Genomic DNA, 57,671 nt, shown 5'->3' with positions numbered 1-57,671 from the left:
CAGCGCGAAGAGTGCGGCGAAGAATATCTTCAGCATGTCCCGGTGGTCCACCTGCTCGCGTTTGCAGAACAAGGAGAGGAGCCAGAAGCAGGCGGCTGCGCCTACCATGCGGAATGTGGTTACTGACAACGCGGAAAACTCCGCTAAGGCCGACTTGCCGATAGGTGCCATCAGCCCCCATAAGATATTTGCGGTAAGGGCGAACAGATGCCCTTGAATGTTCTTGTCCATACTCTTTTGTTCTTTGCGGGTGCAAAAGAACAACTATTTTCTGAAAAGAGAAAATCTTTCATTATATGATTTTTCTGGTTCATGGGCGTAGAAATAAGAGATTATCGTGTATATTTGCTTCTAATTAAAAGCAAGAAACCATGGAAGTACAAGCCAATTACATCAAGCGTATCGAAATACACGGATTGTGGCATCGGTACGATATTGCCTGGGACCTGCGTCCTGACGTCAATATACTTTCCGGCATCAACGGAGTGGGGAAGACCACTATCCTGAACCGTTCGGTCAACTATCTGGAACAGACATCGGGTGAAGTGAAGAGTGACGAGAAGAACGGCGTACACGTCTACTTCGACAACCCCGCAGCCACCTTTATCCCCTATGATGTAATCCGCAGCTACGACCGCCCCCTTATCATGGGCGACTTTACGGCACGCATGGCCGATGCCAACGTGAAGTCGGAACTGGACTGGCAGCTCTATCTGCTCCAGCGCCGTTATCTGGACTACCAGGTGAACATCGGCAACAAGATGATAGAGCTGCTCAGCGGTGACGAAGAGCAGCGCAGCCTGGCTCCCTCCCTTTCCCTCCCCAAGCGGAAGTTCCAGGATATGATTGACGAGCTTTTCAGCTATACCCATAAGACGATAGACCGCAAAAGCAACGACATCGTTTTCTATCAGAACGGCGAGCGCCTGCTGCCCTACAAACTGTCTTCGGGCGAGAAGCAGATGCTGGTCATCCTGCTGACCGTGCTGGTGCGTGACGATGACCACTGCGTACTCTTCATGGACGAGCCGGAAGCCTCCCTGCACATCGAATGGCAGCAGAAGCTCATCGGCATGATACGCAGCCTGAATCCCAATGTGCAGCTTATCCTCACCACCCATTCGCCCGCCGTCATCATGGAAGGCTGGCTGGATGCCGTCACCGAAGTCAGCGAAATCTCCTCCCTAATCCCTAATCCTTAATCCCTACCCAAGTGTCCACTTCTTTAAAACATAACCTTACTTCCGCCTATCTGGATGCCGCCCGCAAGTTGTCTCCCAAGAGAGCACGCAGGCGCATAGTGGCGTATGTGGAGAGCTATGACGACATCGCTTTCTGGCGGACGCTGCTGTCCGAGTTCGAGAATGAGGAGCGTTATTTCCAGGTGATGCTTCCGTCTGCCACCTCCCTGGCAAAGGGCAAGAAGATGGTGCTGATGAATACGTTGAACACATCGGAGCTGGGCCGCAGCCTGATAGCTTGTGTAGACAGCGACTACGACTTCCTGCTGCAAGGTGCCACCAAGGTGTCGCATAAGATAAACAAGAATCCCTATATCTTCCAGACTTATGGCTATGCCATCGAGAACTTCCACTGCTTTGCCGACAGTCTGCATGAAGTCTGTGTGCAGGCCACGCTGAACGACCGGCATATCCTGGACTTCCCCGCTTTTCTGAAGCGTTATTCTCAGATTGCCTATCCGCTGTTTCTGTGGAATGTCTGGTTCTACCGCCAGCACGACACACACACTTTCCCGATGTACGACTTCAACGCCTGCGTGCGTTTGCAAGAGATAAACCTGCGTCATCCTTACCGTAGTCTGGACGAGATGCAAAAGACGGTGTCGGCAAAGCTGTCCGAACTGCAAGCCCGTTTCCCCCGCTACATCGACCGGGTGGAGCAGCTGGGCACGGAGTTGGAACGTTTGGGACTGACTCCGGACAATACCTATCTTTATATCCAAGGACACCATATCATGGATTGTGTAGTGCTGAAAATTCTTATCCCGGTATGTACGGTGCTGCGTCGTGAACGCGAGCAGGAGATAAAGCGCCTGGCAGAGCATAACGAACAGTTCCGCAACGAACTGACGGGGTATGAGAACAGTCAGGTCAATGTATCCGTGATGCTGAAAAAAAACAGCGGCTACAAGAACCTTTATCTTTATCAGTGGTTGAAAGAAGACATTATGGAGTTCCTCGAGCGGGAGGAACAGTCGCGTAGATAAGATTGCCGTTATGATAAACATACGATTATGGAGATATTGAAGAAGATAGACGACCTTTTAATCGGGTGGGGCATATCCCCTTCCCGGGCTGATATGCTCGACCAATTCATTGCCTTCGCACTGATACTTGCCGTTGCTTTCCTGGCGGATGCCCTATGCCGGAAAATCCTGCTGAAGGTAGTGGCACAACTGGTGAAGAAGACCAAGGCTACGTGGGACGACATCGTATTCGACCGTAAAGTGATGGTGCACCTCAGCCGCATGGTGGCTCCCGTTATCATCTATCTGTTTGTTCCATTGGCATTTGTCGAAGTCGGTTCATCGGCAATGGATTTTATCCGGCGTATCTGCCTTATTTACATCATCATTACTTTCCTGAGTTTCGTCAACTCGTTCCTGAAGGCTGTTTACAGTGTATACAGTGAGAAGGAGCAATTTCGTGACCGCCCTTTAAAGGGGATGTTGCAAACTATGCAAGTCATCCTATGGCTGGTGGGCGGCATTGTGGTCGTGGGCGAACTGATAGGCCGCGACCCGCTTTCGCTGCTTGCCGGATTGGGTGCTTCGGCAGCCATCCTGATGCTGGTATTCAAGGATTCCATTATGGGCTTTGTCTCCGGTGTGCAGCTTTCGGCCAACGACATGCTGAAGGTGGGCGACTGGATTGAGATGCCCAAGTACGGTGCCAACGGTACGGTGATAGAGGTAACGTTGAACACCGTAAAAGTGCGCAACTGGGACAATACCATTACCACCATCCCTCCTTACCTGCTTGTCAGCGACTCCTTCCAGAACTGGCGCGGCATGCGCGAGAGCGGTGGGCGGCGAGTGAAGCGCAGTATCAATATCGACATGACCAGCGTCCGTTTCTGCACCCCGGAGATGCTGGCAAAATATCGCAAGATACAGCTACTGAAAGATTATGTGGAGCAGACGGAGGAAGTGATTGAAAAGTACAATGTGGAAAACGGCATCGATAACTCCATCCTCGTCAACGGACGCCGCCAGACCAATCTGGGGGTGTTCCGGGCGTATCTGACGGCTTATTTGAAAAGTCTTCCCGACGTAAATCAGGAACTGACCTGCATGGTGCGCCAACTCCAGCCTACCGACCGCGGTATCCCGATAGAACTTTATTTCTTCTGTGCGCTGAAGGATTGGGTGCCCTATGAAGGGGTGCAGGCGGATGTGTTCGACCATGTGCTGGCAATCATCCCCGAATTCGATTTGCAGGTATTCCAGTCTCCGTCCGGCAGAGATTTCCAGCGGGTACTGCCTGCTGCTTCCGAAGAAAAAGGAGCTTGATTCCGACCATCAAAAAGGCCTATATCTATTGTATTTCTCATAGGGAGTCATTACCTTTGAACCCTATACTGAAAGGTCAGAACATCCCCATCTTTTCTCCCAAAACATCCCCATGTTTTGGGGTATTACATCCGGGTGTTTTGGGTGAAAACATCCCCATGTTTTGGGGCAATACATCCGGGTGTTTTAGGTATTCAGTCATATAGTGAAAGGTATTCGGTCACGGAGTCTTTACCGTAAGGTATAGGCTTTGTGTATGCAAGTTGTAGGTGTGCCTCGCGTCGGGCGGGAATATCTTTCGTTTTTTACGAACCTAATTATAAAGAAAGATTGGTATGTCAATGAATTATGTGGTCCGCAAGAAGGTGGACAAGAGTGGAGACAAGGAAGTGGTGCGCTACTACGCGGCGTCAAAAGTGCTTCAGCCGGAACCGGTGAGCAATGACGAACTGGCCAAGAGGCTGGCTTTTGTCAGCTCCCTGCAGGTGGGCGATGCCCAGTCCGTGCTGGTGCAACTGCCGGATATTATAGCGGACTATCTGGCCAGTGGACGCACGGTGAACATCAAGGGACTTGGAAACTTTTTTCCCTCCATCACCAGCGAACCGGTGGAACGGATAGAGGACTGTACGGCAGATAAAGTGCGCATTTCGCGTATCTGCTTCAGGGCGGCAGGCAGTTTCATGCAGCGCGTTTGCCGTCATCTGGACTTGTTCAGCTTTCAGGTTCAGGAATTGAAGAAGGAGCTGAAGAAGAAGTAAACGGTACTTTTAGTTTCTTTCTTGAAACAGCGCGTACCCCTTGAAGCCGGAAGGCATTCGAGGGGTACGCTGTTGAAGAAGTTGTGTGTTTCTTTATAGTCTTGTGAGTGCTTCTTTTTTTTTACTTCACCCAGTTTCCGTTCATCCAGCTGCATTCTTTCTTGATGTCCTCGAAAGAACTATAGCTCAGGTTGGCGTCCACCTTGTTGCTTGTCACGGCGATAAAGTCGGCATGGGTGTAGATGCCTTCTTTGCAGCTCAGCTCGGCGGTGAGGGTGATGTTGGTCAGCTTGGAAGTGCCGTTCTTCAGGGCGTTTTCGGTAAGGGCGGTTTCCACGGTCAGGGGTTGGCCTTTGCCGCAGACCTTGGCGTTGTCTATTTCCACTTCCGTGCCGGCACGCAGACGGATGCCTTGCTTGCTGCCGCCGTTGCCGACGAGGATGAGGTTCTTCAATACGGGGTGGGCAACGGGAGTGGCGGCGTTGTTGCTGCCGTTGTTGTCGCACTCCATCAGGCAGTCGCAGTCGTAGCCCAGTGTGGATTCGGCTTCTTGGTAAGCCACGAGGTTGGTGCCTTTGCCGTTCCAGCCTTCGGTCCAGTCGAAGGAGTCGTCGCTACAGCTTACGGCTACGAGGTTGCTCACGTTTACCGAGCCGCCGAAGAACTCAAAGCCGTCATCGGAACCTTTGTAGGCTTGGCAGTGGTCCACGATGGTACCGTTGCCTACGCCGTAGAAAGAGATACCGTTGGCTTCGTGCTCTTCATCGAAGGCAAAGCCGGTGTATTCCAGACGAATGTATTGCAGCGTGCCCGAGTTGTCGGCATCATCGTTGCCGCCGTAAACGGCACCGCCTATTTCAGAACTTCCCTTGCCGCCTTCGGCATTGGTGTGGGCGCGTCCGCAGATGTGGATGCCTCCCCATGCGCCCGGCTCTTCTTTTTCGCTGGTCATTACGATGGGTTTGTCCGGCGTGCCTACGGCGTTGATTTTACCGCCCTGCTTCACGAGGATGTAGTCTGCGATGTCATCGTAGACGGCGATAATCTTCACGCCTTCCTCTATGTGGAGCGTGGCACCTTCTTCTACGATGTATTCGCCGCTCAGCTTGTAGGTGTTTCCGGCAGCCAGGGTCACGTCGGAGGTGACGGTACCTTTCAGTATCGTACCGTTTTCGATTTCATTGCCGTTTCCGTTGCCGCCGTTGCCGCCATTGTCGTTGTTGTCGTCGCTGCTGCAAGCGGTGAGGATAGACATGCCGGCTACAAAGGCCAGAGAGTGGAATTTCCATTTCATTGCTTTCATAATTCAATTGTTTTAGTTGTTATATTCAATTCATCTGTCTGTCATTCAGATAGATTCTCTTAAATCTGCTTGTTTGTCAAAGAGTGTTCTCCGTTCCCTTCAGGGGAGGGAGGGGACTTTATAGGTTGTAGCTTATTCCCACCTCAAAGTTCGTCCCCTTGCGGTAGCGCTCCACTTCCATCTCCTGCCCCGTGGTGGGTACATCTTGCTCGAAGATGACATCGCGGTTCAGCAGGTCGTTCACTTGCAGCTTCAGGTTGAAGTGCTTGTTCAGGCTATATCCGGCGCTGAAGTTCAACGTGTGCAGCGTCTGTTGCCTGACATCGCCCAGACCCGACACGCCTACTGCATGGATGCGGCTGCCTTGCAGGTTGTAGAGCAGGGCGAGGTTGAGCTGCCTGTCTTCGCCGAAGCGTGGCGAGTAGGTGAGGTCGGCATTGGCAAGTATGGGCGATGCGCCTTGCAGCGAACGTTCCTTGTTGGTGTAGGCACCGCCTTGGGGCAGCTTCACGTTGGTGTACATGTAGCTGATGTTGGCACTCAGGCGCAGGTCTTTGACGAGCCGTTTGCGCATCTCCAGTTCCACACCGGCAGCCATGCCGTTGTCGGCATTCTTGAAGCTGTGCAGCGTGGCACCGCCTTGCAGGTCTTGGATGCGTTCGATGGGGCTGTCGAGGTATTTGAAGTAGCCGGTCACGGAGAGCATGTCGCCGTCCTTGCCGAAGCGTTCGTAACGCAGGTCGAAGTTATAGTTGTAGCCGTTCTGCAACTCTTCGTTACCGCGGATTTGTGCCGAACCGTAGGACTCTTGGTAGAGGAAGGGTGCCATCTCGATGAACGAGGGGCGGGTGACGGTGCGCGAGGCAGAGAAGCGGATGCTGTTGGTGGGGTTCACCGCATATTTCAGGTTCAGGGCGGGGAAGAGGTCGTTCTTGTCTGAATTGCGCCGACGGGAGTACCAGTCGCCGCCGTCGCTGGCGTAGCGCACCCATTGCTTGCTCATTTCGTAGCGCAGGCCGAGGTTCACCAAGAGAGCTTCGGTGGGATAGAAATCGGTCAGCAGGTAGGCGGAGTAGATTTCGTTTCCGGCACGGTAGCTGTCTTTGGGCTGCATCACACGCTGTACCACGATTTGTCCGTCGGCAATGTTCTGCTGGTTGAGGAAGCCGTCGGTGTTGTAGATGTCGGTGATGACGGGGTTCAGTTTGTTCAGGTTGTAGTAGAAGCGGGTAGCGCTATAGTCGCGGTTCTTGTCCTTGTAGTTGAAGCCGAGCTTGAGGTGGCTGGTGTCGTTCCACTTCCAGCGCATGGCGAGGTTGGCATTCCACTCTTCTTCGTCCAGGCTGCCAAAGTAGCGCATAGTCTCTTGGCGGTTCAGCTTGAAGAGCCTGAGGCTGCCGTCGTTGTCCTTGACGTACATCACTTGGCGGCGGTCGGGCTCTTCACTACCGGTCTTGCTGTACGAGCCTCCCCAGGTCAGTTGCCACCTGTCGCCCTCGCCGAAGTTATGGATTCCGTTCAGCTGGTGGTTTTGCAGGGTATATATGTGCATGATGTTGTTGCTGCCGGTCAGCTCGTGCCCTTCTGCGTCAGTCCCTTCGCGGCGCTGGTAGGTGTCGATGGCATTGCGGGCGTAGAAGAAAGTGTAGCCTATGCGGTCGCTTCGGCGCAGGGTGTAGCCCAGGTAGCCGAGGGCGGCGAGCTTCAGTTCCTGCGCAAAGCTGTCGTAGGAGAAGTCGTCCTGCACGGTGCCGGTGGCTTCGAATGTCTTGTAGAAGGCATCTTCCATGTTCTGGTAGCCGTTGCTGGCGCTGAAGGAGGCAAGCAGGCTGAGTGTCTGGTTGCCCATACCGAAGTTCTTGCCGAAACCGAGGTTTCCGCCCAGTTCGGGCAACGAACTCTTCTTGCTGGCGCTGAAGGAGGTATCGAAGATATTGCGGGTCTTCACGTATTTGTCAAACTCCATCAAGGGCATGTCGAGGGCGGCCGCGTCTACGCCGGGTGTCTTCAAGAGCGAGCCGCTGCAGTCCATCTGATAGCGGTCTTTGCCCAAAGTGTTGAACTTCCCGCCCATGTTGAGGCTCAGTTGGAAGAAATCTTCCGGTATGTTTTCTTTGGTGCTGATGTTGATATGCGCACCACTGTAGTCGGCAAAGGCGGCGGCATCATACACCTTGCTGACGGTGATGTTCTGTACGGTGGATGAAGGGAAGAGGTCGAGCGGCACCAGCTTGTTGTCCGGGTTGGGCGAGGCGATAGGCAGACCGTTCAGCGTGGTGGTGCTGTAGCGGTCGCCCAGTCCGCGGACGATAAGTTGTCCGGCGCTGGCGATGGAGATACCCGTTATTTTCTTTACTCCTTCTTCCACATTGCCGATGCCTTTGAGGGACATCTCTTTGGAACCGAGGTTCTCGATGGCGAGGGTCGCTTTTTGCCGTTCCATTTGCAAGGCACGTTCGCCTTCGAGGTTCTTCTTGGCGGTGACCTGCACTTCGCCCAGGGTTTGCGTGTCCGGCTCCATGTCGAAGTTCAGCACGGTTTCACCCTTTATCTCTACGGCGTTCATCGTCATGTCTTTGTAGCCGATGTAACGGACGGTGAGGGTATAGGTCCCGTTCTTCAGCTCCAGTGTATAGTTACCATCCAAATCGGCGACGGCGCCTTGTGCTGTTCCGCTTACTTGCACGGTGGCTCCCGTCAGCGGCTCTTTGGTTTGTCGGTCGGTGATTGTCCCTTTGACGGTTCCCGCCGTGGCAGCCATGACGGAAAGTGTGAGGAATAAAATAAGGAAGAAAATCTTTCCCAAGTCTAATTTCATGCTCATCTCTTTTCTTTGTACGTTTTTTAATCCGCTGCAAAGATGAGGCAATGACATTACACCGGTGATACATGGAGCATACGTTTCATTTTCAAATCTATTACGATTTGGTTACCGCACATTCTTCCGGATTGTTTGTTATCCTTATATATAGGCTGCTTGGGACGAAAAAGGTTTCTAATGGTTGCTTATTAGAGTTTTATGGCTATTTTTGTATCTCAAACCAATATTGATAAATATATGGCTGTTCATCGTGACGATAGTGAACGTTTCCGGCGCCTTTCCATTCTTGGCCGGATAGGTTGGTGGGAGGCTGATTTTTCTTCAAGGCAGTATCTCTGCTCCGAATATGTCTGTAAGTTGTTAGGCTTGGAAGGGGAATACCTGAGCTTTGAGGATTTCGGTAAAATGATACGCGAAGACTATCGGACGCGTATCAGCCGGGAGTTCCTTGCCATTCAGAATATGGAGGTCTATGAACAGACGTTTCCTATCTATTCTACTGAAGGAGTGGTCTGGGTCTACTCGCGCGTGGGGTATAAGGAGCATTTGCCGGATGGTACATTGAAGGCTTTCGGAGTGTTGCAGCGCGTAGAGATGCCGAAGGAGGAGGCTGCGAAGCAGGCTTTGCAAAGAGTGAACGATTTACTTTATCGGCAGACCTCAATATCCCATTCCCTATTCCGCTTCCTGAAAGACGAGGATATAAGTGCGGGCATTTACGACATACTGAAAGATATTCTTGATTTCTTTCGCGGCGGACGTGTCTATATATTCCAATATGATGAGAAGTGCCGGTACCAGAGCTGCACATACGAGGTGGTGGCTCCGGGAGTGGCTCCTGAGAAAGAAATGCTTCAAGGAGTTCAGGCTGACAGCCTGCCGTGGTGGACGTCACAGATTATGGCACAAAAGCCCGTTCTGCTGGAAACGCTGAGGCAACTGCCGGAGCACGCTTACGCCGAATATGAAATTCTGGCGAGACAGAATATAAAGTCCTTGATGGTAACTCCGCTGGTTGCCAATGACCAGGTGTGGGGATATATGGGCATTGATTTGGTGGACCGTACCCGAATGTGGACTAACGAGGATTACCAATGGTTTAGTTCGTTGGCAAATGTCATCAGCATTTGCATAGAGTTGCGCAAAACGAAGGATGAGGCTGTGCGCGAACGTACTTTCCTCAGCAACTTGTTCCGCTATATGCCTTTGGGGTATGTGCGGATGTCCATTGTCTGTGATGAAAAGGACAACCCCTACGGGTATTATGTGACAGATGCGAATTCTATCTTTGCCGATTTTCTGGGAAAACCTGCGTCGACGTTTATCGGCAAGACAGCCTCGTCCTTTTCAAGGGAGGCGGCCCCCAGACTGGAATATCTGCTTGAGATAGTGAACACCGGGACACATAAGGAAATGGACATGTGTTTTGAGCTTACCAACAAGCACTGCCACGTGGTGATATACTCTCCGGAAAAGAATGAAGTGGTGGCGTTATTCCTCGATACGACAGACTCGGTACAGACTCATCTGGCTTTGGACCATAGCGAAAAACTGTTCAAGAATATCTTTGCCAATATACCGGCCGGGGTGGAAATCTATGACAAAGACGGATTCCTGGTAGACATCAACAATAAGGATATGGAGATATTCGGGGTCCGTGACAAACAGGATGTCATTGGAGTGAACTTATTCGAGAACCCGAATGTGTCCGCCCAATTGGCAGAACGTATACAGACTGAGGATATGGTCGACTTTCGCCTGAATTATGCTTTCGACCGGACTGAAGGGTATTACTCCACTTCCAAACAGCCGAAGGATGTGATACATCTTTATACGAAAGTGAGCAAGGTGTATGACAGTAAAGGTAACTTTACCGGCTATGCCATGATTAACATCGACAATACGGAACGGATTGATGCCATGAGCCGTATCTGTGATTTCGAGAATTTCTTCCTGCTTATATCGGATTATGCGAAGGTAGGTTATGCCAAGCTGAACCTGCTCGACCGGAAAGGCTATGCCATCAAGCAATGGTATAAGAATATGGGAGAGGACGAGAATACCCAATTGGCGGATGTCGTGGGAATATACAGCAAGATGTACCCCAGTGACCGCAGGAGGATGCTTGATTTCTTCAGTAAGGCCCGTGTGGGCGAAGCCAAACATTTCCAGGGAGAGATGCGCATTGAGCGTCCGGGCGAAAAGGGAAAATGGAACTGGGTACGTACCAATGTGGTTGTCAATCTGTTTGAACCGGAGAACGGACAAATAGAGCTGATAGGCGTCAACTATGACATTACGGAATTGAAGGAGACGGAGGCTATGCTGATTGAAGCCAAGGAGAAGGCAGAAACCGCCGACCGTCTGAAGAGTGCCTTCCTTGCCAATATGAGCCATGAGATACGTACGCCCCTGAATGCGATTGTCGGTTTCTCCAGTCTGATGGGAGAGACCGGGGACATGGAGGAAAAAAGGCAGTATATGGCGATTATTGAAGAAAACAATGACCTGCTGTTGCAGCTGATTTCCGACATACTGGATTTGTCCAAGATAGAGGCCGGGACATTTGACTTTGTGGAAAAAGAGCTGGACGTGAACATGCTGTGTGAGGACATCGTGCGCTTCATGAAGATGAAGGCTAAACCGGGTGTGGAAGTTCTCTTCGACCGTCATCTGCCGGAATGCCGGATTGTCAGTGACCGTAACCGTTTGAATCAGGTCATAGCCAACTTTGTCAACAATGCCATCAAGTTCACCACTGCGGGAAGTATACGTGTAGGATATAATAAGGTGGATGAAACTCATTTGCGTTTTTATGTGGCCGATACGGGCCTTGGCATTGAGCCGGAAATGCAGGCTCAGATATTCGACCGTTTTATAAAGCTGAATACGTTTGTGCATGGCACCGGCCTGGGGCTTTCTATCAGCAAGAGCATTATAGAGCAGTTGGGTGGCACAATCGGTGTGGACAGTGAACCGGGGAAAGGCTCATGCTTTTGGTTTGTGCTGCCGATTGTATAGTATGGAAATGTGCTAAAATACACACTCACCACAAATTATGCAGATTAACACAAGTCAAAGCTCTTGATTATCAGAACTTCTAAAGATAATTTGTGCCAATCTGTGTAATTTGTGGTAAGTGATGATACCCTCCGGTTATAATCCGAATGAGAACTTATCGATGGATTGATATACCACACTTGCAATACTCAGTACCACAATACCCAGCGTGCAAATGGCCAGGCTGGCACGTGTATAGTTGTCACTGCGGAATGCTGCAATCGGCTCGTCGCTCTTGTTGATGTACATTGCCTTTACAATCTTCAGATAGTAATAAAGCGAGATGATTGTATTGATAAGGGCAATGAATACCAGCAGATGGAAGCCGCCTTCGAAAGCTGCCGCAAAGATGAAGAACTTCGAGAAGAAGCCCGCAAACGGCGGGATGCCTGCCAGAGAGAACAAGGCTAAGGTCATCAGGAAAGCGAGCTTTGGATTGGTATTGTACAGCCCGTTGTAGTCGTCGAGCGTGAATTTATGGGCACGCAGGGCTACAATCGTGATGACTGTAAATACGCTGAGGTTGGCAAACATGTAAATCAATACATAAAAGACCAATGAAGTCATACCTTGTGAAGTGCCGCTGATAATACCCAGCATGATATAACCTGCCTGCGAGATACTGGAAAAAGCCATCAATCGTTTCAAGTTCTGCTGACGCAAGGCGAAGAGATTGGCAAGCGTGATAGAGGCGATGATGATCCAGTAGAGCACTTCTTGCCATTGAGCTACCATCGGGGCGAATACCTTGATGAGGATAGTCATCAGCACGAAAGCGGCAGAGCCTTTGGAGATAACGCTTAAATAAGCGGTTACCGTACTTGGAGCGCCTTCGTAAACGTCTGCTGTCCAAAGATGGAAAGGCACCAGTGATATTTTGAATCCCATGCCGGAGAAGAAGAATACGAATGCCATAATCTGCAACGGGTCGCCGGTGAGGCGTGCCGGTATGTCGGCAAAGTAGAGAGTGCCTACCGTACCGTAAATTAAAGATAATCCGTATAGCAGCAATCCGCTGGAGAACAATGCCGTGAGAATATATTTGGCACCTGCCTCGGCAGAGTGGTGGCGGTATTTGTCGAAGGCAACCAGGGCTGCCATCGGGATGCTTGCCGTCTCCAGTCCGATGAAGAACATCAGGAAGTGTCCGGCGGAAATCATGAAGTACATACCCAGCAGGGTGGAAAGTGTCAGAATGTAGAACTCACCTTGTTTGATGGCAGTGTCTGGACGGCGCATCCATTCGTGCGCCATCAGGAATACAATCAGTGTACCTATACTGAGGATGGATTTCACGATGCTCTGTATCGGCTGATTGTGATACATGCCGCCGAAAGCATCTGCCACAGGACCGGGAACGATGGTGATAAGTGTGTGTATGGTCAGCAGAGCAACGGGCAGCATTGTGTTCAGCACCGGTTTGCCGTCATTCTTGTGTGCATCCGGACTCATGAAGAGGTCGGCGACAAAAAGGATGACGATGACCAATATCAGCGAAAGCTCTTCTTTGAGCAGGAGGAATTGAGAATAATCCATATCTATTTACGATTTTACGATTTACGATTTACGATTGAAATTACTCTTGGGATTTACGATTTTACGATTTACGATTGAGGTTACTCTTGGGATTTACAAGTCATTTATCAATCGTAAATCGTCAAATCGTAAATAAATCAGTTATTGGCAGCACGCTGTCTCCAATCATGCCGCTAATCCACCATGGTGCCATACCGAGGGCGGCAACGCATGCGATGAGGATGATGACCGCTGTACGTTCGTCCCAGGTTGCATCGCTCAAGGTGAGGTGATGCTTGTTAGTGCAGGTGCCATAGAGAATCTTTCCTACCAGTCGCAGGATATAGACTGCCGTAATCACGATGGAGCTGCATGCAATGACCGTCCACACGCGGTGGAACGTATCGGGATGCTGGAACGAACCGGTGAAGATGGTCATTTCGGCAATGAAACCGCTGAGTCCGGGCAGTCCCAGATTGGCAAGACCGGCGATTACATAGCAGACAGCCAGAAAAGGCATAATCTTCATCAGACCGGAGAGTTCGCGGACGTCACGCGTATGGGTACGTCCGTATATCATACCGATAAGGGCGAAGAACAAGGCTGTCATCAGTCCGTGAGAGAGCATCTGCAGAACGGCACCCGTGCAAGCTGTCTGGTTCATCATCAGGATGGCGAACAACACCAGGCCGCAATGGCTGACGGAAGAGTAGGCATTGATATACTTCAAGTCGGTTTGTACACAAGCGGAGAATGCACCGTATACCACGGAGATTCCGGTAAGAATCAGGAATATCCATCCCAGTTCTTGTGCAGCTTCGGGCATCAGGTACATGGCTATGCGGAAACATCCGTAACCTCCCAGTTTCATCAATACACCGGCATGGAGCATGGATACGGCAGTCGGTGCGGAGGCGTGACCGTCGGGGCTCCATGTGTGGAACGGGAACAGAGCGCCCAGCACACCGAAACCGAGGAAGGTGAGCGGGAACCAGATACGTTGCTGTTCGATGGGAATATTGTGCATCTGTGCTATTTCCAATAGGTTCATAGAGGTGGCTCCGGCACCGTAGTAGATACCCAGGATACCGATAAGCAGGAAGGCGGAGCCGCCCATCAGCATCAGTGTCAGCTTCATGGCAGAGTACTCCTTGCGTCCCGACCCCCATACACCGATAAGCAGGTACATGGGAATGAGGGCAACTTCGTAGAACATGAACATGGTGAACAGGTCTATCGAGATGAAGAACCCGAACACACCGATGGAGAGGAAGGTGAACCAAAGGAAATATTCTTTAGTCAGCGGTTGCAGCCTCCAGGAGGCGAATGTTCCGGTAAAGACAATGATGGCCGAAAGCAGCAGCATGGCTACCGAAATACCGTCTACTCCTACCGAATAGTGGATGTTGAGTGCAGGATACCAGACCATGTCGGCACGGAACAGCATTTCATCCGTGGCACCAGCGTGGCGTGCATTGAGGTACATCACGGTCAATGCTGCAGAAAGAACCAGCAGAGCCGATGCACCGGTCACCATCACCGCGCGTATTTGTACGATGTTGCGGCTGAGCCAAAGACCCAGCAACATCAGCAAGGGGATGAGTACGAATAATGATAAAAAGTTCATCTTTATATTTACGATTTAACGATTTACGATTTACGATTGAAAAATCTCGGGTTATAGCAATAGTAGCAGTATCAGTGCCAGCGTGCCCAGCAGGAATACAAATGTATATTGCTGGATGCGTCCGCTTTGCAGGCCGCGTATCTCTTCACTGGTAGCTTCAGCCCCCCAGGCAAGGAAGTTGAAGAAACCGTCGACCACGTGGCGGTCCCACCATGCAATGGGGTGGCAGATGCAGCCGAAGATGATGCGGTGGGTGATGAACTGGTAGACCTCGTCCAGATAGAAGCGGTGGTAAGCTGCTGTCCACAAGCCTTTGAAACGGTGTGCCAATGTATCGGCAACGGGTTGCCGGCTACCTGCATAGATGTAGGTGGCAATGGCTATGGAAACCACCGCTACGGCGATACTTGTACCTGCCACACTCCAATCCAGATGGATGTTATATGCTTCACCGTTGGAACTGATGAAGTGTCCGAAAGGAATGAAACCGGCAATTATCGTAACCACAGCAAGGAGCATCAGGGGCAGGGTCATCGCCAGAGGACTCTCGTGGGGGTGAGGCATGTGGCTGTCGCCCCCATCGCTTGCCGACTTTTGCCCCGGCTCTGAGCCGGCCCAAAAGATACCATAATAAAGACGGAACATATAGAATGCTGTCATACCTGCAATCACTGTCATAATCCATCCCATAGTGGGGCTGAACTGGAAGCATGCCGTCAGGATTTCATCTTTGGAGAAGAATCCGGAGAACGGAGGAATACCTGCAATGGCAAGGCAAGCGATGAGGAACGTGATATGCGTAATGGGCATATACTTCCGCAATCCGCCCATGACAGACATCTCGTTGCTGTGTACGGCATGGATGATGCTACCCGCTCCGAGGAACAGCAATGCCTTGAACATGGCGTGTGTGAACAAGTGGAACATGCCTGCCATGTAGCCCAGTCCCCCTTCGTGCGGGTCGGCCGATGTGCATACACCCAGTGCCACCATCATGAAACCGATTTGGGAGATGGTGGAGAATGCCAGTACACGCTTGATGTCGCTCTGCACACATGCCACACTGGCGGCATAGAATGCCGTGAAGGCTCCTACGTATGCCACGATGTGCAGCACGCTGGGAGCATATTCTATGAACAACGGGAACATGCGTGCCACCAGATAGACACCTGCAACCACCATCGTGGCGGCATGAATCAGTGCACTGACCGGCGTAGGACCTTCCATGGCATCGGGCAGCCAGATGTGCAACGGGAACATGGCACTCTTTCCGGCACCACCGATGAACATCAGTCCCAAGGCCAGCGGAATCATGGCCGCACCACCCTTTGCCAGCGCCATCTCATTAGGGCTGAAGGTGTATGTACCGGCATAATATCCATAGACGAGGATACCTATAAGGAATCCCAGGTCAGCAAAACGGGTCACGATAAACGCCTTCTTCGAAGCGGCAATAGCCGCCGGCTTCGTATAATAGAAGCCAATCAGCAGATAGGAGGACACGCCCACCAACTCCCAGAACAGATACATCTGGAAGATGTTCGTTGCTACTACCAGTCCGAGCATGGACATGGTGAAGAGCGACAAGAAGGCGTAGTAACGCTGGAAACCGCGTTCGCCCTTCATGTAACCGAAAGAGTATATGTGTACCAGCAGTGAAACGGTGCTGATGACTACGAGCATCATGACCGAAATCGGGTCGAGTAGAATGCCCATGTCGATACTGAGGCTTTCTGTGAAGGGCAGCCATTTGAAGTTATAGGGCATCAGCGTTTCGTACGTACCGTCGGCAAGGCGGGGAGCGCTGAAGTACATTCCTGCGGTGAGATAGGAGAGCACTGCGACCACACCCAGTGCCGTAGTTCCGATAAGGCCGGCAATGCGGTGTGACATCCATTTACCTCCAAGTCCCAGGGCGAGGAAAGAGAGGAAAGGGAGTAGAAGGATTAATATTGTATATTCCATATATACTATGTTTATCAATTATTACTATTCAAGAGACATCGCTTGGCGATTCTTGCTTTTACCACTTCATTTCATCCAGCTTGTTCACCTGGATGCTGCGGATGTTACGGTAGATGTTAATCATGATGGCAATGGCTACAGCCGTTTCGGCCGCCGAGATGGCGATGGAGAATAAAGAGAAGAAATATCCTTCCAGTCCTCCGGGGAATAGGAAACGGTTGAACACCGCAAAGTTGATGTCCGTGGCATTCAGTATCAGCTCGATGCTGATAAGTATTGCCAGTGTGTTGCGGCGGGTGAAGAACCCATAGATGCCTGCGAAGAACATGATAGCCGAAACTATCAGATAATATTCCATGTGTATCATAATTCTTATCTTTTACGTGCTATTAATAATCCGCCTACGATACATGCCAATAACAAGATGCTAACTGCTTCGAAGGGAAGCAGATAACCATACTTGTCACCGCTCAGCATGTGGTGACCGATGGTCTTGATGTTGACCTCCAAAGGCTCCACGTCGGTGGTGGCAATGAACTTATGCTTCAAAGTGATGAATACTACGATGATGGCACCGCCCACGGTGGCACCCAGTCCGGCAAGGAACCTGCTGCGCTTTAACTTCTCGATGACATCGCCTTCGCCACTGGTAAGCAGTATGGAGAAGACGTAGAGTACCACGATACCGCCGGCATAGACCATAATCTGCACGGAACCGAGGAAGGTGTAACCCAGCAGAAAGTAGATGCCTGCCGTACCGAAAAGTACGAACAGCAGGTAGGTGGCCGAGCGCACCATGCGGTGGGTCGTTACCGTCAAGATGGAAAATACGGTGATAAAGGCCGCAAGGAAGTAGAATACTACTGTTTCAAGAGTTATTTCCATGTTGTTTAATTACAAGTTACTATTAACGAATTACTTTGTTGTCTCTTCTTTGGGAGCAGCGGGTTTCTTTTTTTCTTCTACATGGCTGCCCGGACGGTTCAGCGTCATGACCAGTTTCGTGCGGTCGAACACTGCATGCTCAAAATCCTGGTCGAACGTGATGGCATCGTGAGGGCAGGCATTCACACAGAGTTGGCAGAACATGCACGAACCGAGGTCGTACTCGTACTTAGCCAATATCTTCTTTTTCTTGCCGTCTTCCGTTTCAACCATCTCGCCGGTCACCTTGATGGTGTCATTGGGACAAGCCATCTGGCACAAGCCGCAAGCCACACACCGATGTTCATTTTTATCATTATGGGGCATGGTCAGCGTGCCACGGAAACGGTCGGAGAGTTTCAATGTCGAGCGGTTTTCCGGATATTGTTCGGTAGTCTTTCGTCGGCAGAATACGGTCATGGTTGTCTTCATACCCGTCAGCAGAGAAGTGACGCCGTGTATGAGTCCGCCGATATAAGAGTTCTTTTCTTTCATTACTTTTGCCTTTATTAAAATTATCCGCAAGGAAATCTTGCTCCGGCGCTACGCCGGTTAGAAATGCAATTTAAATACTACAATTAGTACCATCAAAATCAAGTTCACCATAGAGATGGGTACCAGGTACTTCCACTCCAGATTCAGAATCTGGTCAATACGCAGGCGGGGGAAGGTCCACTTTATCCACATCAGCAGGAAGACTACGAAGAAGGCCTTTCCGAAGAACCATACAAATCCCGGAATGTAATCCATCACTGCGTTGAAGCCGTCCAGGCCTACGATGTGTAGCGGCATCCAGCCTCCCAGGAAGATGGTGGCTGCCACGGAGGCTACGATAAACAGATTCAAATATTCTGCCAGATAGAAGAATCCGAAGCCCATACCGCTGTATTCCGTATGGTATCCGGCAGTCAACTCGCTTTCGGCTTCGGGCAAGTCGAAGGGACCGCGGTTGGTTTCCGCATTTCCGGCAATGAGGTAGATGATGAAGGCTATCAATGCAGGGATATGTCCCTTGAAGATGAACCAGCCGTCAGCTTGTCCTTCTACTATTTCGGAGAACTGCATGGTTCCCATCAACACTACCATTGTCAGTATGCTCAATCCGCAGGACAACTCGTAGCTGATAATCTGCGCACCGCTTCGCATGGCTCCAATCAGCGAGAATTTATTGTTGGAACTCCAGCCTGCCAGCAGGATACCCACTACGCCGATACTCGATGCAGCCAGCAGGAAGAACACTCCTACATTGAAGTCCAATACCTCCAATCCCTTGTTGATGGGCAGGCAGGCAAATGTCAGGAAAGAAGCGATGATTACCATGAACGGTGCCAGATTGTAGAGGAACCGGTCAGAGAATTTCAAATCAATGATTTCCTTTGTCAACATCTTGATGACGTCGCAGGGCACTTGGAGCAATCCCCATTTCCCCACGCGCATCGGACCGAGGCGGCATTGGAAGAAGGCGCATATCTTACGCTCCATGTAAATCAGGATGATGGCAAGCACGGCATACATCAAGATGATGCATACGCCAATCACCACGCATTCGAGGAATATTGCCAGACCTTCCGGCATCAGGGAAGTCAGCATCTGGTGTATCCAGTTGGTTACTATACTAAAGTCAAACACGTTGTTCATTTACTATTTACAATTTACTATTTACAATTTACGAGGCGCTTTTTGATTTACAATTCACAATGTACAATTTACAATTTGGCTGCGCTGTAATTCCGCATGGTAAATTGTAAATTGTCAAATCGTAAATCCTTTTATCTGTCAATATCTGGTACTACATAATCCAATGTTCCGCCAATGGCAATAAGGTCGGCGATTTTAGCTCCGCGGCAAATCGTATTTACGGTCGATACCAATGGCAAGCCCGTACTGCGGAAATGCAGGCGGTAAGGCATCTTGTCGCCATGGCTTTCGAGGAAGACGCCGAACTCACCGCGGCTACCTTCTACGGCTGCATAATAAGTGCTTTCCGGTACGCGGATAATAGGTTTCATCTTTTCCTGGTAGGCTCCTTCCGGGATGTTGTCTATCAGTTGCTCGATAATCTTCAGGCTCTCCAGAATTTCATCCATACGGATAAGGTAGCGTGCCCATGAATCGCCTTCGGTGCGGATGATTTCTTTAAAGTCCACCTTGTCATATACGGCATATGGCATACGCTTACGCACGTCGCAGGCCCATCCGCTGGCGCGTCCGGTGCCTCCGGTAGCTCCAAAGGCGATGGCATCTTCCCGTGAGAGTATACCCACACCTTTCAGACGTTGCTGGGCAATGATGTTCCCGGTGAATACGTCGTGATATTCGTGTAGGATACCGCGGAGGTAGGGGATAAACTCCTTCACTTTCTTTACGAAGCCGGGAGCAATGTCTGCCTGCACGCCACCGATGGTGTTGTAGTTCATGATGAGGCGTCCGCCGCAAGTTTCCTCAAAGATGTCGAGTATCTTTTCGCGGTCGCGGAAACCGTAGAAGAAGGCCGTTAATGCACCCAGGTCCATAGCAAGACAAGAATAGAACAGCAGGTGAGAGTCTATTCGCTGCAACTCGTCCATGATGGTACGTATGTACTGCACGCGTTCGCTTACTTCCACGCCCATTGCCTTTTCGATACACATGCACAAGGCATGGCGGTTCTGGTGTGCGCCCAGGTAGTCCAGACGGTCGGTCAGAGCCAAGGTCTGCGGATAGGTCAGGCTTTCGCACATCTTCTCGATACCCCGGTGGATGTAGCCGCAGTTGGCATCAATCTTGTCGATGATTTCACCCTCCAATGATACACGGAAGCGCATTACGCCGTGGGTGGCCGGATGTTGGGGACCGATGTTCACCACATATTCCTCATCACCGAAAAGTTGCATCTCCTTATTTTTGATGCTACCGTCGGGATTCAGCTCCAATTCCATGGTAGTGTCCACCGTTTCTTCGTTGTCCATACGCAACGGATTATCTTTTTCCGGCTCATTGTCTTTACGCATGGGATAGCCTACCCAGTCATTGCGCAGATAGAGTCGGCGCATATCCGGATGACCGATGAAAACGATGCCGTAAAAGTCGTAGACTTCGCGCTCGTTGAAATCCGCAGCTTTCCAGATATCGCTGACGGAAGGAAGTTCGGGATGTTCCCGGTTTAGAGTGGCGGTGCGTACCGCTATCCGTTCGCCGGTAACAGTAGATTCCAACAGATAGACTACGCCGAGTCCGCGGGGGGTGTCCGGTGCGTCTTTCTCGTCGGGTATTCCCCAATCCATACCGCTGAGGCATTCCAGGAAGTCCATTTGTTTCTCTTTCCGCAGACGCAGCATTTCGTCGTGCAGGACTGAGGGCTCTATGTATTTTATTTCCATATTTTTAAGTACTGATTAGTGGTTCTCTTCTTTTCTGTTTACTCCACCGAAGTATTTCTCTATTTTCACTTTACGCTGCAATTGCATCATGCCGTAGTAGAATGCTTCCGGACGCGGAGGGCAACCGGGAATGTAGACATCCACCGGCAGAATCTTGTCCACACCGTTCACCACGTGATAGGATTTCTTGAACGGGCCTCCGCTGACGGCACAGCCGCCTACGGCTACTACATATTTCGGATCGGCCATCTGGTCGTAAAGACGTTTCAGAACGGGAGCCATCTTGTTGGTTATTGTTCCGCAAACCATAATCATGTCTGCCTGGCGCGGACTGGCACGGGCTACCTCGAACCCGAAGCGCGCCATATCGTAGCGGGCTGCGCCGAGGGCCATGAATTCGATACCGCAACAGCTGGTTGCAAACGTAAGAGGCCACAGTGAGTTGCTGCGTCCCCAGTTGACGAAGTCGTCCAGTACGCCAAGGGCGACATTGGCGCCTCCGGCATTAAGTTCCCGAACCAGTTTCTCCAACGTTTCGTTGTCTGTAAACTCCTCATAAGGGATAGATTTAATTTTCGGCTTCTTTGTTACTTCCATTCCAAAGCTCCTTTCCTCCAGGCATAAGCAAGGCCCAGAATCAATATAATCAGGAAAAATAAAACACTGAAAAGTCCTGCCACGCCAAGTTCGCGGGTGATGACTGCCCAAGGGAACAGAAATACCGTTTCCACTTCGAACATCAGGAACAAGATGGCAAACAGATAGTAACCTACCCGGAATTGCATCCACGATTTACCGCGGGTAGGGATACCACACTCGTACGGCTCCATCTTCTGTGCATTGTACGAACGGGGTGCTATCGCATTGGAGAGCGCGATGACGATACCCACGAAAGCGATTGCCGTCAATAAGACGACCACTAACAAAGTAAAGTTCATAAACCTGATAAGATTTTAGATATATAATAATAGATACATCGCACCGGAGGACAAAACCTCTGATTTGTTGTCCGGCGAGTCAGGGGCAAGCGTCTGCGCTTGCAGGCCTTCTAAATGATAATCTTTCTTAGCCCGAACACGTAATAGTTCGCGTCGGGTACGGGATGCGGAGACAGATTCAACAAACGGTCGCATTCCGGTGCATAGGCATGCTGCTGCATCTTGTAGATGTACATGCGCAGGAGTACGCTTTTGTTGGTTGGTACTTGCGTATGGTCCACATGCTCTATGCAGAGGGAGTTTGGTGAAAACAAGTCGTAGAACTTCTGGACTGCTTGTTGGGTGGTAGGAGCTTGTGACAGCGTACAGCATTCTGCTTGTCGGGTGGCAGGAACGCACAAAATATCTGCAGCTCCGGTTGCACTGTCGTGCAATAGGGCTGCAAAGATTATGATTAAACAGTATTTAATGCATTGCTTCATACCACAATTCTCTCTTTCAAGGGCGCAAAGATATAATAAGTATTGTTCAATTTGCTATCCCCGCATAACAAAAAATGATTATTTTTACACTTTTTATCCTAAATCAATTCCGTTTCCAGAAATCCGGTGTGAAAAGCAGCAGTACGGTAAATAACTCAAGACGACCCAGAAGCATTAAAAAGGATAACAGCCATTTAGCTGCATCGGGCAGGGCATTCCACGAATAGGCAGGTCCGGTTTCGCCTAACCCGGGTCCCATATTGCCGATACTGGAAATAACGCAACCCAACGATTCCGCAGTTCCTACTCCCATAGCCATCATCAGCAATGTACTGACGATGATGATAATCAGGTAGATGAAACAAAAAGCCAGTACGGTGGAGACTATGGAGGGAGGTATGACCTGCTTGTTTATCCGAATCGGAAGAACTGCATTGGGATGTAGGATATGCTTGAACTCATTTCGCGATACTTTGGTAAGAATCACCATGCGTATGCATTTCAGGCCGCCGGTGGTACTGCCTGCGCAAGCTCCCATCAGCATGATAATGGTAAACAGTCCCCAAAGTACGGGTGTCCATTTCATGTAGTCGTCTGTTGCAAAGCCGGTGGATGTCTGGAGGGAAATCACCTGGAACAGGGATTTACGGAAGGATTCTTCCATTCCCATGCGACTGGTATAATAGAGTACGAGCGCTATGATGGCGGTAAAGAGTATGACTGAACCGAAATAGAATTTCAGTTCGGCATTGCTGATGAACTTCTTGAATTTCCGGTTGACGAACAATAATAATAAGGTGAAGTTGATGCCGGAGATGAACATGAAGATGGAGATGACATATTCTATGTAAGGGGAACTATAGTGGGCGACGCTTGCCTGCTTGGTGGAAAAGCCGCCGGTGCCGGTAGTGGCAAAAGCATGACAGATGCTGTCGAACCAGTCCATACCTCCAAGCATCAGCAGGCCGACAAGCAGAGCGGTTATGCCGGCATAGATACTCCAAATCCATTTGGCGGTGATACCGATACGGGGATGAACCTTGTCATGTGTAGGGCCGCTTGCCTCGGCGGCGAACACCTGCAGGCCACTGACTCCGAAGATGGGAAGCACTGCAATGGTGAACATGATGATTCCCAAGCCGCCAATCCACTGTGTCATACTGCGCCAGAACAGTATTCCATGAGGAAGTGACTCGATGTCGTCCAAGATGGTGGCACCCGTACTGCTGAAACCGGACATGGTTTCGAAGAATGCATTGGCAATGTCGGGTATGTATCCGCCTATATAGAAAGGCAGCATTCCGAAAAGAGAGAATGCCACCCAGGCAAAGCTGACCAGTACATATCCGTCACGGCGCGTCAGTTGCCGTTCGCCTCCCTTGCCGAGAGCTGCCAGCAATAAGCCTACCCCTGCTGTGATGCCTCCTGCTTTCCAGAAATCGAGCATATCGCTTTCTCTGTAGTAGAAGGACACGCCCGAACAGACCAGAAACATGACTGTTTCCAACAATAGCAGAATACCGATAATCCGTATGATTGTCTTGAAGTTAATCATTTACCAACTACTCATTCTCAATTAGTTAAAGTATTTTTCGATTTTCTTAATCATCATGTTCAGGCAGAATACCACTACATGGTCACCCGGCTGTATCAGGGTGTTACCCATAACCACAACGCCTTCCCCCTGGCGGATAAGTCCGCCGATGGTGGCTCCTTTCGGGAGGCCGAGGTCTTTTACCGGATGTTTGGTAATCTTCGAGCCGGCCTTAACGGTAAATTCCGCTACATCGGCATTGGCAAAGGTCAGGCATTTCACGTTGCTGACGTCCGCATCCAGCATCATCTGGTAGATGTGGCTGGCAGCAATCATCTTTTTGTTGATGACGGTGCCGATGTCAAGGCTTTCGGCCATGCCTATGTAGTCGATGTTCTCCACTTCCGCTACGGTTTTGCTGACTCCCATGCGTTTGGCGGCAAGGCAGGCCAGGATATTAGTCTCCGAGTTGCCGGTCAAGGCAACGAAGGCTTCCGTATTTTTCAGTCCCTCTTCCACAAGCAGGTCCATATCCCGCCCGTCGCCATTGATAATCATGGTGCGGTCGTCAAGCAGCTCGGTCAGGCGGTTGCAGCGGTTCAGGTCGTTGTCCACGATTTTCACCTGCATGTAGTCCGGGACATATTGGGCGGTTCGTACGGCAATCCGGCTTCCACCCATAATCATCACGTTGCGCACATCGGCATAATCTTCCTTGCCGGCTATTTTGCGGATGTAGGGGACGTATTTTCGTGTGGTGGTAAAGTATACGATGTCATGTAGCTTGATGGTATCGTCACCACGGGGAATCAGTGTCTCGCTTCCCCGTTTGATGGCTACCACGTGATAGGGCAGCTCCGGTCCACCCAGTTCGTGGAGGGGGATGTTCAGTATCTCGGCTTTTTCGCGCATCTTGGTACCTATCAGTATCAAGGCTCCTCCGCAGAATTCCCACCATTGGCGTACCCAGCTCATGCGGATGGAAGATACGATTTCTTTGGCGGCAAGCATTTCCGGATAGATGAGTGAATCGACACCCAGCTTCTGGAAAAATTCCTTGTTTTTGGGCAGCAGGTATTCGTAGTTGTCAATACGGGCTACGGTCTTCTGTGCTCCCAGATTGTTGGCAAGCATGCATGCGGTCATGTTCCGGCTTTCATCGGGGGTGACGGCTATGAACAGGTCGGCTTCTCCCACTCCCACTTCTTTCAAGCCTTTTATGGAGGTAGGGGAGGCTGTAGCCGTCATCAAGTCGAAGTTAGAGTTCAGTGTGCTCAACTTCTCTTCGTTGTCGTCCATCAGAATGATGTCCTGCTTCTCGCGGGACAGCAACTTGGCCAAGTGTGTGCCTACTGCGCCGGCACCTGCAATAATTATTTTCACTTTTAGTTCGCTGATAGTTGGTAATTAATAGTTGACCTATGGGGTAAATGCTCAAACTGTCAATTTTCAACTATCAATTATCAATTGATTATAGATTCCTTCTTCGTCCATTCCGCAAAGATGGTGCAACTCTTGTATGGTGCCGTGTTCTATGAAGGCATCGGGTACACCGATACGTCTGAAATGGGGAATATAGTCATTGTCCGCCATGAACTCCAGTATGGCACTGCCCATTCCTCCTTTTTTGACACCGTCTTCTATGGTGACGACATGCTGGAAGTTGAGTCCCACCTCGTGCAGCAGGGCTTCGTCGAGCGGCTTGAGAAAACGCAGGTCGTAGTGGGCTATGGAGATTCCTTTGTCCTTCTCCGCACGCTCTATGGCACGTGCGGCCACGTTGCCTATGGGACCGAGGGTGATGACTGCCAGGTCTTTGCCTTCTTTCAGTCTGCGCCCTTTGCCTACGGGGATTTCTTCCAGCGGACATTTCCAATCCAGCAATACGCCGCGTCCGCGGGGATAGCGGATGACGAACGGACCTTGGTCCGGCAACTGTGCCGTGTACATCAGGCGGCGCAATTCATGTTCGTCCATCGGTGAAGATATGGTCAGGTTGGGAATCGGACGGAAATAGGCCAGGTCGAAAACTCCGTGGTGTGTCGGTCCGTCTTCTCCTACCAGTCCGGCGCGGTCCAGGCAAAGTACGACGGGGAGGCGGAGCAGGGCGATGTCATGGATGACATTATCGTATGCCCGCTGCATGAAGGAGGAGTAGATGTTGCAGAAAGGCTGCATTCCTTCTTTAGCCATACCGCCCGAGAAAGTGGCTGCATGCCCTTCGGCAATACCCACATCGAAGGCACGGTCGGGCATGGTGTCCATCAGCTTGTTCATAGAGCAGCCGGTGGGCATGGCGGGGGTTACTCCGACGATTTTCGGATTTTCCTTTGCCAGTTCTACCAGCGTTTCCCCAAACACGTCCTGGAAAAGCGGAGGCAAATTGCTGGTATCCGCCTTGAGGCGTTCTCCGGTTTCCGGATCGAACTTGCCCGGTGCATGCCAGATATCGGGATTCTTCTCGGCAGGTTCGAATCCTTTTCCTTTCACAGTGTGCAGATGCAGTATTTTCGGTCCCTGCATATCTTTGATGTCCCGCAGGACACGGGCTATGTTTTTCACATCGTGTCCATTGATAGGGCCGAAGTAGCGGATGTTCATCCCTTCAAAGATATTCTGCTGCTGGGCGGCCATTGATTTCAGGCTGTTGGCGAAGCGAATCAGCGCTTTGCGGCGGTCCTCGTTCAAAAGTCCCATTTTGAACAGCAGTCTGGATGTCTTGAAGCGCAGCTGGTTATAGCGGTTGCTGGTAGTCAAGTTGAAAAGGTACTGCTTCATGCCGCCTACACTTCTGTCTATCGACATATCATTGTCGTTGAGAATGATAAGAAGGTTGTTAGGGGTAGACGAAGCGTTGTTCAGTCCTTCGAAAGCCAGGCCGCCGCTCATGCTTCCATCACCGATGACGGCGACCACATGGCGGTCTTTCTCGCCTTTTTCGGCAGCGGCAACAGCCATGCCAAGAGCGGCGGAGATTGAATTTGACGCATGTCCGCAGGTGAATGTGTCATAATCGCTTTCCTCTGGTGAGGGAAAAGGACGAACTCCCTTGAATTTACGGTTGGTGGAGAATGCTTCACGGCGTCCGGTCAGTATCTTGTGCCCGTACGCCTGATGGCCTACATCCCAGACTATGCGGTCGTACGGAGTATTGAATACGTAGTGCAAGGCAACGGTCAGCTCTACCGTGCCCAGGCTGGCAGCGAAATGTCCGGGGTTACACGAAACCTCCTTTATAATGTCTTGCCTCAATTCTTTACAGACTTCAGGAAGCTCTTCTACGCTGAGTTGGCGTAAATCCTCGGGAAATGTAATGGTGTTAAGCAAGTTATATGTTGTTGGTTCTGTTCTCATTTCTAATCTGAAGATTACAAAATGCAAAAATAGCAAAAGAAAACGGATGGCGGGAAGTTTTAGAAGGAAAAAAAGCCTCTTTTGTTCACTTCTGTTTTTACTTTCTCTTTGCATACGCCATATTTCTCGTTCAGCCTGCCTATGGTTAAGGGAAAAGATGCCTGATAGTAAATCGTTCCTCCATGGAGAAAATATTGTTCCATCCTAGGGGAAAAATCGTTCCACCATGGTGGAACGATTTTTTCTCCATATAGGAATGATTTAATTTTGGTAGGCAAAGATATTAATCCTTTCAAAGATTGACTTGTACTCTCGTATGTGTGCATCTATGATAAGATATGCTTTAAATTTAATGTTTGTTGAAAAATGTAACTTAATAAATTATTTATTGCAACTTTTTTGAGATTTTGGTTGTTATCTGATATAGTATTATGTATATTTGCGAAGTAGAATATGTCCTATTTATCAATATGTTATACAATTTTGAGTTGTATATAATGATATTCTTAATTGTAATATGTGTCGGCATGGGGCGTAATCACGAATTGTTAAATGAATAAACAATGAATGATATGAAGAAAAAGCTCAACTTTGGAATTTTGGCTATTATGGGCGTAGTGGTATTTTCCGCTTGCGGTTCTGATAGCGATTTGTTCGACCCGGAAAAGGCGGCGGCTAAGAAAGAGGCACAGTATGCATCGGCTTTCGTGCAGAAGTATGGAGAAATTGCAGTTGATCAGGATTGGGGATTTGGGGCAACACCGACAACGCGTGTTGCTAACACTAATAGCAATCAATGGAAAGATTTTACGGAAGTACCCGAGGGTATTACGGCTACAGAAAAAGAAGTGGTTACGGAATGGTTTAAAACACATCAGAATCCACAATCCATTGGTGTGGATTGGACCGACTTTTTTGTTCAACATGTAAGTGGCTCACACTCTAATATGGATTTTTTGGTTGCAGCATCAGATGACCATGTCAATAATTTTAATGCTACTGAGGGGGCTATAATGCTAATGCAGAATAGTGGAACGTCTTCTTTTGGCTATAGGGCTTCTCTGGATGGTAAAATGCACTATAATTATACTATACAATATATTGGGGGTGCTTATTATGTGGGATTTGACTTTGAAGCTACCGGACAGAACCCAAATCAACAAGTGGATGCAGATGGGTATTATAGTGATTGGATTGTGAAGATCTCTCCGGCCGTATATACGAATGCGTACAGAATCATAGCAGAAGACCTTGGAGACAGTGATGATTTTGACTTCAACGATGTCGTGTTTGATGTAGCGACCAATGGGGGAGCAACTATCATTACCCTGCAGGCTGCGGGTGGTACTTTGCCTTTGTATATTGAGGTAGGCGGTGATAGCCGTGAAGTTCATGGACTCTTTGGCGTTTCTAATACTACAATGGTAAATACAGGTGCTGGGGCAACTAAGGCTCCGGTGATGTACAGAGTTGACGGTACCGGTGCCGTAAATGTCAAAGTGGAAGGTCAAAATGCTGAAGTATATACACTGAAAGCGGAGATAGGTAAAGCGCCGCAGAAGATACGTGTAGAGACAAGATATGAATGGACTGCTGAACGTCAGGATATTAATGATAAATATCCAGGTTTTGCAGATTGGGTGGCTGATCCTACGGCTAATTGGTATTAATAGAACATATAGTATTTTTATTTAAGGCAGATGATATAATGAAAGGTTATATCACCTGCCTTTTTATGTTTCGACCGTTATATATTGAAATTTACTATCTTTGTGGCGTAGCAAGCAGTTGGTACATCATTTTTTTCGAGAAAGTGAATGGTTTATTTATTCCGAGCTTATGAATCTTTATACGCCTGTAGAAGTAGTTTCCAGTATGCCCCTTCTTTCGCAAGAGAATAATCTGTTGCTGATGGGTTCTTGTTTTGCGTCCGAGATGGGGCAAAGGCTGGCGGATGCCAAGTTCCGTTGTGACGTCAATCCTTATGGTGTGCTTTATAATCCGTTTTCCATTTCTGCGGCATTGCGTGAAATCATTGCGGGCAGATGCTACAATGAAAACGATATTTTCCTCTTTCATGAACTTTGGCATAGTGCCATGCATCATGGTAGTTTTTCCTCAGTCTCTGCAGAGGAAACATTGGCAGGCATTAACGGGCGTTTGAAAAGCGCCCATGAAAGGCTGGACCGGTTGGATTGTCTGCTGCTGACTTTCGGATCTGCCTGGGTTTATGAAAATAAAAAGACGGGAACTGTAGTTGCCAACTGTCATAAGCAACCTGAGTCCTGCTTTACCCGCCGTATGCTTTCTGTCTGTGAAATAGTATCTGACTACACCTCTTTGCTTTCTGGCTTGCTGGCGCGGATTCCCCGGCTGAAAGTATTGTTCACCGTCAGCCCCATCCGCCACGTGCGTGACGGAATGCATGCCAACCAGCTCAGTAAAGCTACCCTGCTACTTGCCGTGAACCAGTTGCAAGCCACTTTCCCGGAACATGTTTTCTATTTTCCGGCTTATGAGCTGCTGCTCGACGAGCTTCGTGACTATCGCTTCTATGCAGAAGACATGGTGCATCCTTCCGAAACAGCCATTCGCTATGTCTGGGAACGGTTTACCCGGTCGTGCATCTCTGCCGATGCGTTACGGATTATGGAAGAAAGTGAAAATATCCGTAAGATGTTGTCACATAAGCCATTTTATCCCGCTTCAGAAGAGTATAAGCGTTTTTTAGGACAAATTGTGTTAAAAATAGACCAACTTAACGGAAAATACCCGTACTTAGATTTCCAAAAAGAGAGAGAAATATGTCGTATTCGATTGAAAGCATAACCGAAAGTATTGGCGCACGGCGTATGGGAAACGCGCCGGCTACCATAGACTGGCTGCTCACTGACAGCCGTTCCCTGAATTTTCCTGAGGAAACATTATTCTTTGCCTTGACCACCAAGAGGAATGACGGTGCGCGCTATATTGCAGATTTATATGCCCGTGGAGTACGTAATTTTGTGCTTAGCGAAGAAAGCTTTAGATTAATGGACAATGGACAATTGACAATTGACAATGCTATGCAGCGTGATGATGCGCAGTCAATTGTCAATTATCTCATTGTTCCCAACCCGCTGAAAGCCTTGCAAAAACTGGCGGAACAGCATCGGAACCGGTTCCAGATACCGGTCATCGGTATTACGGGAAGCAACGGTAAGACTGTTGTGAAGGAATGGCTGCACCAGTTGCTCAGTCCGGAACGTGCCATTATCCGTTCTCCCCGCAGTTATAACTCCCAGATTGGAGTGCCTTTGTCTGTGTGGCAGATGAACGAACAGTCCGAACTTGCTATTTTTGAAGCCGGTATTTCCGAGCCGGGGGAAATGCGTGCTTTGCAGAACATTATCAAGCCTACCATAGGTATCCTGACCAATATAGGAGGGGCTCACCAGGAAAATTTCTTCTCGTTGCAGGAGAAATGCATGGAGAAGCTGACGCTTTTCAAGAATTGTGATGTAGTGATTTATAATGGTGACGATGAGTTCGTCAGCAACTGTGTGGCGAAGTCCATGCTGTCTGCACGTGAGATTGCGTGGAGCCGGAAAGATATGGAACGTCCTCTATATATAAGTAAGGTGGAGAAACGGGATGACTGTACTGTCATTTCCTATCGCTATCTGGATATGGATAATACGTTTACTCTACCGTTCATAGATGATGCTTCCATCGAGAATTCGCTGAACTGCCTGGCCGCATGCCTCTATCTGATGCTTCCTGCCGAACAGATTACAGAACGTATGGCAAGGCTAGAACCCATCGCCATGCGGCTGGAAGTCAAGGAGGGAAAAAACAACTGTCTGTTGATTAACGACAGTTATAATTCTGACCTTGGCTCATTGGATATTGCACTCGATTTTCTTTACCGCCGTTCGCAAAGTAAGGGATTGAGGCGGACTTTGGTTCTTTCGGATATATTGGAGACCGGTCAGAACACGCCGACACTTTACCGACAAGTGGCACAGCTGGTAAACAGCCGTGGCATTGAACGCATCATAGGTGTAGGAAATGAAATATCTTCCTGCGCTGCACGCTTTAATATAGAGAAGACCTTTTATCCGGATACAGCGGCCTTGATACGTGCCATTCAGCGTGGGGAACTTCGCCTTGAAAACGAAATAATTCTGATTAAGGGTGCACGTAAGTTCGGTTTTGACTCCTTGACGGAAGTATTGGAGAAGAAGGTGCACGAAACCATTCTGGAGGTTAATCTTGGAGCGATGATTGCCAATCTGAACTATTATCGTGGCAAGCTGAAGCCGGAAACAAAGATGGTCTGCATGGTGAAAGCCTCCGCTTACGGTGCAGGTTCTTACGAGATAGCCAAGACTTTGCAGGAACATCATGTCGATTATCTTGCCGTGGCGGTTGCCGACGAAGGCTCCGAACTCCGCAAAGCGGGCATCACTGCGAATATCATTATCATGAATCCTGAGATGACTGCTTTCAAGACCATGTTCGATTACAAGCTGGAGCCCGAAGTATATAGCTTCCATCTGCTGGACGCTTTGATTAAAGAAGCGGAAAAGGAAGGTATCACAAACTTCCCCATCCACATAAAGCTGGATACCGGTATGCACCGCCTGGGGTTTGCTCCGGAGGATATGCCCCGGCTGATAGAACGGCTGAAGGGACAGAATGCCGTGATTGCCCGTTCCGTCTTCTCGCATTTGGTAGGGAGCGATTCGCAACAATTCGACAGTTTTACACGCCGGCAGATAGAAATGTTCGAGAAAGCGTCCATGGAATTGCAGGAGGCTTTTCCGCATAAGATACTTCGCCATATCTGCAATTCCGCAGGTATCGAGCGTTTCCCGGGGGCGCAATTCGATATGGTGCGCCTGGGTATCGGCCTCTATGGTGTCAATCCCATAGACAATTCCATTATGAATAATGTGAGCACGTTGAAGACTACCATCCTCCAGATACGTGATGTTCCCGAAGAGGATACGGTGGGGTATAGCCGGAAAGGGCATCTCACCCGTCCGTCGCGTATAGCGGCTCTTCCCATCGGTTACGCCGACGGCCTGAACCGCCATCTTGGAAATGGACATGCCTATTGTCTTGTAAACGGCCAACGGGCAGCCTATGTAGGGAATATCTGCATGGATGTCTGTATGATTGACGTGACGGACATCGATTGCAAGGAGGGTGACAGTGTGGAAATTTTTGGTGACCATCTGCCTATAACCGTTCTTTCCGATGTACTCGAAACTATTCCTTATGAGGTGTTGACAAGCGTTTCTACACGGGTAAAACGTATTTATTATCAAGACTGAAGATAGGGGGCAGGGATTAGGGATTAGGGATTGCGATAAAATTAATCCTTAATCCTTAATCCCTAATCCTTAATTTTCCTATCTTTGCACTATAATTAATCAGATATAACTATGACAAACTTACTTTTATTAGGCTTTCTGCCCAGCGGTTCCGAATGGATAATTATTGCATTGGTCATCTTGCTGTTGTTTGGTGGTAAGAAAATTCCCGAATTGATGCGTGGTTTGGGCAAAGGAGTGAAGAGCTTCAAGGATGGCGTGAATGAAGCCAAAGAAGAGATAAACAAGGCTCAGGAAGATTTGGATAAACCGGCTGAAAAGAAATAAAGGAACAAGGGTATTTATTATTTGACAATTTACTATTTACTATTTGATACTCTGAGAAGTTCAGGAGTATGGGTAGGCTTGTTGCCTTTTCCACAGCGCAGCCCAAATAGTAAATTGTCAAATAGTAAATCCCCACAGCGCAGCCCAAATAGTAAATAGTAAATTGTCAAATAGTAAATCCCTTTATGTCAGAAAAAGAACTAACCTTTTGGGACCACTTGGACGAGTTGCGCCGGGTGTTGTTTCGTGTACTCGGTGTGTGGTTTGTATTGGCTATCGGTTATTTTATTGCCATGCCTTATCTGTTTGACAATGTGATATTGGCTCCTTGCCATAACGACTTCATTTTCTATGACTTGCTGCGCTGGATAGGGCAGAGACTGGACTTGCAGGATGAATTCTTTACCCAGGAGTTTCATGTGAAGCTCGTCAATATCAATCTTGCCGCACCGTTCTTTGTCCACATGTCTACCGCTTTCTGGATGTCGGTGGTAACGGCTGCTCCTTATATTTTCTATGAAATCTGGCGCTTTGTAAGCCCTGCACTCTATCCAAACGAGCGTAAAGGGGTGAGGAAAGCGCTGGGTATAGGTACGGTGATGTTCTTTATCGGTGTGTTGCTGGGGTATTTTATGGTCTATCCGCTGACATTGCGTTTCCTTTCCACTTATCAATTGAGCGCAGCCATCGAGAATCAAATTTCCCTGAACTCGTACATCGACAATTTCATGATGTTGGTGCTTTGCATGGGACTGGCATTCGAACTGCCGCTGGTGACATGGCTGCTTTCCCTGCTGGGACTGGTGCACAAGACCTTTTTGCGGAAATACCGCCGTCATGCTGTTGTCATCATTGTTATTGCCTCGGCCATCATTACTCCGACCGGTGACCCGTTTACCTTGACAGTAGTGGCGGTGCCGCTTTATCTGCTCTATGAGTTGAGTATCCTGATGATAAAGGATAAAAAGACTGATGATGAAGCGGAAGAAGTGGAGACAGAGGAATGATGGATTGTGAAGTAAAGGAATATTTTAGTATATTGCTGGAAGCCTGCCACGTTGAGGAAATCTCCTTGGACGTGGCCTATCGGCAATTGCGCGAGTTGCTGGAGCGTTTGTGCCGTACACAGATGCCCGACGGCAGCTTGCAGATGACGGACCTTTCTGCACGTATCAGTTTCGTGGCTTCGAAGGCCGGACTTTCCACCGTGGAACAGAACCGTCTGCATACCTTCCGGCTGACCTCCAATGCTATTCTGAACCGCCAGGCGGAACCGCAACGTGAACAGTTGTTGCGTGATGCCAAGACACTGGCATTCTTTGTCAAGCGCTTGACGGGGGAGGAGATACCTGCCGAACTTTATCGCCTGCTACCTCGTGCGGATGCCACCTATATAGTGGCACCGCCCGCCAAAGAACGGATAAAGCGCATGCGCGTCTGTTTTCAGTATGCCGATGATACTTATTTATATGTACTGCCCGTAGACACTGTAGCCGATGAGCCGTTGCGTGTCCGTTATAATGTACCTCAGATTAATGAAGAGTTTGCAGAAACCTGCCGGATTCTGTGGCGGCATGCCCAGGTCAATCTGCTGGATGTTACGGTGGACGAAGTCGGCATACTCACCCCTTCCTTTATTATACTTGAGCCCGATTACTTGATAGACATCAGTTCGCTTGCCGAATGCTTCAAGGATTACGGGCATCATCCTGCCAACTATATTCTGGCACGGCTCCAGTCGCCAGACAATACCCGTCCGTTACTGTTGGGTAATATTGCTAACCTCTTTCTGGACGAATGGATTCATGCCAAGGAGGCACCCGATTATTTGGCATGCATGAAGAAGGCCTTCCGTTCTTATCCCATCGAGCTGGCAGCATGTGCCGACCTGCGCGACCGGGAGAAGGAAGCCGAATTCTTTTCCGATTGCAAGCGCCATTTCGACAATATCCACCGGACGGTGACAGAAACATTCCGTGCATCCGGCTATGAACTCGATAGGACTGATGCCGTGCTGGAACCCTCTTACATCTGTGAAGCATTGGGTTTGCAAGGGCGTCTGGACTACATGCAGCGGGATATGACCTCGTTCATTGAAATGAAGTCCGGTAAGGCGGACGAGTATTCCATCCGTGGTAAGGTGGAGCCTAAAGAAAACAATAAGGTGCAGATGTTGCTCTATCAGGCTGTGTTGGAGTATTCTATGGGAATGGACCATCGACGTGTAAAGGCTTATCTGCTCTATACCCGTTATCCGTTGCTTTATCCGGCGCGTCCTTCGTGGGCAATGGTGCGCCGTGTGATGGATGTGCGTAACCGGATTGTAGCCAATGAATATGGCATCCAGTTACGGAATAGCCCACAGTATACGGCAGAGCGCCTGAAAGACATCCATCCGGATACCTTGAATGAGCGCGGTTTGGACAATACCTTGTGGAAACGCTTCCTTTGCCCCTCCATCGATGCCGTAGCGCAACGCATCCGTTCGCTTTCGTCGTTGGAACAAAGCTATTTTTATACGCTCTATAACTTTATAACCAAGGAACTCTATACCTCCAAATCTGGAGATGTGGATTATGAAGGACGTACCGGTGCTGCCGCCCTCTGGCTTTCCACACTGGCTGAGAAATGTGAGGCAGGTGAAATTCTGTACGATTTGGCTATTTGCGAGAATCATGCGGCAGATGCGCATAAACCGTATTTGTCACTCAGAACGAAGCAAATGGTTGCTTCCCGGCAGGAGCGGGTTCTGCCCAATTTCCGTCAGGGTGATGCGGTGGTTCTTTACGAACGGAATACGGATACCGACAACGTTACCAACAAGATGGTGTTTAAAGGTAATATAGAGTGCATATCCGATGACGAGGTTTGTATCCGTCTTCGTGCCACCCAGCAGAATGCGGGTGTATTGCCTGCTGCTAGCCTTTATGCCATAGAGCACGACTATATGGACACCTCCTTTCGTAGCATGTATCTGGGACTTTCCGCTTTCCTTTCTGCCACTCAAAGACGGCGTGATTTGTTGTTGGGGCAGCGCCCTCCCGAGTTCGATGCTTCTTTGGATACTGGTATTGCGACCGCTCCGGATGATTTTTCGCGGATTATTCTGAAAGCGCAGGCTGCTCGCGACTATTTCCTTTTAATCGGTCCGCCGGGTACTGGCAAGACCTCTCGCGCGCTGCGGGGCATGGTAGAAGCCTTTTACCGGGAGGGGAAACAGATTCTACTGCTTTCGTATACCAATCGTGCTGTAGATGAAATCAGTAAGGCGCTGGCTTCCATTGAGCCTGAAATAGACTTTATCCGTTTAGGCAGTGAGTTGTCTTGCGATGACTCATTCCGCCCGTATCTGATTGAGAATGTGTTGGAACCTTGTGCCACTCGGCGGCAGGTGCAGGAGCGCATTGCCCGTTGCCGTGTTTTTGTCGGTACGGTTGCCACGCTTTCTTCCAAGACCGAACTTTTCCGGTTGAAGACTTTTGATGTAGCGATTGTGGATGAGGCTACCCAAATTTTGGAACCACAACTGCTGGGGTTACTCTGTACCCGCAATCCCGCAGGCGCGGATGCCATCGGCAAATTTATTTTGATAGGTGACCATAAGCAGCTACCCGCAGTGGTCTTGCAGTCGTCCGAGCAGTCGGAAGTGTGTGACGAAGCTTTGCAGGCTATCGGATTGTATAATTTGAAAGATTCCCTTTTCGAACGCCTTTATAGGAATCTCTCCAAGGAAAGTGCCAATCGCCAGGCATCAACCTCTCATTCTTCATCTTTTATCCCTCATCCCTCCTACGACATGCTCTGCCGTCAGGGTCGTATGAATATCGAGGTAGCTTTGTTTCCTAACCGGGCTTTTTACGGTGGTCTGTTGGAACCGGTTGGTCTGCCGCACCAGCAGGGAGAGCTGATTCTTGCTCCTGAGCTGTGTGATTGTGAGTTTGCCGGCTTGCTGACTCGTCGTGTCGCTTTTCTGCCTGCCGCAGTCGAACCGCCGGCACAGTCGGCCAAGATGAACCATTCGGAGGCGCGGATTGTGGCACGGTTGGCAGCGGCTATCTATCGGCAGTATGCAGCTGTTTCCGGTTTCAACCCGGCTGTCACTTTAGGTGTCATCACTCCTTATCGCAGTCAGATAGCCTTGATTAAGAAAGAGATTGCTGCTTTGGGTATTGCTCCTTTGGAGGATATATTGGTAGACACCGTGGAACGCTTCCAAGGTAGCGAACGGGATGTTATTATCTACTCTTTCTGTGTGAACCGGGCTTATCAGTTGAAGTTTCTGGCAAATATGACGGAGGAAAACGGTACTCGGATTGACCGGAAATTGAATGTTGCCCTTACTCGTGCCCGCAGGCAGATGTTTATGACAGGAGTGCCGCAACTATTGAAACTTAATCCTATTTATGCCGAGCTCTTGTCTGTAGTTTGCCATTCGTAACCGTCTTATTTAGTAAATCTTAAATATTTTCTGCTTCTTTATAGAGTTTATTAATAACGCTGTGTGAGATAAACCATTATCTTTGCATCACGTTTTTTTCATAGAGATTTAGATTTAAGGTTAGAAGAATTGTGGAAGTCGTGAGACTTCCCTTTTTTTCATCTTAAATTGTGTTCCATTTACAGTTTTTTGTTTTTGACTGTAATTGAACGAAGAAAAGCCATTTCGTGAGAAAAGGCTTTTTTTGTGCGGAGTTTGCAAGGCATGTAATGCAGTTTGCAAACTCCGCATGATTCTGAATATCTATATAGAGACTTCTGATTAGTCCACTATAATCGGTTTGTACTTCGGAACCAGTGCCTTCATGATGCACCAGCCTATCAGGTAGGACACTGCACATACACAGAAGATGATGAAATATCCGGCAGGCTTGCCCTGGAATCCAAGAAATACCATTTGTGTCTTGTCGGCATAGTCGAACAGCAAACCGGAACTCATGTTGATAAGGAATGAGCTGATACCGCCCGCCATACCTCCGATTCCCACAATGGTGGCAATGGTGCTCTTGGGAAACATATCACCTACCACAGAATAGATGTTGGCCGACCAGGACTGATGGGCAGCGCCTGCAATACCTATGATGATAATCGGGAACCAATAGGCTTGTTCGCCAAATACTTCCTTGTTGCCCAATGGCTGTGCAAACAATGCCAATAGCGGGAACAGTGCAAAGATGAACATGGCCTGCATGCGTGCGGCGTAGGGGTTCTTACCGGTTTTGTTGATAATGATGGTGGGCAATTTCCCGCCATAGACGGACAACATCGTGATGGCATAGAGCACAAAGATAAGCATCTGTGCCGTGGGAGTATCTGAGGAGAATCCGTAAACGTCCGAAATGTATGCGGGTGCCCAGAAGAGGAAGAACCACCATACACCGTCAGTCATGAATTTGCCGAAAAATACAGCCCAGGTTTGCGGATATTTGAAACATTGCAGGAAAGAAATGCTCTTTTCATCCTTGGTTGTCGGAGTAGTCGCCTTTTTATCCTTCTCATTGTCTTTGTCTTGTTCTATATATGCCAGCTCAGCTGCGTTTACGTGTGGATTTTCATCAGGTTTCTTGTACATGAATATCCACAGTCCCATCCAGATGAAACCCAATCCGCCGATAACGATAAAAGCCATTTCCCAGCCGTTGCCCACGCCCATGCGTTGGAAGTAGCGGGCCAGGGTAGGGATACACAATGGGGCTATCAGTGCTCCGATGGTAGAGCCGGCATTGAATATGGAAGTGGAGAAGGCACGGTCTTTCTTTGGAAAATATTCGGCAGTCACCTTGATGGCGGCAGGAAAGTTTCCTGCTTCACCGATGCCCAGTATGATACGGGCGGCAATGAAGTAGTAAACGCTGGTGATGGCTATGGTAGAGGCCAATGCACCGGTAGCGCTAATCATGTTGGCGGCATTTTCAATGCCGAGGGTCATTTCTGTGGCAAGTCCGCAGAGGGCGTGCATACAAGCACCGATAGACCATACGGCAATGGCCCATAAATACCCTTTTTTCGTTCCCATCCAGTCGATGAAACGTCCGGCAAACAGATTGCCTAAGGCATAGACGATGGAAAAGATAGCTGTGATGTAGCCGTAGTGTGTATCGGTCCAGTGGAATTCGGGGGAGATGAAATCTTTCCAGGTCAATGAAAGAACCTGGCGGTCGAGGTAATTGACGGTTGTCGCGAAGAATAGCATGGCGCAGATAATCCAACGGTAATTGGTCATCCGCCCTGCGGTGTTTTGAAATGTACTCATGATAATAGATTTATATTTTGATGCAAATGTAGGGGTTTGTGTGTTGTTCGAGGTGTAATATTGAGTAAAAAGGATGTAGAAAATGACAAAAATAGGCATGGATTATTTAAGTCCATGCCTATCGGACGTTGCAGGGCAACTTTATTTCATATCGATGTATTTGATTTCGTCTTTGTCGCTGTATTTCAGGTTTTCACCGCCCATACCCCAGATGAAAGTATAGTTGCTGGTTCCGGCAGCAGCGTGGATGGACCATTCGGGAGAAGTGATGGCTTGTTCGTTGTGCAGCCATATCAAACGTTCTTCCTGCGGTTCGCCCATCAGGTGACAGATAGCGTTGCCGGGTTTCAGGTTGAAGTAGTAGTAAGCTTCCATGCGGCGTGTGTGCGTGTGGGCAGGCATGGTATTCCATACAGAGCCGGGAGCCAGTTCCGTGAGTCCCATCTGCAACTGGTTGGTACCGCCGTCTTTCACTCTTTCCAGTACATCTTTCACAATCAGCTGGTTTACGATACGGTCGTTGCTGTCTTCCATTTTTCCATAATGGTCGGAGATGCCCAGTGCATATTTCTTGGGGTTGGCTTTCTGAAGCTTGGCATCGGTGGTAATCAGCTGAGTAACATAGGATTTGTAGGCCGGGGCCGAGTTGATGTAGAACTTGGCGGGATTGGTAGCGTCGTTGCTCTTGAAGGTTACTTCCTTATTTCCGCAGCCTACGTAAAGGGCTTCCTTATACTTCATGGGGTATTCCTTACCGTCTACAGTAACCACTCCGTCACCGCCGGTATTGATGACACCCAGTTCGCGGCGTTCGAGGAAGTAAGTGATTTCCGGACCCAGTTCACGGAACACTTCCAACTTCAATGTCTTGTTCACCGGCATGGCGCCACCGTAAATCAATCGGTCGTAGAGGGTGTAGGTTACGTTGATTTCATCCGGAGCCATCACTTTGTCCATCATGAATCTGCTGCGCAGAAGTTCCGTGTCATAATGCTTCACGTCCTGCGGATGGCAGGCGGTCTGCACTTTGTAATTCACTTGGGCATTGGCTGCCATGGCAGCTGCTCCCATCATAAATGCAAGTACTAACTTTTTCATAATCCGTTACTATTTAATTTTTAACTTTTAATTTTTGATTGATTTCTGGTATTTGATGATAGCACGACGGTTCATAATCATCAGGAACAATGTGCATAATACAAGGATACCGGAGCCTATCCATTTCAACGAGTAGGTCAGGTGGAAAATGACCCAAGCAAAGGGGCTGGATGCAAAATCCAGTGCGCCGCCTTCAAAGCCGGCGGGGATATTCACGGCAGCATCTTGTGTCTTCTCGTATACATCGTGGGCTGCTTGTGTGAAATAGGGGGCGAGGTCTGTTACGAAATAAAGACCGATGGTCAGTACAACGAGTCCGATGATGAACGTCTTTACTACATTTCCTTTCGTGATGGGCAGTACCAGTGGGAAGAGGTAGAACATTCCGGCCAGCGATGCCAGAGGCAGGAACTGGTTACCCGGCAGGATGACAGCCAGCAGTATGGTTACGGGAATCAGCAGCAGGGAAACCACCAGCGTTGCAGGATGGCCGATAACCAATGCGGGGCTCATACCGATGTTCAGGCCGACAGCACCTTTGAACTTCTTGGCAATCAGCTCGCGGGTAGCATCAGAAATAGGCTTCAAGCCTTCGATGAACAAAGCGGTGATACGCGGAATCAGCTCCATTACGGCGCCCATCTTGATACCCAAACCTAATATATAAGGTATCTTGTCTACCAGTTCCTGACCGTTCTTGCAAGACAAAGCACCGATACCGCAACCGACCAGAATACCCAGGAACAGAGGCTCACCCAGCAAACCGAATTTCTTCTTCATGCCTTCCGCATCAATGTTCAATTTGTCAAAACCGGGGATTTTGTCCAATGCTTTATTGATGACTACGGCAAATGGAACGAAACCTGCGCAGAAAGGCTGGGGAATGGAGATACCCTCCATCTTGTCGTAGAATCCCTGGAATTTGTCGGCGGTATAGTCGGCCATAATCAGGGTAATGATGTAGCAGATAATAGCGGCGAAGAAACCCCACCAGATATTGTCGCTGGCAAAATAAACGACTGCGCCGATAAATGCGAAATGCCAGTAGTTCCAAAGGTCGATATTGACCGTACGGGTCGTTTTCGTTAATAACATCAGAAGATTTACTCCCAAACATACCGGAATGATGAATGCACCCACCGATGTGTTATAGGCTACAGCCGCAGCTGCAGGCCATCCCATATCGAATACTTTCAACTGAAGACCGTAAATTTCAACGACTTGGCTCAGAGCAGGACCGAGGCTGCTGGTCAACAGCGCAGTGACAACTGACAGACCTACGAAACCGACACCTACCAGCAGACCACTCTTTAGCGCCTTACTGAATTTGATGCCGATGCATACTCCCAAAATTGTAAAGATTATAGGCATCATCACTGCTGCTCCTAAGCCGATGATATAGCCGAAAACTTGTTCCATTCTCTTGTGATTTAATTAGGTAATTGAGTTTGTTTTTGCAATAGTATGAATTAAAAACCGGGTCAAAAATAAGACCTTTTCTCAATTAATCAAACTCGAAAAGCATAATTATTAGTAAATGGAACGATTTTGGACGAAATTAGTCGTTATCGTGCACAAAATTGCTCGTTTTCGTACACGAAAACCAAATAACACATCTTCTACGTTGAAAAGTACATATCCGTTTGGAAAGAAAGTATTACTTTTGTTCTTGGAAATAAAACTGTTCTAATACAAAAAATGAATGATTGCACGAAGAAGAATTCGATTTGTAAATTTATTGTATTTGCATGTATGTCGATTAAGAGAGTCAGGGGAGGAAACAGATCCTCGTGTACGTGCTTTTTTCTCCAAATTCGGATGGAGTGAACTTTAATACTGTTCGCTGTGTTATTATAAGACATTGAAACAAACTGGACTATAATGATATATTTGATTTTTTTATTGGCAATAGGACTATTGGTCGGATGGAGCTTATGGAAAGCTCCATCCGATATTGATTTATGGGGAAAAGATTTAGAGGATTGATAGTTATATTGGCTATATTCTGAAAATTTACGGGCATATCTTGTGGTGGGAGATAAAGGAGTAATGCAGGTGTTGTTCTGACCATATAAACCCTGGATGATAGCTGTTGTCATCGCTTCCTGCTCCTTGTCACCTCGGGAGGGAGTGCCCTCTCAAAGAGCGGCGATAACGGCAATGTCCGCAGCATTGTCTACGATATGTGCCGGATGAAACTCTTCCAGTTCTGTGCGGGGACGGAATCCCCAGGTGACTCCGCAGGCAGTGACTCCGGCATTGGCGGCCGTCTGCATATCCACTCCGGAGTCTCCCACATATAGCACGTCTTCACGGGATATCCGGGTGATGTCCAGAATGTCATGCACCACTGTCGGGTCGGGCTTCACGTTGACCCCTTCCCGTTGTCCGAAGACGGCGGTAAAACGTATGTGGGGGAAATAGTGTGAAATCAGTTTCACGGTAGCCGATTGATATTTGTTGGAAGCCACTGCCAATATCATCCCTTTCTCCTGCAACTGTTCCAGCAGTTCGGGGATGCCGGGGTAAGGGCGGCTTTTATCAGCATTGTGCACGTCATAATAAGGCACAAACTCCTTGCGGACGCGCAGGACGTTTTCTTCGCTCTTTTCCCCTTTCGGGAGGGCGCGCTCGAACAGTTTGTTGATTCCGTTGCCAACCATGAAGTTATAGTCCGATTCCGGGTGAGTGGGATAGCCGAGCGCTTGCAGGGCATGGTTTGTACTTTGTGCCAAATCGGCTATTGTATTCAGTAAAGTTCCGTCCAGGTCAAATATAATCAACTTCTTCATTGCTTTCTCTATTTTTTAGTTTGCTGCAAATATAGGGCTTTTTGCGCTCATGTTCAAATGCTGTCTCGGGTTTCATCAGGTATTTGCAGAATAGGAAGCCCTGGGCTGATAATCAGTGCATTATTACTGCATTCCTGCTGCATGCGTTTTGCAGTAGTACTGCAGATGGAGTGCAGCGTTACTGCAAATATGTTTGCAGTGATACTGCAACTGTTTTGCAGCGTGACTGCAACAGTATTGCAGTGGCACTGCACAAGCGTTGCAGTAGTTTTGCAGTGGGTGATCGGTGTATTTTTTGCCGTTCTTCCCTTTTCTTTGCACACTTTCGGGCTTTTTATGCAAAAACTTCCTATCTTTGCAGCCGAATTTTACTAAAAATAGGTATGAGTTACAATTTGTTGAAAGGAAAAAGAGGCATTATTTTCGGTGCTCTGAATGAGCAGTCCATTGCCTGGAAAGTAGCAGAAAAAGCAGTAGAAGAAGGTGCAACCATCACTTTGTCGAATACGCCGGTTGCCGTACGTATGGGCGAAGTGTCCGCTCTTTCGGAGAAACTGAACTGCGAGGTGATTCCTGCAGATGCTACAAGTGTAGAAGATTTGGAAAATGTATTCAAACGCTCTATGGAAGTATTGGGTGGCCCGGTCGACTTCGTGCTGCACTCCATTGGTATGTCTCCCAATGTGCGTAAGAAACGTACATATGACGATTTGGATTACGATATGTTGGAAAAGACGCTGGACATCTCCGCTGTCTCTTTCCACAAGATGATACAAGCTGCCAAGAAGCTCAACGCCATTGCCGACTACGGCTCAATCCTGGCTCTGAGTTATGTGGCTGCGCAACGTACGTTCTACGGTTACAACGATATGGCAGATGCCAAGGCACTGCTGGAATCCATCGCCCGCAGCTTCGGTTACATCTACGGACGCGAACACCATGTACGTGTCAACACTATCTCCCAGTCTCCTACGATGACCACTGCCGGTTCCGGTGTGAAGGGTATGGACAAGCTGTTCGACTTTGCCAACCGCATGTCTCCGCTTGGTAATGCTTCTGCCGATGAATGTGCCGATTACTGTATCGTCATGTTCTCCGACCTCACTCGCAAGGTTACTATGCAGAACTTGTTCCACGATGGAGGTTTCTCCAGCGTAGGTATGAGTCTTCGCGCCATGGCTACCTATGAGAAGGGTTTGGATGAGTATAAGGACGAAAACGGAAATATCATCTACGGCTAATGGAAATCGCACTTTATCTTTTGCCTGTCACCTTGGGCGATACGCCTATTGAAACGGTGTTGCCTCCTTATAACAAGGAGATAATACTGGGAATCCGCCATTTCATCGTGGAGGATGTGCGTTCGGCACGCCGGTTTCTGAAGAAGGTGGACAAGGGAATAGATATTGATGCGCTGACATTCTATACGTTGAACAAGCATACGTCGCCCGAAGACATCTCCGGCTATCTGAAGCCGCTGGTGGAGGGGCAGCCGATGGGCGTAATCTCCGAAGCCGGTTGTCCGGCTGTGGCCGATCCGGGAGCGGACGTAGTGGCTATTGCACAACGGAAAAACTTGAGAGTGGTCCCCTTGGTGGGACCCTCTTCTATTATCCTCTCTGTTATGGGTTCCGGTTTCAACGGTCAGAGCTTTGCCTTCCATGGTTATCTCCCCATTGAACCGGCAGAGCGTGCCAAAAAGCTGAAAATGCTGGAACAACGCGTCTACAATGAACACCAGACCCAACTTTTCATTGAAACGCCTTACCGCAATAATAAGATGATAGAGGATATTCTTCATAACTGCCGTCCGCAGACCAAGCTCTGCATTGCGGCGAACATTACTTGTGAAGGGGAGTATATCAAAACCAAGACAGTGAGGGAGTGGCAGGGCAAGACCCCCGACCTTTCTAAGATTCCTTGTATTTTTCTCTTGTATAAATAATAGCTTCCAGGTGCTCGAATTCATATTCCAGGCAACTGCTGAAGAAGTTCCGTCCCAGGTTGTGTTCTATTTGCTGGAACGTCCATAGTTTTCCGCCCTTGAAATTCTTATTGCATAAGATGGAGTCATCGTCCAGGTCTAGCGTGAAGAGATAGACCAGGCGGTTGGTGGCTTCATTCTCAAAATGATACATGAAGTTGAAGTGCAAATGGTCTAATGGGGCGGTGGGAAGCGTTTGCCGTAAAATTCTGTGTGCACCTTGTTCCAATGTTTCTCCATATATCAGGTAACCCTCCATCAGCAAGTCGATTTTGTCTTTCTCGAAAACGTTGCATTTGGGGCGGGGGAGGAGAAACAGCATGCCGTGTGAGGCAACGGCAATCCGGATGACCGGATTGATATAGTCGTTTTTCCGGTTGATGGCTTCTGAGGCGATGGCTTTCCCCATGACATCTCCTTTGGTGTTGACTATCGGTACGAAAACCGTGTGGTTCATCACTATATTGAAATAGAAGATACCGAACTGGTTGAACAGAATGCCTGAAATGAAGACGAGGGGAGGCGCCACATAAAACAGAATGTGGCGGGTAGTGTCTCCCAAAGGGTAACTGACCAGAACCGCCAAGAAGATAATCAGAAAATGCAGCAGGCTTATGATAAGGATTACGCGTGCGGATACGATGGCGGCTTCTGCCCCTTGTGCAAAAAGCTGCTTACAGCATTTCTGTGTCTGGGACATGTGGTAGTCCAGAAATCTTCTCCTATTGAGGTAGATGATGAACGGGGGGATGATGGCGCTGATTTCCAGCGTGAACGGAAGCATGAAACGGGGACAATAGTTTACGAGGAATAGGGTTGTTACCGATAATAGCAGTAACATTCCGGTAGTACAGTAAAGTATGATTTGCGGAACATGCGTTCCTCTATGCCTCACCGAATAGATGCTAAACAAGAGTCCTACACCTGCACCGATGTAGATGGACATGTCCTGCGTTATAAACTCGCATAATATGATGGATATTATAACGGGGATGAATCCCAGCGACATATTGAATCTTGATGATAGAATTCTTTGATGGCTCATTATCCGTATTATGATTTTGTCGTTTACATCATAACAACTGGGGAATTTAAATGTTTCCTATTTTACTCCTTTTTTGTATAAAATGAATCTGTTTTTCCGCATGATAAGAGGAGCGTACCAATGGAGCGCTTTCCACTTGCTGAAACCCTTTTTCCAATCCTTTCTCTCTGTAGAGTGCAAATTGTTCGGGAGTAATATATGCTGCTACCGGATAATGCTTGTGTGTGGGTTGAAGGTATTGCCCTATGGTCAGTATGTGGCAGCCCACCCGGCGAAGGTCGTCCATCAGTTCTTCCACTTCTTCCGGAGTCTCGCCCAATCCCACCATAATGCCGGACTTGGTGGTAGTATTGCTTTCTGCAATCTGCCGCAACACTTCCAGGCTTGTTTCATACTTGGCGGCACTGCGTACGAGGGGGCTGATGCGACGGACAGTCTCCATGTTGTGCGAAATGATTTCCGGTTGTGCATCGATGACTTGTGCCACGAGTTCCTTTCTTCCCTGGAAGTCGGGAATCAGCACTTCGACGGTGGTGTCAGGGTTGAGCCGCTTGATTTCCCGGATGGTACGTACCCAGTGCGACGCGCCTAAGTCGGGCAGGTCGTCACGGTCTACGGAGGTGACGACTGCATGGGAGAGTTTCATCAAGGCAATGGACTCTGCCACATGTGTAGGCTCATCGGCATCCAGCGGCAAGGGCTTCCCGCTTGCCGTGTTGCAGAACTTACAGCACCGGGTGCAGATATTTCCCCCAATCATGAAGGTTGCGGTGCCTTTCCCCCAACATTCCCCCATATTGGGGCAACGGCCGCTGCTGCAGATGGTATGGAGGCAATGCGATTCGACAATGCGTTTGGTCTCGGTATAGCGCTCGTTGGCACCGATGCTTATTTTGAGCCATTCAGGCTTACGTACTCTTTCGGGCATTATTTCAATTCTTTGTTGAAGAAGTTGGTCAACCGCGTGTATAGGTGTAACCGGGTATTTCCTCCGTAGATACTGTGGTTGCGGTTAGTATAAACCTGCATGTCGAACTGTTTGCCGAGCTGTACCAGTTGTTCGGCATATTCGGCACAGTTCTGGAAATGCACATTGTCGTCCGCCATGCCGTGTACCAGCAGCAGGTTGCCGTGAAGCTTGTCGGCACGGGTAAAGGTGGAACTGGCCTTATAGCCTTCGGCGTTTTCTTTCGGTGTGCGCATAAAGCGTTCGCCATAAACGGTGTCGTAGTAGTTCCAGTCGGTAACGGCAGCTACGGCTACTCCGGCCTTGAATACCGGTGTTCCTTCACTCATACTCATAATGGTCATGTATCCACCGTAACTCCATCCCCAGATTCCGATGCGGTTTTTGTCCACATAAGGCTGGTTGCCCATGTAGAGGGCGGTTTCCACCTGGTCTTTGGCTTCCTTGATACCCAGGTTCAGATAGGTGCATTTGGCGAATTCGGCACCCCGTCCTCCGGTGCCACGCCCGTCTACGCAAACCACGATATAGCCTTGTGATGCCATGTAGGTTTCCCAGCTTACACTGAACTTGTCAAGCACTTGCTGTGAACCGGGGCCGCTGTACTGGTACATCAGTACCGGGTATTTCTTGCCGGCAGAGAAGTCGGCAGGTTTCATCATCCAGCCATTCAATGTGGTTCCGTCGGAAGTCTGGAAAGTGAAGAATTCCTTCCGTGGCATGTCATAGCCGCTGATATCCTGCTTCAATGCCGCATTGTCCATCAGGGTGGCAAGAGTCTTGCCGGTATTGTCGTTCAGCGTAATGACGGTCGGAGTGTCCAGATTGGAATAACGGTTCATATAGTACTTCATGTTCGCACTGAACTGCGCACTGTTTGTTCCGGCTTGTGACGATAGTCTGGTCTTTTTACCTTTCCGGTCAATCTTGTAGATGGCACTGCGCATGGGGCTTTCCTCGTTGCTGCTGAAGTAGAAGCTTCCTTCTTCGGGGTCATAACCCAGGAACTCCTGCACTTCATATTGTCCGGCTGTCACTTGTTTCAGCAGATTGCCGCCTATGCTATACCAGTACAGATGGTTGTATCCGCTCTTTTCGCTGACAAAGCTGAAGTTTTCCGGATAGAAGACGATGTTGTCGAATACATTCTCGCGGATATAGGTATCGCTTTCATCACGCAGAGCCAGTTTGGCTACCGTGCTGCGAGGGTCGGCAAAGTATAGGTCGAACCGGTTCTGATGGCGGTTCAGTGTCATGACGGCAAGCTTGTTGGGGTCTTGGGTAAAGCGGATGCGGGGAATATAGCCGTCTGCATCTACCGGCACGTTTATCTTGCGGGTCACTTTCGACTTGATGTCGAAGGTGTGTACGGACACTTTGGAATTTACTTCTCCCGTTTTAGGATATTTGTAAGTATACTCTCCCGGATACTTCTCGAAAGGGGTGAAGTGGGGGGCTTGTCCGGCAAAAAGAGGGAAAGAGTAGGAGGGAACATCTTTCTCGTCGAAGCGGATGAAAGCCAGCATCTGGCTGTCGGCACTGAATTCCAGCGCACGGTTGAAGGAGAACTCCTCTTCGTAAACCCAGTCGGGGATGCCGTTCAGCACCTCGTTCTGTTTCCCGTCTTCCGTCACCTGGCTTTCGCTGTTGCCGTAGAGCAGTTTTACAAGGAAGATGTTGTTGTCGCGTACGAAAGCCACTTGATTGCCGTCCGGTGAAAATACGGGCACCTGTTGCGGGCCGCCGTCCGAAAGCTTTTCCACAATATTGTTGATTTTACCGTCCAGGTTGCGCTTCAGGCTGTAGATGTAATGCACAGCCGTATAGGAATGTCGGTAGATGGGAGTTGTTTCGGTGGCAATGAGCAGCTTGCTGCCGTCCGGAGCAAAGCTGTAGCTGTCGAATGTCTTGAACGTGCATTCGCGTGCGGTAGCGGCATCAAACAGCACTTCCACGGGTTTTCCCGTTTTGAAGGAGTACTTGATGATTTGTGTCCTGTCCGCATTCATCTGCGAATAATGTTCCCCGTCTCCCGGGATGGGGATAACGCCGGAAATATTCTTCGGAGTGAACTTGCCCGATACGATTTCTTTCAAATCGAGCGCCTTGCCACTTTGGGCGAAACCTGCCAGCGTACAGAGGCAGAGGAGAAGTGCGATGCTTATCTGTTTCATATCTATCTTTTATGCTTATCTGTTTCCCTATTTTTTCTGGGGAACAAATATACAACAAAGGGAAGATTTATCGAAGCAGTGGGCCGATTTTATTCTTTTTGAACAGAAAAAGCCCGTCCTGCTTCTTGGGGGGCGAAGCAGGGGCGGGCCTCCGTCACTCATAGATGATGATTGGATGAGATGATGATTGGAATATCTTTCGTTACAAGCACTTGACTTTTCTTTGATATTCTGCAATGGCTGCATCCAGTCGTTCGTGGGCGGTTGTGTCACCCGGAACGTTGTGCGACGGATGGATGTACAAGTGTACGCCACGGTCGGCAAGGATTTCGGCAACGGTAGTGATGGTCATCCATACCATGGTGACGAAACTCAATGTAGACAACGGACCTACCTTGTCGAAGTGGTTCTTCAAAGGTACGGAGGCGTCTACCAGGGGAACGCAGGAATCCACTACGATATCTGCCAACTGGAAGAGGTTCTTTCCGCTGGAGTGGCGGCTGGCCTTGTCGCCCGTTTCGCTGGCCGAACCGTATACGATAACTTTCATGCCGCGCTTCTTGGCTTCCAATGCCATGTCTATATTGACGGCATTGATACCGGTATGTGAGAAAATCCACATGCAGTCTTTGGAATCAAAATCATAGTTCTTCATGATTTCCTGGCCGTAGCCTTCTGCCCGTTCCAGGAAGAGGAACTGATGAATACCCATCTGGCCGATAATCTGCGTGAAGAATGTCAGAGGCAATTCGCAAAGCGGGTGGAATCCTACAAAGCTGCCGATACGCGGATACATTTCTTCTACGGGAATTGTTGCGTGGCCGCAACCAAACGTGTGGACCCAACGACCGGCTTCGATGGAATCTGCCATAACAGTGGCTGCTTTTTTGATGTTTTCCAACTGGGTAGCCTCCAGTTTTTCCATAATGCCATGGGCATTCTTTAACCATTCGAGTGCTAACATAACTTTTTTGTTTTTTAAGAAGTTAATAAATTTATTTGAGTGAGCGTTTATACAAAAGGAGCATGACGGCAAGTGAGGCAATCATCAGATAAGGATAAAGCCCGATGCCATTGGCGTATTGGGAAATCATGCCCATCAGGCCGTTCATTGCAGTCTGGCCAATGAGGGCTATGGCAAGCGCCACGCTGAATGCTGTTCCCGATAAGGACGGGTACCGGCTTCCAAGAATGCTGAGTATCACGGGATACGTGGCCGACAGCCCCATACCTACCAGCACCATGCCGACTGCCGCACGTGCAAAACCCGGCGAGAACATAAGGAAACAGAATCCTATGGCAGTGAGCGTAAGGCTGTAGGGCAGCACGGTTTCCGGTTTTATCTTCTTGAATATCGCAACTTGCATCATACGTGCTACGGTCAGTCCCGCTACCATGCAGGTCAGTGCAATCAATGCCTGATTGGCCGGAATATCCGTCATCTGCCCAAAATAACTCGTGGACCAGTTGTTGCAGACACCCTCGATGCCGCTTTGGAAAAAAAGAATGAAGCTGAGTAGCAGTAAGCTGCTTTCTTTCAGCAGTCCCAATCCCTCTTTTACCGGGAAACCTTGCGCCTGCTTAGGGGCGGGGAAGCGTACGGGGATACAGAATATAATGCCCGCAAGCATCACTACGCCAATTCCCAGTAAGATGGTTTCGAATGAATAATGCCTGGAAAGGGAGCCCAGCAACATCGGTATGCCCAATGCGCCCAGTCCGTAGAACATGCCCAGAAAACTGAGGCGTGAGCCTTTTTCGGATTCTCCTGAGATGTCGGATACCAATGCATTGGTTTCTCCGTTGAGGATGCCTCCGCCCAGGCCGATGCCGACGATGGAAGCTTGCAGCAGTGGCACGCTTTCAAAGAAGGCAAGTCCTTCCATCCCCAGCAGTACGATGATGCAGCTGGGCACCAGCAGGGCTTTATGTCCGAACCGGTCTACGATGGGACCGAAAATCAGGGAACCGGCCAGCATGCCCAGAGGCAGGAAAGTGACCAGTGAGGTTGTCTGCAACCCGCTCAGATTCAGCTTGGCTATGAGGGATGGCAGCACTGCTCCCAATGTAATCATGGAGACTCCGAAGAAACACATCCCGATGCACGCTGCCGTGAATACGAGATTCTTGTGATAACTGTTACTCATACAAGTGATTTTTGATGGCAAGAAACGCTGCTCCTATCAGTCCGGCATTACCGGACAATTGAGAAGGTACAAATTCCACCTGCTTGATGCTGAGCGGTTGCGCCCATTTGCAGGCTTCCTTGTAAATGTCATCTATAAAGATACCGGCAGGGCCGAATACGCCTCCGCCCCAAATTATCTTCTGCGGGTTGAGCAGGCTGACCAGATTTGCGGAAGCCATGCCCCACATCTCGACAGCTTTGTGCAATACGGAGATGGCAATAGGGTCTTTTTCATTATAGGCACTGAACACATCATAGGCCGATATGCGACAGATGGGTTTCTGGCGCAGTTTTCCTTTATATGACTTGTTGGCGCGTACGGCATCGCGTACCCGTGCCCCGATACCATTGCCGGAAGCGTAATATTCGAAACATCCGCATGCGTCATACTCTTCCCGGTAGGGAGGTTGCAGGGCCATCCAGCCGGTGGCGCCGATAATGTCGTTGGCTCCGTGCAACACGTGCCCGTCGATGATGATGCCGGCACCGATACCGGTTCCCACGGCAATGAATATGGCACTGTGACATTCTTTGGCGGCACCTTGCCACATCTCTCCATACATATAGCAGGTACGGTCGCTGTCGATGTATATCTCGATGCCCGGAGGCGTTACACTGCGCAGCTCCTCATAGAGGGGGTAGTTGTCCCAGCCCGGTATGTTGGGGGCCCATACCCGGTTGGTTTGGGAGTAAACGATACCGGGGATGCAGACACCTATTCCGTCGACGTGTATACGGCTTCTGCGTGCTACGGTAAGAAGTTTGGCGAGGATATCCGCGGCGAGCTTGCCCACTTCGTGTCCGGTTCTTCCTTTCAGGAGCCGTTTGCGGTTAAACATCATGCTTCCGTCCGGAAAGAAAATGGCGCTGGCTATTTTTGTGCCGCCTATGTCCAATGCGATTGTTGCCATGGTGTTATAGTATTTATAGGTTGATTCATTAAGGTTGTATGCAAAGCTATGAATTTATTTCATTCTTGAGGTGTATAAACTGAGAAAATTGTGTGTAAAAAGAGTGTCTAATCACTAAATTGTGTTTAATGTAATTGCGCTTGGATGTACTCTTTCTCAATTAATTAGTTATATATCAGTGGATGAAACATTTTTTAGTGCAGGTGGAAATTCTTTGTTTTATGTTCGTTAACAAATCGGGTGGAAAGTATTCTTGTTTTTGCAGGTTCATCCCACAGAAAAATCCTATATTTGCCACTTACATAAGGAATATGTATGGAAACCAAATCTACGCTCTATAATGAGTTCCCTTTTTTTCTGAAGCGATATTTTCCCTATAAGGTACAGAAAATATCGCTGAATGCCGGTTTTACGTGCCCCAACCGGGATGGAAACAAAGGAGTCGGCGGTTGCACCTATTGCAACAACCAGACCTTCAACCCCGATTATTGCCGTACGGAGAAATCCATTACCCGCCAGCTGGAAGAGGGCAAGCAGTTCTTTGCACACAAATATCCGGAGATGAAGTATCTCGCCTATTTCCAGGCCTATACCAATACGTATGGCGAACTGGAAGACCTGAAGCGGAAATACGAGGAAGCCTTGTCGGCAGACGGGGTGGTGGGCCTGGTCATCGGCACCCGTCCTGACTGTATGCCCGACAGCCTGCTGGACTATCTGGAGGAGATGAACCGGCATACATTCCTTTTAGTGGAGTACGGCATAGAGAGTACCGACGACAAGACACTTTGCCGCATCAACCGCGGGCATACTTTCCATGCCGCCGCCGATGCGGTGGAAAGAACCGCTTCACGCGGAATCCTGACCGGTGGGCATGTCATCCTCGGACTGCCGGGCGAGACGCACGAAAGTATCGTGGTACAAGCCGGCGTACTGTCCCGTCTGCCGCTCACTACCCTGAAGATGCATCAGCTGCAACTGATAAGGGGCACCCGCATGGCTTTAGAGTACCGGCAGCATCCCGAAGATTTCCATCTGTTCGGTGTGGACGAATATATCGACCTCGTGATAGACTATATCGAGCATCTGCGGCCGGACTTGGTGCTGGAGCGTTTCGTCTCCCAGTCTCCTAAGGAACTGCTCATTGCACCTGACTGGGGACTGAAAAATTATGAATTTAATCATCGGGTTCAAAAAAGAATGAAAGAACTCGGTGCATATCAGGGAAAGAAGTATGAAATGTGAGAAAAAAGAATTATTTTTGCCGCAACTTTAAATATGGAATCAATCTAAATAAAGAATAATTATGAACCCAAAAACAGTGATAAAAGGAAAAATCCACTACGTGGGAGTGAATGACCGCAATAAGCATTTGTTTGAAGGTATGTGGCCGTTGCCGTATGGGGTTTCCTACAACTCTTACCTGATAGATGATGAGACGGTCGCTTTGGTCGATACGGTGGACATCTGCTACTTCGAGGTGTATCTGCGCAAGATAAAGAGCATTATCGGCGAGCGCCCCATCCAGTATCTCATCATCAACCATATGGAGCCGGACCATTCGGGCTCTATCCGCCTGATAAAGCAGCATTACCCCGACATCATCATTGTGGGCAACAAGCAGACTTTCGGCATGATAGAGGGCTTTTATGGCGTGACGGGCGAACAGTACATGGTGAAGGACGAGGATTTTCTGGCTTTGGGGCATCATAAGCTCCGTTTCTATATGACCCCGATGGTGCACTGGCCCGAGACGATGATGACTTTTGACGAAACGGAAGGAGTCCTTTTCGCCGGTGACGGCTTCGGCTGTTTCGGAACGTTGGACGGCGGGTTCCTGGATACGCGCATCAATCTGGACAGATACTGGGACGAGATGGTGCGCTACTATTCCAACATCGTGGGCAAGTACGGCTCTCCGGTGCAGAAGGCACTTGCCAAGCTGGGCGGTCTGCCCATTTCCACCATCTGCTCCACGCACGGGCCGGTGTGGACGGAGAATATAGCCAAGGTTATCGGCATCTACGACAAGCTGAGCCGTTATGCCGCCGACGAGGGCGTGGTCATTGCATACGGTTCCATGTACGGCAACACGGAGCAGATGGCGGAAGCCATTGCTGCGGAACTTTCTGCACAGGGCATCAAGAACATCGTGATGCACAATGTGAGCAAGAGCAATCCTTCTTATATCATTGCCGACATATTCAAGTATCGCGGACTTATCATCGGCAGCCCCACCTACAGCAACCAGATTTATCCTGAGATAGAATCCTTGCTCTCCAAGATTCTGGTACGCGAAGTGAAGGGACGCTATCTGGGATACTTCGGCTCCTTCTGCTGGGCGGGTGCCGCCGTGAAGCGCATGGGCGAGTTTGCCGAAAAGAGCAAGTTCGAGATTGTGGGCGACCCGGTAGAGATGAAGCAGGCCATGAAGGACATTACTTACGAACAATGCGAAAACCTGGCACGTGCCATGGCAGAGCGTTTGAAGAAGGATAGGAAGTAGTTGAAAATTAAGAATTAAAAAATTAAGAATTGAAGTTGAAAATTACCCCTAATTTATTAACCTAATAAAACAATCACAATGAGACTAATCATTCAACCGGATTATCAATCCGTGTCAAAGTGGGCTGCACATTATGTGGCTGCCAAGATCAAGGCCGCTAATCCGACACCTGAAAAACCTTTTGTATTGGGATGCCCCACCGGTTCTTCTCCGTTGGGCATGTACAAGGAACTTATCGACCTGAACAAGAAAGGCATCGTGTCTTTTCAGAACGTAGTGACTTTCAATATGGACGAGTATGTAGGTTTGCCCAAGGAACATCCCGAAAGCTACTATTCCTTTATGTGGAACAACTTCTTCAGCCATATAGACATCAAGCCGGAGAACACCAATATCCTGAACGGCAACGCTGCCGACCTGGATGCCGAGTGTGCACGCTATGAAGAGAAAATCAAGTCCTACGGCGGCATCGACCTCTTCATGGGCGGTATCGGCCCCGACGGACATATCGCTTTCAACGAGCCGGGTTCTTCCCTTTCGTCACGCACCCGCCAGAAGACATTGACTACCGATACCATCATTGCCAACTCCCGTTTCTTTGACAACGACGTGAACAAGGTGCCCAAGACTGCCCTGACCGTCGGTGTGGGTACTGTGCTTAGCGCCCGCGAGGTAATGATTATCGTAAACGGACACAACAAGGCACGTGCCCTCTATCATGCAGTCGAGGGTCCCGTGATGCAGATGTGGACTATCAGCGCCTTGCAGATGCACGAAAAGGGTATCATCGTTTGTGACGATGCGGCTACCGAAGAATTGAAGGTGGGTACTTACCGCTACTTCAAGGATATTGAGGCAGAGCACCTGGATGCGGAAAGCTTGCTGAAATAAGCAAACTAATAAAAGTTTTGCAATTCCACCCTCACCACCCTCACCGCTTGTCTGCATCTGCTTGTTCATCGGTGTTTCAGGGGTGAGTGAGAGCAATTTAAAAGGGTGAGGGCAAATTTTGCCCTCACCCTTTTTGTTCTCCTGATTTTGGTTGACTGTTTTCAGGACAGGGCGTTATGTGATGAAAACGGGCTCTGCTCCGCTGTAAGGCTTTGGGTGCCAATGTTAAAGATACCAAATACTCACTGCAAAACCAGTGCATCGTTTTTGCAGTGCCGCTGCAACATAGATGCAGTGCCACTGCAACTGTTTTGCAGTGCTACTGCAACGCCTTTGCAGTGTTACTGCAAAAGATGTGCAGTAGGTTTGCAGTGAGGGCTTGTGATGAAAAAGCCATGGGCGTGCTTTCTTTTTTGCGGAATATGTGCTATCTTTGTCATACTTGTAATTTAAACAGTAGCAGCTATGGAATTGAGTGGCAGACGCTATCCGATAGGGATACAGAATTTTGAGCAACTGCGTACGCGGAATTGTGTGTATGTGGATAAGACGGAGCTGGTGTACAAATTGGTGAATACAGACCAAATTTATTTCTTCAGCCGCCCCCGTCGGTTTGGCAAAAGCTTGCTCGTGTCTACGCTGGAGGCCTATTTCCAGGGGAAAAAGGAACTTTTCGAAGGGCTGGCTATGGAACGTCTGGAGCAGGAATGGGAGGTTTGCCCGGTGCTGCACGTTGATTTCAGCTTGACGAAATATACTGAGCTGCGTGACTTGACGGGGCAATTGAATTTGTTTTTATCTCGTTGGGAAGAAATTTACGGAAAAAAGGAAGAGGAAGAGGGGGCGGCAGAGCGTCTGCAAGGCATCATCCTGCGTGCCTACGCCAAGACCGGAAAGCCGGTTGTAGTGCTGATTGACGAGTACGATGCTCCTCTGCTTGACAGTAATTCCGATGCCCTTTTGCAACAACAGCTTCGCAACGAGATGCGCAAGTTCTTCAGTCCTCTCAAGGGGCTGGGGCAATATCTCCGTTTTCTTTTTATCACGGGTATCAGCAAGTTCAGCCAGCTGAGCATCTTCAGCGAACTGAACAATTTGCAAAATATCAGTATGCGCGATGACTTCAGTGCCCTCTGCGGCATCACCGAGGAGGAACTGCTGACGCAGTTGAAACCCGATATTGAGCGGATGGCCGAGGCTAATGATGAGACTTACGAGGAGGCATGCTTGCATTTGAAGCGGCAATATGACGGTTATCATTTCAGTAAGGCTTGTGCGGATATTTACAACCCGTTCAGCCTGTTCAATGCTTTCAATTCCAAAGAATACAAGAACTATTGGTTCTCCACGGGCACGCCTACTTTCCTGATAGATATTCTGCGCCATGCAGACTTCGATGTGCGTGCGCTGGAAGGTGTTGAGGCTACCGATGAGCAGTTTGATGCGCCTACGGAACAGATAACGAGTCCCATCCCGGTGCTCTACCAGAGCGGTTATCTGACCATTAAGGGCTATGACCGTAATTTCCAAATCTATCGTTTGGCCTATCCCAACGGTGAGGTCCGTAAAGGGTTCATTGAATCCCTGCTTCCCTCTTACGTGCACTTGCCTGCCCAGAACAACACCTTCTACGTCGTCTCTTTCCTTCGCGACTTGATGAAGGGTGATGTGGAGAGCTGCCTGGAGCGTACCCGTTCCTTCTTTGCCTCCATTCCCAATGATTTGGAGAACAAGACCGAAAAGCATTATCAGACCATTTTCTATTTGCTGTTCCGGTTGATGGGGCAATATGTGGAGTCGGAAGTGAAGAGTTCCGTAGGCCGTGCGGATGTGGTGGTGCAGTTGCAGGATGCCGTTTATGTCTTCGAGTTCAAATACGACGGTACCCCGGAAGAGGCGTTGGCTCAGATTGACAGCAAGCAGTATGCCATCCCTTACCGGGCGGACGGCAGGCGTGTGGTCAAGATTGGTGTGAATTTTGACAGTGCCACGCGGACGATTGGCGGGTGGAAAATAGCTAAAGCGGATTAGAAGAAGAAACT

44 protein-coding genes (1 of these 44 running past the window's edge) are annotated in these 57,671 nt (G+C 49.1%); 17 read left to right on the top strand and 27 right to left on the bottom strand.

Annotation, left to right across the window (positions count from 1 at the left end; all coding sequences use genetic code 11):
• Nucleotides 1–231, bottom strand: partial view of a DMT family transporter gene (locus DW947_RS18540; protein ID WP_005835197.1) — the 5' end (the start) only. The gene continues 681 nt to the left of window position 1, outside the view; the window shows 231 of its 912 coding nt (coding positions 1–231); it begins with the start codon at nucleotides 229–231; its stop codon lies beyond the left edge, outside the window.
• 140 nt (nucleotides 232–371) lie between these two features.
• Here DW947_RS18540 and DW947_RS18535 point away from each other — a divergent pair, with 140 nt between their 5' ends.
• The 4 genes from DW947_RS18535 to DW947_RS18515 all read left to right on the top strand — a co-directional run bounded on the left by DW947_RS18535 (nucleotide 372) and on the right by DW947_RS18515 (nucleotide 4,293).
• Entirely contained in the window at nucleotides 372–1,202 is an 831-nt protein-coding gene (locus DW947_RS18535; RefSeq protein WP_005823999.1) for an AAA family ATPase, read from the top strand.
• 11 nt (nucleotides 1,203–1,213) lie between these two features.
• Nucleotides 1,214–2,227 (top strand): DUF4435 domain-containing protein, encoded by a 1,014-nt coding sequence (locus DW947_RS18530; protein ID WP_005823997.1) that lies wholly within the window; start codon nucleotides 1,214–1,216, stop codon nucleotides 2,225–2,227.
• A gap of 27 nt (nucleotides 2,228–2,254) precedes the next feature.
• The gene (locus DW947_RS18525) at nucleotides 2,255–3,532 is read left to right on the top strand and encodes a mechanosensitive ion channel family protein (RefSeq protein ID WP_009037162.1); all 1,278 of its coding nucleotides are present in this window, start codon (nucleotides 2,255–2,257) and stop codon (nucleotides 3,530–3,532) included.
• Between the two features lie 335 nt (nucleotides 3,533–3,867).
• Nucleotides 3,868–4,293 carry a hypothetical protein gene (locus DW947_RS18515; RefSeq protein WP_005835201.1) on the top strand — a complete coding sequence of 142 codons (426 nt, stop codon included), beginning with the start codon at nucleotides 3,868–3,870 and terminating at the stop codon, nucleotides 4,291–4,293.
• Between the two features lie 121 nt (nucleotides 4,294–4,414).
• Here the strand turns inward: DW947_RS18515 and DW947_RS18505 are convergent, their stop codons facing one another.
• Complete coding sequence (locus tag DW947_RS18505) at nucleotides 4,415–5,596, bottom strand: hypothetical protein (protein ID WP_117963617.1); 1,182 nt, start codon at nucleotides 5,594–5,596, stop codon at nucleotides 4,415–4,417.
• Nucleotides 5,597–5,714: 118 nt separating this feature from the next.
• Nucleotides 5,715–8,420, bottom strand: a complete 2,706-nt coding sequence (locus DW947_RS18500) for a TonB-dependent receptor (protein ID WP_117963616.1) — start codon at nucleotides 8,418–8,420, stop codon at nucleotides 5,715–5,717.
• Nucleotides 8,421–8,654: 234 nt separating this feature from the next.
• Between DW947_RS18500 and DW947_RS18495 the strand changes: the two genes are divergently transcribed.
• The gene (locus tag DW947_RS18495) at nucleotides 8,655–11,438 is read left to right on the top strand and encodes an ATP-binding protein (protein WP_009037159.1); all 2,784 of its coding nucleotides are present in this window, start codon (nucleotides 8,655–8,657) and stop codon (nucleotides 11,436–11,438) included.
• A 135-nt stretch (nucleotides 11,439–11,573) separates the two neighbouring features.
• On the opposite strand, the gene DW947_RS18490 is transcribed toward DW947_RS18495, so the two are convergent.
• From DW947_RS18490 to dxs, 14 genes are all read right to left on the bottom strand, one after another.
• Nucleotides 11,574–13,013, bottom strand: a complete 1,440-nt coding sequence (locus DW947_RS18490; RefSeq protein WP_005823978.1) for an NADH-quinone oxidoreductase subunit N — start codon at nucleotides 13,011–13,013, stop codon at nucleotides 11,574–11,576.
• A 121-nt stretch (nucleotides 13,014–13,134) separates the two neighbouring features.
• The gene (locus DW947_RS18485) at nucleotides 13,135–14,619 is read right to left on the bottom strand and encodes a NuoM family protein (RefSeq protein ID WP_119958603.1); all 1,485 of its coding nucleotides are present in this window, start codon (nucleotides 14,617–14,619) and stop codon (nucleotides 13,135–13,137) included.
• A gap of 51 nt (nucleotides 14,620–14,670) precedes the next feature.
• Entirely contained in the window at nucleotides 14,671–16,584 is a 1,914-nt protein-coding gene (gene nuoL / locus DW947_RS18480; RefSeq protein ID WP_119958602.1) for an NADH-quinone oxidoreductase subunit L, read from the bottom strand.
• Between the two features lie 58 nt (nucleotides 16,585–16,642).
• Nucleotides 16,643–16,951 (bottom strand): NADH-quinone oxidoreductase subunit NuoK, encoded by a 309-nt coding sequence (nuoK, locus tag DW947_RS18475; RefSeq protein ID WP_005823972.1) that lies wholly within the window; start codon nucleotides 16,949–16,951, stop codon nucleotides 16,643–16,645.
• 5 nt (nucleotides 16,952–16,956) lie between these two features.
• A complete protein-coding gene (locus DW947_RS18470; RefSeq protein WP_005823970.1) occupies nucleotides 16,957–17,469 on the bottom strand; it encodes an NADH-quinone oxidoreductase subunit J in 513 nt (170 codons plus the stop codon).
• 30 nt (nucleotides 17,470–17,499) lie between these two features.
• Nucleotides 17,500–18,003, bottom strand: coding sequence for a 4Fe-4S binding protein (locus DW947_RS18465; protein ID WP_119958601.1), 504 nt, complete (start codon nucleotides 18,001–18,003; stop codon nucleotides 17,500–17,502).
• A 57-nt stretch (nucleotides 18,004–18,060) separates the two neighbouring features.
• A complete protein-coding gene (gene nuoH, locus DW947_RS18460) occupies nucleotides 18,061–19,137 on the bottom strand; it encodes an NADH-quinone oxidoreductase subunit NuoH (RefSeq protein ID WP_009037156.1) in 1,077 nt (358 codons plus the stop codon).
• 140 nt (nucleotides 19,138–19,277) lie between these two features.
• On the bottom strand, nucleotides 19,278–20,867 hold the full coding sequence (locus DW947_RS18455; RefSeq protein ID WP_119958600.1) for an NADH-quinone oxidoreductase subunit D: 1,590 nt from the start codon (nucleotides 20,865–20,867) through the stop codon (nucleotides 19,278–19,280).
• A gap of 15 nt (nucleotides 20,868–20,882) precedes the next feature.
• Nucleotides 20,883–21,464, bottom strand: coding sequence for an NADH-quinone oxidoreductase subunit B (locus DW947_RS18450; RefSeq protein ID WP_005823959.1), 582 nt, complete (start codon nucleotides 21,462–21,464; stop codon nucleotides 20,883–20,885).
• Nucleotides 21,455–21,805 (bottom strand): NADH-quinone oxidoreductase subunit A, encoded by a 351-nt coding sequence (locus DW947_RS18445; RefSeq protein WP_005823956.1) that lies wholly within the window; start codon nucleotides 21,803–21,805, stop codon nucleotides 21,455–21,457. The genes DW947_RS18450 and DW947_RS18445 overlap by 10 nt, the downstream gene beginning before the upstream one ends.
• Before the next feature lie 110 nt (nucleotides 21,806–21,915).
• Entirely contained in the window at nucleotides 21,916–22,287 is a 372-nt protein-coding gene (locus tag DW947_RS18440; RefSeq protein ID WP_005823953.1) for a hypothetical protein, read from the bottom strand.
• 103 nt (nucleotides 22,288–22,390) lie between these two features.
• The gene (locus DW947_RS18435; protein ID WP_119958599.1) at nucleotides 22,391–23,842 is read right to left on the bottom strand and encodes a TrkH family potassium uptake protein; all 1,452 of its coding nucleotides are present in this window, start codon (nucleotides 23,840–23,842) and stop codon (nucleotides 22,391–22,393) included.
• A 21-nt stretch (nucleotides 23,843–23,863) separates the two neighbouring features.
• Nucleotides 23,864–25,204, bottom strand: a complete 1,341-nt coding sequence (trkA, locus tag DW947_RS18430; protein ID WP_005835221.1) for a Trk system potassium transporter TrkA — start codon at nucleotides 25,202–25,204, stop codon at nucleotides 23,864–23,866.
• Between the two features lie 66 nt (nucleotides 25,205–25,270).
• A complete protein-coding gene (dxs, locus tag DW947_RS18425) occupies nucleotides 25,271–27,175 on the bottom strand; it encodes a 1-deoxy-D-xylulose-5-phosphate synthase (protein WP_117877857.1) in 1,905 nt (634 codons plus the stop codon).
• 572 nt (nucleotides 27,176–27,747) lie between these two features.
• Here dxs and DW947_RS18415 point away from each other — a divergent pair.
• From DW947_RS18415 to DW947_RS18385, 6 genes are all read left to right on the top strand, one after another.
• On the top strand, nucleotides 27,748–28,845 hold the full coding sequence (locus tag DW947_RS18415; RefSeq protein WP_022402334.1) for a hypothetical protein: 1,098 nt from the start codon (nucleotides 27,748–27,750) through the stop codon (nucleotides 28,843–28,845).
• 169 nt (nucleotides 28,846–29,014) lie between these two features.
• Entirely contained in the window at nucleotides 29,015–30,004 is a 990-nt protein-coding gene (locus DW947_RS18405) for a GSCFA domain-containing protein (protein ID WP_009037151.1), read from the top strand.
• The gene (locus DW947_RS18400; protein ID WP_005835226.1) at nucleotides 29,980–32,496 is read left to right on the top strand and encodes a bifunctional UDP-N-acetylmuramoyl-tripeptide:D-alanyl-D-alanine ligase/alanine racemase; all 2,517 of its coding nucleotides are present in this window, start codon (nucleotides 29,980–29,982) and stop codon (nucleotides 32,494–32,496) included. The genes DW947_RS18405 and DW947_RS18400 overlap by 25 nt, the downstream gene beginning before the upstream one ends.
• 111 nt (nucleotides 32,497–32,607) lie before the next feature.
• Nucleotides 32,608–32,823: a twin-arginine translocase TatA/TatE family subunit gene (locus DW947_RS18395; RefSeq protein WP_005823939.1), complete on the top strand. Its 216-nt coding sequence runs from the start codon at nucleotides 32,608–32,610 to the stop codon at nucleotides 32,821–32,823.
• Nucleotides 32,824–33,008: 185 nt separating this feature from the next.
• Complete coding sequence (gene tatC / locus DW947_RS18390) at nucleotides 33,009–33,830, top strand: twin-arginine translocase subunit TatC (protein ID WP_005835227.1); 822 nt, start codon at nucleotides 33,009–33,011, stop codon at nucleotides 33,828–33,830.
• Entirely contained in the window at nucleotides 33,830–37,261 is a 3,432-nt protein-coding gene (locus tag DW947_RS18385; RefSeq protein WP_165859477.1) for a DEAD/DEAH box helicase, read from the top strand. The genes tatC and DW947_RS18385 overlap by 1 nt, the downstream gene beginning before the upstream one ends.
• A 321-nt stretch (nucleotides 37,262–37,582) precedes the next feature.
• On the opposite strand, the gene DW947_RS18380 is transcribed toward DW947_RS18385, so the two are convergent.
• The 4 genes from DW947_RS18380 to DW947_RS18365 all read right to left on the bottom strand — a co-directional run bounded on the left by DW947_RS18380 (nucleotide 37,583) and on the right by DW947_RS18365 (nucleotide 42,963).
• Nucleotides 37,583–39,073, bottom strand: a complete 1,491-nt coding sequence (locus tag DW947_RS18380) for an MFS transporter (protein WP_009037147.1) — start codon at nucleotides 39,071–39,073, stop codon at nucleotides 37,583–37,585.
• 141 nt (nucleotides 39,074–39,214) lie between these two features.
• Nucleotides 39,215–40,171 (bottom strand): 5-dehydro-4-deoxy-D-glucuronate isomerase, encoded by a 957-nt coding sequence (kduI, locus tag DW947_RS18375; protein ID WP_117713610.1) that lies wholly within the window; start codon nucleotides 40,169–40,171, stop codon nucleotides 39,215–39,217.
• A 27-nt stretch (nucleotides 40,172–40,198) separates the two neighbouring features.
• Nucleotides 40,199–41,590 (bottom strand): PTS galactitol transporter subunit IIC, encoded by a 1,392-nt coding sequence (locus DW947_RS18370; protein ID WP_005823931.1) that lies wholly within the window; start codon nucleotides 41,588–41,590, stop codon nucleotides 40,199–40,201.
• Between the two features lie 719 nt (nucleotides 41,591–42,309).
• On the bottom strand, nucleotides 42,310–42,963 hold the full coding sequence (locus DW947_RS18365) for an HAD family hydrolase (protein WP_117963611.1): 654 nt from the start codon (nucleotides 42,961–42,963) through the stop codon (nucleotides 42,310–42,312).
• A 383-nt stretch (nucleotides 42,964–43,346) separates the two neighbouring features.
• On the opposite strand from DW947_RS18365, the gene DW947_RS18355 reads away from it, so the two are divergent.
• Together DW947_RS18355 and DW947_RS18350 are read left to right on the top strand one after the other, a co-directional pair.
• Nucleotides 43,347–44,204 (top strand): enoyl-ACP reductase, encoded by an 858-nt coding sequence (locus tag DW947_RS18355; protein ID WP_025835705.1) that lies wholly within the window; start codon nucleotides 43,347–43,349, stop codon nucleotides 44,202–44,204.
• Nucleotides 44,204–44,908 (top strand): SAM-dependent methyltransferase, encoded by a 705-nt coding sequence (locus DW947_RS18350; protein WP_117963610.1) that lies wholly within the window; start codon nucleotides 44,204–44,206, stop codon nucleotides 44,906–44,908. The genes DW947_RS18355 and DW947_RS18350 overlap by 1 nt, the downstream gene beginning before the upstream one ends.
• Here the strand turns inward: DW947_RS18350 and DW947_RS18345 are convergent.
• The 6 genes from DW947_RS18345 to DW947_RS18320 form a co-directional block, all read right to left on the bottom strand.
• Nucleotides 44,874–45,992, bottom strand: a complete 1,119-nt coding sequence (locus DW947_RS18345; protein ID WP_117963609.1) for a hypothetical protein — start codon at nucleotides 45,990–45,992, stop codon at nucleotides 44,874–44,876. The genes DW947_RS18350 and DW947_RS18345 overlap by 35 nt on opposite strands.
• Before the next feature lie 46 nt (nucleotides 45,993–46,038).
• A complete protein-coding gene (lipA, locus tag DW947_RS18340) occupies nucleotides 46,039–46,920 on the bottom strand; it encodes a lipoyl synthase (protein WP_016274108.1) in 882 nt (293 codons plus the stop codon).
• Entirely contained in the window at nucleotides 46,920–49,133 is a 2,214-nt protein-coding gene (locus DW947_RS18335; protein ID WP_117963608.1) for a S9 family peptidase, read from the bottom strand. Before DW947_RS18335 ends, lipA begins: the two co-directional genes overlap by 1 nt.
• Before the next feature lie 202 nt (nucleotides 49,134–49,335).
• Nucleotides 49,336–50,097, bottom strand: coding sequence for a sugar isomerase domain-containing protein (locus tag DW947_RS18330; protein WP_005823892.1), 762 nt, complete (start codon nucleotides 50,095–50,097; stop codon nucleotides 49,336–49,338).
• A gap of 31 nt (nucleotides 50,098–50,128) precedes the next feature.
• Complete coding sequence (locus DW947_RS18325) at nucleotides 50,129–51,280, bottom strand: MFS transporter (RefSeq protein ID WP_117963607.1); 1,152 nt, start codon at nucleotides 51,278–51,280, stop codon at nucleotides 50,129–50,131.
• Nucleotides 51,273–52,232, bottom strand: a complete 960-nt coding sequence (locus DW947_RS18320) for an ROK family protein (protein ID WP_009037141.1) — start codon at nucleotides 52,230–52,232, stop codon at nucleotides 51,273–51,275. The genes DW947_RS18325 and DW947_RS18320 overlap by 8 nt, the downstream gene beginning before the upstream one ends.
• A gap of 315 nt (nucleotides 52,233–52,547) precedes the next feature.
• Here DW947_RS18320 and DW947_RS18315 point away from each other — a divergent pair, with 315 nt between their 5' ends.
• The 4 genes from DW947_RS18315 to DW947_RS18300 all read left to right on the top strand — a co-directional run bounded on the left by DW947_RS18315 (nucleotide 52,548) and on the right by DW947_RS18300 (nucleotide 57,660).
• Nucleotides 52,548–53,477 (top strand): TIGR01212 family radical SAM protein, encoded by a 930-nt coding sequence (locus DW947_RS18315; RefSeq protein WP_005835256.1) that lies wholly within the window; start codon nucleotides 52,548–52,550, stop codon nucleotides 53,475–53,477.
• A 61-nt stretch (nucleotides 53,478–53,538) separates the two neighbouring features.
• Entirely contained in the window at nucleotides 53,539–54,738 is a 1,200-nt protein-coding gene (locus DW947_RS18310; protein WP_005835258.1) for an FprA family A-type flavoprotein, read from the top strand.
• A 78-nt stretch (nucleotides 54,739–54,816) separates the two neighbouring features.
• Nucleotides 54,817–55,629 (top strand): glucosamine-6-phosphate deaminase, encoded by an 813-nt coding sequence (gene nagB / locus DW947_RS18305; RefSeq protein ID WP_005835260.1) that lies wholly within the window; start codon nucleotides 54,817–54,819, stop codon nucleotides 55,627–55,629.
• A gap of 465 nt (nucleotides 55,630–56,094) precedes the next feature.
• Nucleotides 56,095–57,660, top strand: coding sequence for an ATP-binding protein (locus DW947_RS18300; protein ID WP_119958596.1), 1,566 nt, complete (start codon nucleotides 56,095–56,097; stop codon nucleotides 57,658–57,660).
• Nucleotides 57,661–57,671: the final 11 nt, after the last annotated feature.

It is taken from the genome of Bacteroides sp. AM44-19, from assembly GCF_003603395.1.
Lineage (GTDB): Bacteria > Bacteroidota > Bacteroidia > Bacteroidales > Bacteroidaceae > Bacteroides > Bacteroides uniformis.
This window is presented reverse-complemented; position numbering and strand designations above follow the sequence as displayed.

Coding starts and splice junctions, on each gene's coding strand:
- DW947_RS18535 (WP_005823999.1), top strand. CDS start 372: ATGGAAGTACAAGCCAATTACATCAAGCGTATCGAAATACACGGATTG.
- DW947_RS18525 (WP_009037162.1), top strand. CDS start 2,255: ATGGAGATATTGAAGAAGATAGACGACCTTTTAATCGGGTGGGGCATA.
- DW947_RS18515 (WP_005835201.1), top strand. CDS start 3,868: ATGTCAATGAATTATGTGGTCCGCAAGAAGGTGGACAAGAGTGGAGAC.
- DW947_RS18505 (WP_117963617.1), bottom strand. CDS start 5,596: ATGAAAGCAATGAAATGGAAATTCCACTCTCTGGCCTTTGTAGCCGGC.
- DW947_RS18500 (WP_117963616.1), bottom strand. CDS start 8,420: ATGAGCATGAAATTAGACTTGGGAAAGATTTTCTTCCTTATTTTATTC.
- DW947_RS18495 (WP_009037159.1), top strand. CDS start 8,655: ATGGCTGTTCATCGTGACGATAGTGAACGTTTCCGGCGCCTTTCCATT.
- DW947_RS18490 (WP_005823978.1), bottom strand. CDS start 13,013: ATGGATTATTCTCAATTCCTCCTGCTCAAAGAAGAGCTTTCGCTGATA.
- DW947_RS18485 (WP_119958603.1), bottom strand. CDS start 14,619: ATGAACTTTTTATCATTATTCGTACTCATCCCCTTGCTGATGTTGCTG.
- nuoL (WP_119958602.1), bottom strand. CDS start 16,584: ATGGAATATACAATATTAATCCTTCTACTCCCTTTCCTCTCTTTCCTC.
- nuoK (WP_005823972.1), bottom strand. CDS start 16,951: ATGATACACATGGAATATTATCTGATAGTTTCGGCTATCATGTTCTTC.
- DW947_RS18470 (WP_005823970.1), bottom strand. CDS start 17,469: ATGGAAATAACTCTTGAAACAGTAGTATTCTACTTCCTTGCGGCCTTT.
- DW947_RS18465 (WP_119958601.1), bottom strand. CDS start 18,003: ATGAAAGAAAAGAACTCTTATATCGGCGGACTCATACACGGCGTCACT.
- DW947_RS18455 (WP_119958600.1), bottom strand. CDS start 20,867: ATGGAAATAAAATACATAGAGCCCTCAGTCCTGCACGACGAAATGCTG.
- DW947_RS18450 (WP_005823959.1), bottom strand. CDS start 21,464: ATGGAAGTAACAAAGAAGCCGAAAATTAAATCTATCCCTTATGAGGAG.
- DW947_RS18445 (WP_005823956.1), bottom strand. CDS start 21,805: ATGAACTTTACTTTGTTAGTGGTCGTCTTATTGACGGCAATCGCTTTC.
- DW947_RS18440 (WP_005823953.1), bottom strand. CDS start 22,287: ATGAAGCAATGCATTAAATACTGTTTAATCATAATCTTTGCAGCCCTA.
- DW947_RS18435 (WP_119958599.1), bottom strand. CDS start 23,842: ATGATTAACTTCAAGACAATCATACGGATTATCGGTATTCTGCTATTG.
- dxs (WP_117877857.1), bottom strand. CDS start 27,175: ATGAGAACAGAACCAACAACATATAACTTGCTTAACACCATTACATTT.
- DW947_RS18415 (WP_022402334.1), top strand. CDS start 27,748: ATGAAGAAAAAGCTCAACTTTGGAATTTTGGCTATTATGGGCGTAGTG.
- DW947_RS18405 (WP_009037151.1), top strand. CDS start 29,015: ATGAATCTTTATACGCCTGTAGAAGTAGTTTCCAGTATGCCCCTTCTT.
- DW947_RS18400 (WP_005835226.1), top strand. CDS start 29,980: ATGTCGTATTCGATTGAAAGCATAACCGAAAGTATTGGCGCACGGCGT.
- DW947_RS18395 (WP_005823939.1), top strand. CDS start 32,608: ATGACAAACTTACTTTTATTAGGCTTTCTGCCCAGCGGTTCCGAATGG.
- tatC (WP_005835227.1), top strand. CDS start 33,009: ATGTCAGAAAAAGAACTAACCTTTTGGGACCACTTGGACGAGTTGCGC.
- DW947_RS18385 (WP_165859477.1), top strand. CDS start 33,830: ATGGATTGTGAAGTAAAGGAATATTTTAGTATATTGCTGGAAGCCTGC.
- DW947_RS18380 (WP_009037147.1), bottom strand. CDS start 39,073: ATGAGTACATTTCAAAACACCGCAGGGCGGATGACCAATTACCGTTGG.
- kduI (WP_117713610.1), bottom strand. CDS start 40,171: ATGAAAAAGTTAGTACTTGCATTTATGATGGGAGCAGCTGCCATGGCA.
- DW947_RS18370 (WP_005823931.1), bottom strand. CDS start 41,590: ATGGAACAAGTTTTCGGCTATATCATCGGCTTAGGAGCAGCAGTGATG.
- DW947_RS18365 (WP_117963611.1), bottom strand. CDS start 42,963: ATGAAGAAGTTGATTATATTTGACCTGGACGGAACTTTACTGAATACA.
- DW947_RS18355 (WP_025835705.1), top strand. CDS start 43,347: ATGAGTTACAATTTGTTGAAAGGAAAAAGAGGCATTATTTTCGGTGCT.
- DW947_RS18350 (WP_117963610.1), top strand. CDS start 44,204: ATGGAAATCGCACTTTATCTTTTGCCTGTCACCTTGGGCGATACGCCT.
- DW947_RS18345 (WP_117963609.1), bottom strand. CDS start 45,992: ATGAGCCATCAAAGAATTCTATCATCAAGATTCAATATGTCGCTGGGA.
- lipA (WP_016274108.1), bottom strand. CDS start 46,920: ATGCCCGAAAGAGTACGTAAGCCTGAATGGCTCAAAATAAGCATCGGT.
- DW947_RS18335 (WP_117963608.1), bottom strand. CDS start 49,133: ATGAAACAGATAAGCATCGCACTTCTCCTCTGCCTCTGTACGCTGGCA.
- DW947_RS18330 (WP_005823892.1), bottom strand. CDS start 50,097: ATGTTAGCACTCGAATGGTTAAAGAATGCCCATGGCATTATGGAAAAA.
- DW947_RS18325 (WP_117963607.1), bottom strand. CDS start 51,280: ATGAGTAACAGTTATCACAAGAATCTCGTATTCACGGCAGCGTGCATC.
- DW947_RS18320 (WP_009037141.1), bottom strand. CDS start 52,232: ATGGCAACAATCGCATTGGACATAGGCGGCACAAAAATAGCCAGCGCC.
- DW947_RS18315 (WP_005835256.1), top strand. CDS start 52,548: ATGGAAACCAAATCTACGCTCTATAATGAGTTCCCTTTTTTTCTGAAG.
- DW947_RS18310 (WP_005835258.1), top strand. CDS start 53,539: ATGAACCCAAAAACAGTGATAAAAGGAAAAATCCACTACGTGGGAGTG.
- nagB (WP_005835260.1), top strand. CDS start 54,817: ATGAGACTAATCATTCAACCGGATTATCAATCCGTGTCAAAGTGGGCT.
- DW947_RS18300 (WP_119958596.1), top strand. CDS start 56,095: ATGGAATTGAGTGGCAGACGCTATCCGATAGGGATACAGAATTTTGAG.